The sequence below is a fragment of the Roseovarius sp. EL26 genome, assembly GCF_900327775.1.
Taxonomy (GTDB): Bacteria; Pseudomonadota; Alphaproteobacteria; order Rhodobacterales; family Rhodobacteraceae; genus Roseovarius.
Genome location: NZ_OUMZ01000007.1, coordinates 226,361 through 283,863, shown reverse-complemented (window position 1 = coordinate 283,863; position 57,503 = coordinate 226,361). Strand labels below are relative to the sequence as shown.

Here is a 57,503-nt window from a genome sequence, read left to right as displayed (position 1 = left end):
AGAACATGCCATTCGCAAGTGAGCTGGACTTCAAGGTCGGCAACGGGTTGTTTCGCAAGCTTTGGGTGTCATCGCCCTCCTCCACACTTGCCTCTGATGGCTTGGGCCCGCTGTTCAACGCGCGATCATGTCAACGCTGCCATGTTAAAGACGGGCGCGGCCACCCGCCCGAAGGCCCGGAAGACAATTCAATCTCGATGTTCTTGCGAGTCTCAATCCCCGGTGGGGAAGAAGACGCCATCGCCGAGATCGAAGAGTATATAGCCACAGTGTCTGAGCCGACTTATGGCACACAATTGCAGGATTTCGGCCTGCCAGGCATTCCCGCAGAATACCAGTTGCAGATCGAGTACCAAGAGGTTGAGATTGCTTTGTCTGAAGGCGAAACCGCTTCCCTGCGCAGCCCAACGTACACAGCAGGTAATCTGGGCTATGGCCCGTTACATCCTGATGCCATGCTGAGCCCAAGGGTCGCGCCGCAAATGATTGGCCTTGGCTTGTTAGAGGCAATCCCAGCAGCCGACATTCTGGCACAGGTCGATCCAAAAGACACAGATGGGAATGGCATTTCCGGGCGGGCAAATATCGTCTGGTCAGTTGAATACGGCATGCCAATGCTGGGCCGCTTTGGCCTCAAGGCCGGGCACCCAACCATTCGCCAACAATCTGCAGCAGCTTTTTCCGGCGACGTAGGCATCTCCAGCCCGCTTTACCCCGCACCATATGGTGAGTGTTCTGATACCCAACTCCAATGCCAGACCGCACCTCATGGTGATCAAGACGTGCGCAGGTTTGAGATTGACGCCGAAGGGCTAGATCTGGTGACTTTCTACAGCCGTAATCTGGCAGTGCCTGCGCGGCGCGATGCGAATAATACACAAGTGTTGCGCGGTAAGGAAGTATTCTACAGCACTGGCTGTACATCCTGCCACACCCCCGCCTACGTCACCCACCGCCTTGAAGATCAACCTGAGCAAAGCTTTCAAATGATCTGGCCCTACTCGGACCTTTTGCTACACGACATGGGCGGCGGTCTGGCAGACAACCGCCCCGAAGCCCGTGCTACCGGTGTTGAGTGGCGAACGCCACCGCTGTGGGGCATAGGGCTGACCAAGCAGGTCAGCGGTCATACCTATTTTCTACACGATGGTCGCGCACGTTCATTGCTTGAAGCCATCTTGTGGCACGGCGGCGAAGCTAAGGCGCAACGCGACACCGTGATTGAAATGCCGGCCGCTGATCGCGCGGCACTTATCACCTTTTTGGAGAGTCTTTGATGTTGCGAATATCCGCACTTTGCCTGAGCCTTCTTTGGCCCGTGGAAACATTCGCGCAAGATGCAGAGTGGTCTGGCCAAATAAACACGATCATGGAACATCAAGTTTTGATGCGCTTTGACGATCTGGAAGACAACACTATGAAACTCAGCAAAGCGGCGGCCCAAAGTTGCGACCCGGAAGGTGAGACTTTACGCGAAAGCCTGCGAATGAGTCTTGGAGCCTGGGCATCTACAAGTGCATTCCGTTTTGGTCCCACTGAGATCGACAATCATTCCTTCGCCTTAGGCTTTTGGCCTGACCCACGTGGCAAAACGCCCAAAGCGCTGCGCAAACTGATCCTCGAAAACGATCCGATTATCGATAGTGCCGAAAGTTTTTCTCGAGCCTCAATCGCAGCTCGTGGGTTTTACGCGATGGAATACATGCTTTATGAGCCCGCTTTTCAAGAAATTGGAACGGGCAAATATCGCTGCGCACTGATCAGACGGCAGGCCGATGACATCGCCCGCACAGCGCAGGCCATCCGCGATGGCTGGGACGATTACAAATCTCATCTTTTAACCCCTACAATTGATACGCCCTACCGAACTGAGGCCGAAGTCAAACGCGAACTTTTTAAAGGTATTTCCACCGCAGTGGAGTTCACATCAGACACCCGCCTTGGCCGCCCTTTAGGTACATTTGACAAACCCCGTCCTAAACGCGCCGAAGCCCGTCGCTCTGATATGTCGCTTCGACTCGTTGAAAATTCGCTTGCTTCACCATGGGAATTGTCAATCACCTTGGCATCGGAGGATCAAAAACTGTCCAACGCTCTGATAATCAAATTCAGCAAAATCAAACATGCAATCGAAGAATTGGGCGACCCTGCCCTCTCAGGCGTTAGCGACCCAGCCAATCGGTTCCGCATTGAATCTCTGAAACAACAGATCGATGAGCTACACGCATTTCTTACTGAAAGGCTGGGCCCACATCTTGGGGTTTCTGCTGGTTTCAACTCTCTTGACGGCGACTGACATGAGCAACCGCCGCACCTTTTTGTCTGGGCTGTTAGCTGCTACCTTCGTGCCTCGTCCCACTTGGGCGCATGCTGGCGCACCGGCCTGTCTGGCGGCAGCTAAGACAGCCACTGGCTACTACGCTCTGTGCGGATTGCGTGAAGATGGCGAGCTCACCTTCACCCTTCCTTTGCCCGGGCGCGGGCACGCGGCAGCGGCGCACCCTAACCAGCCTTATGCCGTGGCGTTTGCCCGTCGACCTGGCCGGTTTGCGCTGGTGATTGACTGCCAGAATGGCCAAGTGCGCGCGCGTCTTGATGCGCCTGAGGGGCGGCATTTCTATGGTCATGGCTGTTTTTCCCTAGATGGTAAAACACTCTTTACCACAGAAAACGATTATGACTCCGGGCATGGGGTGATTGGCCTATGGGATGCTGCGAACGGCTATCACCGCATCGGCGAATTTCAGTCTGGTGGTATCGGTCCACATGACCTGCGTCTGATGCCAGATGGGCAGGCACTGGTGGTCGCCAATGGTGGGATAGAAACGCACCCCGAAAGCGGGCGTGCCAAGCTGAACCTTCCCAGCATGCAATCCAACCTCAGCTATCTGTCGTTAACGGGTGACATGATAGAGCAAGCCACGTTACCCCCGAACCTGCGGCTAAACTCAATCCGGCACTTGGCCGTGTCCCCCACCGGACGGGTGGCACTGGCGATGCAATGGCAAGGTGATCTGACCCAAGCGATACCGTTGGCGGGCTTCCATATACGTGGGCAAGACATTCAGCCCCTGACTGCCCAACCTGAGATCCAACGACAGATGGCCGGATATGCTGGCAGCATCGCCATTTCTGCTGATGGCACACGGATCGCGTCGACATCCCCACGTGGCGGACTGATCCAGACGTTTAATACAAGCCAAAACACAATAAGGATTTATCGGGCGACCGATGTCTGCGGCATCTCTTATCAGCACGGCGGGTTCAGCTACACCACCGGCACAGGCGTGGTTGGCCGCATTATGGCAACAGGATTAAAGCCTCAACATCAACATGCGCTGGCATGGGACAATCATCTGGTTCGGCTTTGAACCATTGCTCAAGCCCCGGACAGAGGCTCAAAACGGCACATCATCAGCGCCAGTAACAAAGCGCGCTACAATTTTCTTTAGCCCGGCCTTTTCAAAGTCGATCTCAAGCTTGTCACCATCCATGCCCACAATCGCCCCATAACCAAATTTCTGGTGAAACACCCGTTCGCCCATCGTGTGCACGCTGTCGGCCTGCACATCGATCACACGGGATTTGGCTGGGTTGGGCTGGGCAACGGTTCTTTGCTGGCTCCGCGCCTGCATCCGCCGCCATCCGGGCGAGGCATAGACATCCGCCTCAGCCGCACGCGTCTCAATGCCCGCGTGCGTTCCTGCATTCATCCCCGCAGCACCATAGTTTCCGCCATAAAGGCCCGGTGCAGTCAGCACATCGACATGATCCTCAGGAAGCTCATCAATGAAACGGGACGGCATCTGTGATTGCCATTGGCCAAACACCTGACGGTTTCCAGCAAATGAGATGGTGCAAACCTCCTCGGCACGGGTAATGCCGACATAGGCCAGGCGGCGCTCTTCCTCGAGACCTGTCTGACCGCTTTCATCCATTGAGCGCTGCGAGGGGAACAAGCCATCTTCCCACCCTGGCAGGAACACAACAGGAAATTCCAAACCCTTCGCGGCATGTAGGGTCATGATCGACACCTTTTCAGAGGCGTCCTCGCTATTATTGTCCATGATCAGGCTGACGTGTTCCATGAAACCGGATAGGTTTTCATGCTGCTCCAACGACTTAACCAGCTCCTTGAGGTTCTCAAGTCGCCCCTGCGCATCCGGACTTTTGTCGTTTTGCCACATCTCGGTATAACCGGATTCGTCCAACATGATCTGGGCCAGTTCAATATGGCTGACCTCTGGTTCACCCTGTTCGATTGTCGGCTCAGGAATTCCAGTGATATCCTCCAAAACAGATATATCATCATCATCGATGGGTATGATACGTACAGGCCCAGTTGACATACCGCGCCAGCGCTCAAGATTATCGATCAGACGGGTCAGCTCGGTCGCGCCTTTGCCGGTCAAACCTTTGTTCTGCAACAATATCCGAGCACCCTGCATCAGGGGCACGCCGTTTTCGCGCGCAGTCATCTGGATTTTCTGCTGCGCCTTGTCGCCAAGGCCGCGCTTCGGGGTGTTCACAATCCGCTCGAAGGCCAGATCATCCGAGGGGCTGACCACCAGCCGGAAATAGGCCATGGCATCGCGAATTTCCAAACGTTCATAGAAACGCGGGCCACCGATGACGCGATATGGCAGGCCGATCGATAGGAACCGATCCTCGAACGCGCGCATCTGATGCGAGGCGCGGACAAGGATGGCCATTTCGTCCAAGTTATAGGGGCGTTGACCACGGGTTCCACCCTGCATCGCCTCAATCTCTTCCCCGATCCAGCGTGCCTCGGTCTCACCATCCCAGTGGCCAATCAAGCGAACTTTTTCACCGCCTTCGGCTTCGGTCCAAAGCTCTTTGCCCAATCGGCCTTTGTTACCTGCAATCACCCCAGAAGCGGCAGCAAGGATATGCGCCGTAGAGCGATAATTCTGCTCTAACCGCACCACATGGGCTCCGGGAAAGTCCTTTTCGAATCGCAGAATATTCCCCACCTCAGCCCCGCGCCAACCATAAATCGACTGATCATCGTCACCCACACAACAGATGTTTTGATGCCCACCTGCCAACAAGCGCAACCACAGGTACTGTGCGACGTTGGTATCTTGGTATTCGTCCACTAAGATATATCGGAACCAACGCTGATATTGCTTGAGAACATCATCGTGCGCTTGAAAGATCGTGACGACGTGCATCAGCAAGTCACCAAAATCCACTGCATTCAGCTCTTTCAGTCGAGTTTGGTATTGCCGGTAAAGTGCTGGTCCTTTGCCGTCATATGCATGTGCCTCAGAGCCGGGGAGGTTGTCCGGCGTCCAAGCACGGTTTTTCCAGTGATCAATCACCCCTGCCAGTGCACGTGCTGGCCAGCGTTTATCGTCAATATTGGCAGCCCGGATCAGCTGCTTCAAAAGACGTATCTGATCGTCAGTGTCCAAAATTGTGAAGTTTGAGTTCAGATCAACCAATTCGGCATGACGGCGCAAGATCTTAACACAGATTGAGTGGAACGTGCCCAGCCAAGGCATGCCTTCAACTGTCTGGCCTAACATGCGCCCAACGCGGTTCTTCATTTCACGCGCGGCTTTGTTGGTAAAGGTTACCGCCAAAATTTCGTTGGGTCGCGCCCGGCCAGTGTTGAGCAAATGCACAATACGCGAAGTCAGCGCCTTGGTTTTACCTGTCCCGGCCCCAGCAAGCATTAATACCGGACCATCCAAAGCCTCTACCGCGGCTCGTTGCTCTGGATTCAATTCATCAAGATAGGGCATAGGCCGCGCAGCCATCGCGCGAGCGGCCAATGAGGCGCCTTCAAAGGCATCGGAATCGTCAAAACTGCTCATCCGCGCAGAATAGCGCGGGTGGCAGCTGAGTTAAAGGTTTGTTCAGCAAATGTTCCACATCTTTCCAGCACTGGACAAGCGCTTGAAAAACCGCCCAAATGTGTGGATGGATTTGAATGCCAGATATCCGGCTCTGTCTGACCTGCGCGCCCGCGCCCGCAAGCGCCTGCCGCATTTCGTGTGGGAGTTTCTGGACAGCGGCACCGGACTGGATGCCGCCAAGGCGCGCAATCGTGCGAGTTTTGATGCGATTGAGCTGACACCTGCCATTCTGCGCGGCGAGTTGAAATATAGTACCGGCACATCTTTTTTAGGCCATGACTACGCGTTGCCGGTTGGAATTGCACCGGTGGGCATGTCCGGGCTGATCTGGCCAGATGCAGAACGGATACTCGCACGTGCGGCAACGCAGGCAAACATTCCTTACACGCTTTCGACCGTAGCCAGTCAAACGCCAGAGGATGTCTCTGACGTCATTGATGATAAAGCATGGTTCCAGCTATATCCTCCGCGCGATCAGGACGTTCTTAAAGACATGCTTCTGCGCGCTGAGTCGGCGGGGTTTTCCGCATTGGTCATGACCGTCGATATTCCTGTGGCCAGTCGGCGTGAACGCCAGCAACGTTCCGGCCTGACCACACCACCGCGTTTGACCCCACGCTTATTGACTCAGATTGCCAGATGTCCAACCTGGGCACTTGGTATGGCACGTCAGGGAATGCCCCGAATGCGAATGATCGATGACTATCTGCCCGATGTTTCAGGCCAACCATCCAACCAACATGCAGGATACATGATGCGAACCGCGCCGGATTGGGATTATCTGCGGACTGTGCGTGATCTGTGGGGCGGACACTTGATCATTAAGGGTGTTTTACGTGCCGAAGATGCCAAACCATTTGAGGCAGAAGGCGTCGATGCCATCTGGATCAGCAATCATGGTGGCCGTCAATTTGACGCCGCCCCTGCCCCAATCAACGTTTTGCCTAAGATTCGTACGGCAACCAAACTGCCACTCATTCTGGACGGTGGCATCGAAAGCGGGCTGGATGTTCTGCGCGCCCTCACTCTTGGGGCCGACTTCGTGATGCTGGGGCGAGGTTGGCACTACGCACTTGCCGCCCTTGGACCAAAAGGCCCCGCACATCTGGCCCATATTCTGCGTGAAGATCTGCTGGCCAATATGGGGCAATTGGGGATTCGCACGCCTTTTGAGGCCCGAAATCGCTGAAGCTGCGCGGTAAAATCATACTTAAAACCAAACCCGCCACACCTTCACGAAAGAATAGTTCACCAAACCTACCCTTACGTTAATTTTCTTAGGCGATTTTCACAAAAATTCGAAAATGTCGCGAATGTACGACTCTACTTCGCATCGAGATTGCATGAAACACTTGCAAAATTTACAACATAAAGCACTATGCGCTGCAATGCGGCGATAAAAATGCTGCGCATGCAAAATAGATGCCATCTAAGGAGAGCTTTCAATGGGTGAATTCAGCAAGATACTGGTTGCCAACCGCGGTGAGATCGCAATTCGCATTATGCGTGCTGCCAACGAACTGGGCAAACGAACGGTTGCGGTATTTGCTGAAGAGGACAAGCTCAGCCTGCACCGGTTCAAATCGGACGAAGCTTATCGCATCGGCGAAGGCATGGGACCAGTGGCGGCCTATCTGTCGATTGATGAGATCATTCGCGTCGCCAAGGAATGCGGCGCAGATGCCATTCACCCCGGTTATGGCCTGCTTTCAGAAAACCCCGATTTTGTTGATGCCTGTGCTGCGAATGGCATCACCTTCATCGGCCCCAAAGCCGAAACCATGCGCGCCCTAGGCGACAAGGCCAGCGCCCGCCGTGTAGCGGTTGAGGCCGGCGTGCCCGTCATCCCCGCCACCGAAGTGCTGGGTGATGACATGGATGCGATCCGCACTGAGGCGGCTGAGGTTGGATATCCCCTAATGCTCAAGGCATCCTGGGGTGGTGGCGGGCGCGGCATGCGTCCGATTAACGGCCCGGATGAGCTCGAGGAAAAGGTACTCGAAGGGCGTCGCGAAGCAGAAGCCGCCTTTGGCAACGGCGAAGGGTATCTGGAAAAGATGATCCTACGCGCGCGTCATGTTGAAGTGCAAATTCTGGGCGACCAACATGGCAACATGTATCACCTTTACGAGCGTGACTGCTCGGTCCAGCGGCGCAATCAGAAAGTGGTTGAACGTGCCCCTGCACCTTACTTGACGGATGAACAGCGCGATGAGATTTGCGCATTGGGTTATAAGATCTGCAAGCACGTGAATTATGAATGTGCCGGTACTGTTGAATTCCTGATGGATATGGACAGCAACAAGTTCTACTTCATCGAGGTCAATCCACGGGTTCAGGTAGAGCACACTGTCACCGAAGAAGTGACCGGCATCGACATCGTTCAGGCGCAGATCAAAATTGCGGAAGGCAAAACACTGAGTGAGGCCACCCGCAAGGACAGCCAGGGCGAAATCACCCTGAATGGTCACGCCTTGCAAACCCGGATCACCACGGAAGATCCACAAAACAACTTCATCCCGGATTATGGCCGTATCACCGCCTTCCGCGAAGCTACCGGCATGGGCATTCGTCTGGACGGTGGCACGGCTTATTCTGGCGGCGTGATCACACGCTATTATGATAGTTTGTTGGTAAAGATCACCGCGTCGGCCCAGACGCCTGAGGCCGCGATTGCCCGGATGGACCGTGCCCTGCGTGAATTCCGTATTCGTGGGGTTTCTACCAACATCGCCTTTGTTGAGAACCTGCTGAAACACCCCACGTTCTTATCGAATGAATACACTACCAAATTCATCGACACGACGCCGGATCTATTCAAGTTCTCCAAACGACGTGACCGCGGCACCAAGGTGCTAACCTACATCGCCGACATCAGCGTCAACGGCCACCCCGAAACCGAAGGCCGTGCGGCCCCCTCGGCTGACGTCAAATTGCCCAAGCCCCCCGTACCAACCGGCACGGCGCAAGCAGGCACACGCAATCTGCTCGAGGAAAAAGGCGCCAAGGCGGTTGCCGACTGGATGCTAGATCAAAAGCAACTGCTGCTGACCGACACCACCATGCGCGACGGACACCAATCTTTGCTTGCCACCCGCATGCGGTCGATCGACATGCTCCGCGCAGCCCCCAGTTATGCCGCCAACTTGCCACAGCTGTTCAGCATGGAGTGCTGGGGCGGTGCGACGTTTGATGTTTCTTATCGCTTCTTGCAAGAATGCCCGTGGCAACGCCTCCGCGATCTGCGCGAGCGGATGCCAAACCTGATGACACAAATGCTGCTGCGCGCCTCCAATGGCGTTGGCTACACCAACTACCCTGACAACGTGGTTCAGGAGTTCGTTCGTCAGGCGGCGAAAACCGGTATTGATGTCTTCCGCGTCTTCGACAGCCTGAACTGGGTTGAAAACATGCGTGTGGCCATGGATGCGGTCAACGAATCCGGAAAGATCTGCGAAGGAACCGTCTGCTATACCGGTGACATTCTGGACCCGAACCGCGCCAAATACGACCTGAAATACTATGTTGCTATGGGTAAAGAGCTACAGGCGGCAGGCGCCCATGTTCTGGGCCTCAAGGATATGGCGGGCTTGTTGAAACCGGCATCCGCCACCGTTCTGGTCAAGGCCCTGAAGGAAGAGCTGGATATTCCAGTTCACTTCCACACCCACGACACTTCGGGCATTGCAGCGGCCACTATTCTGGCCGCAACGGATGCCGGCGTAGACGCCGTCGATGCGGCAATGGACGCCTTTTCTGGCGGGACATCGCAGCCTTGTCTGGGGTCAATCGTCGAAGCCTTGTCAAACACTGAACGCGACACAGGCCTTAACATCGAACGCATTCGCGAGATGTCGGATTATTGGGAGCATGTTCGCGCACAATACGTTGCGTTCGAATCCGGTCTGGCTGCCCCCGCCTCTGAGGTTTACCTGCACGAGATGCCCGGCGGACAGTTCACCAACCTCAAAGCGCAGGCACGGTCTCTGGGATTGGAAGAACAATGGCCAGATGTCGCTCGAACCTATGCAGATGTGAACCAGATGTTCGGCGATATCGTAAAGGTGACGCCATCCTCGAAGGTTGTCGGCGACATGGCCCTGATGATGGTGTCCCAAGGCCTGAGCCGTGATGAAGTCGAAGACCCACAAACCGATGTAGCCTTTCCTGATTCCGTAATCGACATGATGCGCGGCAATCTGGGCCAGCCTCCCGGTGGTTTCCCGGATGGGATCGTGTCGAAGGTGTTGAAAGGCGAACAGCCTAACGTCAACCGCCCTGGAGCACACCTTCCACCTGTGGACCTAGAGGCTGAGCGCGCCAAACTGTCGAAAGAGCTGGAGGGCTTCAAGGTCGATGATGAGGATCTGAATGGCTACCTGATGTATCCCAAGGTCTTCTTGGATTACATGGGGCGCCACCGTCAGTACGGCCCAGTCCGCACCCTGCCGACACGCACGTTCTTTTACGGCATGGAACCGGGCGAACAGATCAGCGTTGAGATTGATCCTGGTAAGACATTGGAAATCCTGCTGCAGGCTGTCGGCGAGACTGACGAAAAAGGCGAAGTTCGGGTGTTCTTTGAACTCAACGGCCAACCACGTGTCATCCGTGTGCCAAACCGTCTCGTCAAAGCGCAAACCATCACCCGACCCAAGGCCGAAGCTGGCAACCCCAACCATATCGGTGCCCCGATGCCGGGCGTGGTTTCCAGCGTTGCAATCACTGTTGGCCAAGAGGTCAAACAGGACGATCTACTACTCACCATCGAAGCTATGAAAATGGAAACTGGCATCTACGCCGAGCGCGATGCCGTGGTCAAAGCCGTCCATGTTCAGGCCAGTGGTCAGATAGACGCCAAGGATCTGATGGTCGAATTGGAATAAGGCCCTCGTAAACTTTCTGTAACACGTTCAAACGGCGGTTGGATTAGTATCCAGCCGCCGTTAGACATTTCGGGAAATGAATTCCCATGAAGGATGCAATATGATTGCCGTTACCCCGTTTTATGCAGGCATCATTGCCCTGTTGTTTATCGCGCTCAGCTTTCGCGTCATCTTTCGCCGCCAATCGGCCAAAGTCTCGGTTGGTGCCGGGGCGGATTCTGATCTGGAAAAGCGGATCCGTGTTCATGCAAACTGCGCCGAATACGCGCCCTTTGCATTATTGTTGCTTGGGCTACTTGAACTTCAGGGGGCATCAGCTTGGCTGTTGCATTTGATGGGGTTGACCCTGCTAGCAGGCCGTTTCATGCATGCCTATGGTCTGGGTTCGACCCCTCAAGTCATCTTTGCTCGCAAAAATGGAATGATTTTGACGTTTGCCATGATCGCCATCACCGCTGTCTCGAATATACTTTGCGCAATTTTTTAATTATCCGGAATCCTAGGCATGGAAAAACTGCTTATTTTCACCGACATTCACGTAAAAGACTCTGGCGAAACCATCATCGGGCTTGATCCAATGGAACGGTTTCAACAGGGGTTGGAGCATGCCGTTGCGCACCATCCTGATGCGTCACGCGTGATCTTGACTGGCGATCTAACCCATTATGGGAGAACCACACAATTTCAACGCCTCAAAGACGCTCTTTCAGAGTGCCCTATTCCAGTGTCCTTGATGATGGGAAACCACGACAGCCGCAAAGGATTTAACGACGTCTTTCCCGATGAGCCCCGCACATCGGAAGGATTTGTACAGCAAGTCATTGATCTTGCTGGATATCGCCTAATCTTAATGGATACATTGGATGAGCCCGCCAAGGATCTACACAGTGGGTATCTGTGCGAACATAGACTGGCGTGGCTTGATCAGGCTCTGTCAGAAGCCACAGATCGCAAGGTGATCGTGTTTACCCACCACCCGCCAATGCTGACCGGGTTTGATGGCATGGACGCTATAGCCTTGCGCAACCGGTTTGATTTGATTTCACGGCTCAAATCTCACCCACAGCCGGTGCAGGTCATTTCCGGCCACATCCATCGAACAATTTCCGGCCAGGTGGGTGGCATCCCCGTCAGCATGTTCAAAAGCCCCTGCCACCAGATGCCAATGTGCCTCGGCCCCGCCGACGTCCACAGTAGTGTTGACGAGCCGGGAGCCTATGGCCTGATCTTGCTGCATGACGAAGGGCCCATCATCCACACCGAAGACTATGCTCTCACCGGCCCTTTAACCATCGACACACATACGGTGAATTGATCTTAAGCCGGTTCCCTGGCGGGAGCCGGTTCCCCGGCGGGCAAATATGGAATACTGCCCGCTGCATCCGTGTCATCAATAATGTGTAGGTTGCTGATACTTCCCTCAGTACGTGCCTTGGCATAAGGTGCATAGTCGGGATCGCAGGCAAAAGCCTCGACCGCTGCCATCGAAGGAAATGACATCAACGCGATCACGCTGGTATCAAGTGGTTCTCCTGCAAGCGTGCGAATATTCTCGCTCCGCGACAAATATTTTCCGCCATGCCGGGCCGCTATATCGTGAACGTTTTTGGCATATTCAGAAATCCACGAACCATCCGTCACCTTTACATCGGCAATTACATATACCGTCATTGGAAATGACCCCCTAAAAACAAGTAAATCAAATGAAACAAGAACAAATTAAACAAAAAGAATATGTATACTATAGCACAGTTCACTCAGAAGATTGCCACAAGTAGATAATTTATCGCCGCGTAGGCAAAAAAAATCTTAAAAAATGAAATTTCCTCTTGCAGCTTCTAACCAATAAAACTATTCCACGCCTCACCCAAGGACGCGGGCGTAGCTCAGGGGTAGAGCGCAACCTTGCCAAGGTTGATGTCGTGAGTTCGAATCTCATCGCCCGCTCCATAAATTCAATAAACATTGATTTTATGGAGCCATCTGCGTCAAATATACCAGCCAAAATCATCAAGCGCACTTCGGTAGGTAAATGGTTACTTCTATCCTGCATCAGAGTTGGAGGAACGGGTTAAACTTTAGTAGCTGATGCCATTCTAACGTTTTCAAAATGGGGCGCGAGCCTAGGTTCAGTTCAGGGCATTACTACAACCGCATTAACATTAGGATAAACTGTCGTTCGCATGCGGACTCGCGTACAATACCGATCTAAATCATGGCTAAAACCCTCGAAGTCATCAGAATCATCGCATACGTACCTGCGATTCGAAGAACACGCTAAAAGAATCTCCTGAGACTCCACGTACCTCAATGGGTGATTTTCGGACTTTTTTAAGGCGAATTTGGGGCGAATTGATGCAGATCTCTGTATTTTTGGCATCTCTACATGTATGATGCCCTAGTGTCTTCAGCTGATCAAACGACATGTTTTACTGGAGACAATTGTACGCGCGGTATTTGTTTCTAAGCCGCGCTGTTATTTGGAGATGTAATTATGAATACTAAATTTAAGACGCTCATAGTAGCAGCAGCTTTTGCGGCTTTGGGCGGAGCCGCTCACGCGGTAACATTTACCGGGACTGCAGAAGGTTCATGGGGTAATATCCAAGGTGGTGGCGCTATCGGAGTAAGCAACTTGGATGGATCCGGCGGTTCATCTGACGTCACCTGGGGCAATCCTGTAGGCACAACATTTAGTAACCGGTGGCGCTTTGATGGTGTCGGTGCGGATGGCGGTGCAGGATGGTCAACAGATAACGATGACTTGTTTGCTCTCGGTAGTTTTTCCTACCGAAACGGCAGCGTGAACGGCCACACGTTTACTGGTGCGGATCTATCGGTCGAACTCACGTTCACCAATCCGTTTAATGACGTCGAGACATTTGCCTTCGGCTTTGATGTCATCAACACACCAAATACTGGTGGCGGGAATTGCTGTGCCGATACCGCATCAATCACCAGCGGTCTAAGCTCGACAACATTTATGTACCTAGGCGAAGAATACACGCTTGAGCTCTTTGGTTTCTCGCAAGATGGTGGAACCACAGTGACCAGCACGTTCGATAGCCCTGAGGGGTCGAATGCACGTGCAACGCTTTATGGCCGGATCATTCAACCTGCAACAATCCCGCTTCCTGCCGCTGGCTGGATGCTTCTTGCTGGCTTGGGCGGTTTAGCTGCAATGCGTCGTAAGAAAAGCTAACAATTACACATCATAAAAGAGAGGGCCGCACATCAACTGCGGCCCTTTTTTCGTTGAGTGCATGGTACACCTCAAATTCTCGGTAAGTAGAATACGCAAATCCTCTTGGCCCGGACCGGCCGCGCGGGTATACCCGCGGTGACACCACCACACCGAGGACAGCCATGCGCAGCGCCACGATCACACGCAAAACCAATGAGACTGACATCAGCGTCGAGATTAATCTTGATGGTACAGGCTCGTACAGCAATGAAACCGGCGTCGGCTTTTTTGACCATATGCTGGATCAACTGGCGCGCCACTCTCTGATCGACATGGTCGTACGCTGCAGTGGTGATTTGCACATTGACGATCATCACACAGTTGAGGACGTAGGCATAGCACTAGGACAAGCCCTGTCTCAGGCCGTGGGCGACAAAAAAGGCATCAACCGCTACGCCTCTTGCCTGTTGCCAATGGATGACGCGCTGGTGCGTGCGGCCTTAGATATTTCCGGGCGGCCCTTTTTGATCTGGAACGTTGACCTGCCCACTGCCAAAATCGGCACATTCGACACTGAGTTAGTTCGCGAATTTTTTCAAGCGCTTAGCACCCATGGCGGACTGACACTGCACGTGGATCAACTGCACGGCTTCAACAGCCACCACATCGCCGAGGCAGCGTTCAAGGCCGTTGCCCGTGCCCTGCGCGACGCGCTGGAAACCGATCCGCGTAAAGCGGATGCGATTCCGTCGACCAAAGGAACGCTGTAAGCGCCATGAACACAGTTATTGTCGACTATGAAAGCGGAAATCTGCATTCCGCCGAGAAAGCCTTTCAACGCATGGCGCAGGAAACTGGCGGTGGCGAGGTTGTTGTAACATCTGATCCTGATGTTGTACGCAAGGCCGACCGCGTTGTTTTACCCGGTGACGGGGCCTTCCCGGCCTGTAGCAAGGCGTTGTTTGACCATAGTGGGCTATTTGAAGCAATCGAGCAGGTCGTGACCAAAGAGGCCAAGCCATTTTTGGGCATTTGCATTGGCATGCAGATGATGGCCAGCCGCGGCCTAGAGTATACGGAAACCCCCGGATTTGATTGGATCGGTGGCACAGTAGACGCCATAAAGGGCGAAGGCCTGAAGGTCCCACATATGGGTTGGAACGATCTGGTGATCGAACAGGCGCACCCGATCTTTGACGGTATAAAAAGCGGCGATCACGCCTATTTTGTACATTCCTATCAGTTTCAGGTAGCGGATCCGACGCAGCGGCTTGCACATGTGGAATATGGTGCGCCAGTCACAGCTGTGGTTGGGCGTGACAACATAGTCGGCATGCAGTTTCACCCGGAAAAAAGCCAAGCCACTGGCCTGCGCCTCATTGCCAACTTCCTGCAATGGGCACCCTGATCAGGTGGCATTCTCTTTGCGCATCTGGATTGGGGTTTCGCCATAATGTCTACGAAAGGCTCGGCTGAATCCTTCGGCAGAGCCATAGCCGTACCGGCGCGCAACAGCCGCAACTCGATCTCCACCAACAAGATCTTGCCGCGCTAGAATCAACCGCCAGCGTCGCAAGTAAGCCATCGGGCTTTCTCCGACCACCTCAACAAACAATTCGCTGAACCTGCTAAGCGACAGACCTGCGACCTGTGCCAGATCCTCGACCGTCCACAGTTTTTCAGGGCGATCATGCATCGATACAATTGCCCGACTCAGGCGCGGATCTGACAGCCCTGCCAACAGCCCCGTCTCAGCCTCTCCCTGTTGCATCAGCTGGCGCAAGATACGGACCACCAGGACCTCGCACAACCGGTTCAAGACAGATACGGATCCGCATCGACGGGCATCTGCCTCATGGCAAATAAGCGTGATCAATGCCTGTGCATCAGGGTCAGAAATGATATCACATTCAACCATATCTGGTAGCGCCTGAAACAACGGATTGCCCCCCTTATCCCACTCCAAGGCAGCAGCAAACACAATCTGTTCTTCACCTTGGGTGATTAGTCCAGTCGGCGAAAACAGAATCCGCGCAGGTGTCCCTTCGGCATTAGCAACAAGCGCCAACGCAATCCGTCCGTCAACGACCGAGGTGACAGTCAACTGAAACCGGTGAAGCAACGTCGTCAGGCGATCAAATTCTGGCATTTCGGATTTTTTATCTGATATTTCGGATTTAATAGACCATAACACCCGTCATAAGAGAGAACAAGTTACCCCCCTGAAAGGAGCACTCATGCTGTTTCCCCGCCAAAAAACCCCCGATCTTACCGTTCCAACATTGGATCATGGTGCCTTTGACCTTGCCTCCGAAACCAGCGAACGTGGCACAGTGATCTGTTTTTATCGTGGCCTGCACTGCCCCCTTTGCGCCACCTACCTGACCGAACTGGAAAAGCGTGTTTCTGACTTTTCTGAGCACGGTGTAAACACCATCGCAATCAGCTCTGATGGCGAAGAACGTACGCGCGCCATGGCGGACAAGATCGGAGCAACGTCGCTGCGTTTTGGTTATGATCTGTCGCTTGAAAAAGCGCGTGAATGGGGGCTTTTCATCTCAACCTCGCGTGGGAAAACATCGATTGGCATTGAAGAACCTGAGCTGTTTTCCGAGCCGGGCCTATTCATGGTGACCCCGGAGCAGACACTTTACTATGGCTCTGTGCAGACCATGCCATTTGTGCGACCGCATTTTTCCGAATTGGTCGGTGCTTTGGATTTTGCGATTGCGAACAACTATCCAGCACGTGGCGAATATACCGGCGCTGTCTGAATCGCCCAAGAATAAATACAGCGGGCAATAGCCCGCTGCCCTAAACTTGATTGGTTGCAGCTTACTTAACCCGTGTCCACTTTTGGCTACGGCAAATCACAGCAACGCAGCCCTTCACAGTCAAATTGTTTCCACTTAACTGCATTTTCGACTTGTAGGTTTTATTTCGATCAGGAGCCCAAATTTTCCCTCCAGAGTACGCTCCCCCCCCGTCAGCGGACATATCCCAAATCATGCGCTTACCAATATTTTCGTAATCCGTGCGCTTCTCACCAGAAGCGTCATACGCATCTTTGATGACACCACAGATATTGCTACCACATTCTGAAACCTGAACATGTGCGTAACCCCCGGTATCCCCCGGTTGTGTTTTCCACAAGCCAGTCACCGGATCAGCGGCAAATGCGCTGCCCGCGCTCAACAAAACCAAGCTGGCTGCAAGTGCAATCTTCTTCATAATGATACTCCCTTTTGCGGATACCCTGCTTGGGTGCCGGTATTCGATCAAGTCTGACGTTGGGTCGCGTTGCGAATCCCGGCGCAACGTGCGAAATGGCGCTCATCACTGCCAACCGGAGCCTGCGCCATGATCCTTTATCCCGCCATCGACCTCAAAGACGGTCAGGCCGTTCGCCTGTACAAAGGTGAAATGGATCAAGCCACAGTATTCAACGACGATCCAGCCGCACAAGCGATGGAGTTTGTCGAAGCGGGTTGCGAATGGTTGCATCTGGTTGACCTGAATGGTGCCTTTGCCGGTGAACCTGTGAACGACGCCCCTGTTGAAGCGATTCTTGAACGCACCAAGGTGCCCGCACAGCTGGGCGGAGGAATTCGCGACATGGCCACGATCGAACGTTGGCTATCCAAAGGTTTGGCAAGAGTGATTCTAGGCACGGTTGCTGTGGAAAATCCTGCCCTGGTACGTGAAGCGGCCCGCGCATTTCCGGGCCAGGTTGCCGTCGGCATTGACGCCCGCAATGGTCGCGTCGCCACCAAAGGTTGGGCCGAGGAAACCAACGTCATGGTCACCGATCTGGCGCAGTCATTTGAAGACGCCGGCGTTGCCGCAATCATCTATACTGACATCAACCGCGATGGCGCAATGCAGGGCCCTAACGTTGAGGCCACAGCCGCTTTGGGCAATGCCGTTTCCATCCCAGTCATTGCTTCGGGCGGTGTATCTTCAATCGCCGACCTAAAAGCGTTGAAAACCTGCGGTGCACCACTGAACGGTGCAATCTCTGGCCGCGCCCTTTATGATGGGGCAATTGATCTGAAAGAGGCCCTTACGACGCTCAAGTTCTGAGTGCCGTAAAGACAAAACTTTATTCCCCAGCTGCCTTAGCTGTGAGCTTGGCCAGTGCACCCGTCATTTTCTTGAGGTATTCACCTTCACCGGAAATGCCATCCAAACGGCCAAGCATTTTACCCGGATCTTCATAACTCAACCAAACTTGCCCTTCGCCATCTTGATAGACCAGCACTTTGAGCGGCAGAAATAATCCAGCCAGCGGATCGTCTTGCATCGCAGGCGTGCCCAATTTTGGATTACCAAAGATCAGCAGCTGCGAAGGAGACAGTTCCTGCCCGACTTTCTGCGCCCCACCGGCGTGATCAACGCGGGCAAACACCGTAGCCCCGGCCCCGGTCACGACAGCTTCAAGCGCATCCATTGTCGCCGTTACATCAGATGCAGATTTCACACGTTGAATATCGCCCGCGCTTACAATCGCGGGAATCGCCAGCAGCCCTGCAGCCAATAGCCCGAATTTGGTCATCACATTCTCCTCAAATTGAATTCTTGCGACATCTCACCACTGGCATGTAACGCAATTTATGCATAGATAGCCGCAGGAAACGTAACGGATCACGAAAATATGCTTAAAACTCGCATCATCCCCTGTCTGGACGTGGCTGATGGCCGCGTTGTGAAGGGCGTGAACTTTGTTGATCTCATCGACGCCGGTGATCCGGTGGAATCGGCCCGGGCCTATGATGCGGCTGGCGCGGATGAGCTGTGTTTTCTTGATATCCACGCCACTCATGAAAACCGAGGGACGATGTTTGACGTGGTTCGTCGCACGGCCGAGCAATGTTATATTCCGCTCACTGTGGGCGGCGGGGTGCGCACCCCTGATGATGTGCGCGCACTGCTGCTATCTGGTGCAGACAAGGTCAGCTTTAACTCCGCAGCTGTCGCCAACCCTGATGTTGTGGCGCAGTCGGCTGATCAATTTGGCAGCCAGTGTATTGTTGTTGCGATTGACGCCAAAACCGTATCGCCGGGAAAGTGGGAAATCTTCACCCATGGCGGGCGCAAATCCACCGGCATTGACGCAGTTGAGTTTGCCAAGCTGGTTGAAAGTAAAGGCGCTGGTGAAATTCTGCTAACCTCGATGGACCGCGACGGCACTCGGGCTGGTTTCAACTTGCCCCTGACCCGCGCCATCTCAGACGCAGTGAATATTCCGGTGATTGCTTCAGGCGGCGTTGGCACACTTGATCACTTGGTCGAAGGCGTCACCAAAGGCGGCGCTTCTGCCGTGCTGGCGGCATCAATTTTTCACTTTGGCGATTACACCATTGCCGAGGCCAAAACGCATATGCAGGCAGCAGGCATCGCAATGAGGACAGGCGCATGACTTTAGATGAGCTTGAACGGATCGTGGCGGCCCGCGCCAAGGCCAGTCCAGACGACAGCTGGACAGCTAAGCTGCTGGCCAAAGGCCCGGAAAAAACCGCTGAAAAATTCGGCGAAGAGGCGATTGAGGCCATTATTGAAGCCGTAAAAGGCGATCGCAAAAAGCTCACCTCTGAGGCCGCAGATGTTCTGTTTCACCTGTTGGTGATGCTGCAATCACGCGATGTGCCGCTCTCTGATGTGATGGATGAGCTGGCCCGCCGTCAAGGCACCAGTGGCCTTGTTGAAAAATCCTCCAGAACAGAGGGCACAAAATGATCAGACATATCGTTTTTTTCAGCGCCAAGAATGCGGACGAAGTTGAAACCGTACGTGATGGTCTGATGATGCTGCGCGACATCCCACATGCCCAGCATTTCGAAGTGGGTCGCAATCTGCAGAGCGATGCCATCAACGGCACGCAAGTCGATTTGGTAGTTTATGCGGAATTCATCGATGAGACTGCGTTGGACGCTTACAAATCCGACCCGATTTACGAATCATGTATTGCGCGCGTCCGCCCAATGCGAGAATTACGTATTGCTGCTGACTTTGAGGCCGATACGTAAGCTGGTATCACCTTAGCCTACAACTTTGATGAAATAATCCCGGTGTTAAAGCCACCCATACGCAGCTCTCCGAACAAGCGTTGATATTCGATCTTAGGACAGCGATCCATAATCACGTCAACGCCTTTTGCCCGAGCCAATTCTGCCGCCTGTTCGTTCACGACACCTATTTGCATCCAGATCGTTTGCAGCTTGGGAAAATGCGCCAGTGCTTCCTCAACAATCGGCGACACATGTTCAGGGCGACGGAAAATATCCACCATATCCACATGCCCTTTGATATCGCTGAGGCTGGCTTTGACCTCACAACCAAACAGCATGGTTCCCGCGTGCCCCGGATTAACCGGCACCACATCATAGCCTTTCAACGCCAGATACCGCGCCACATAATAACTGGGGCGTACCGGATTCATCGACACACCAACCACGGCAATCCGCTTAGTACGTTGCAAGATCTTGCGCAGATGCACGTCTGTATATTCATCACTCATGGCCGCACCTTATTCAGAACTTTAGGATAAAAAAAGCGCCCAGATACAAAATCTGGGCGCCAGTCGCGGAACGAGGGACAGTGAAGAGAAACACGGGTGTTCCAAACCGGTGTTTCTAGAACATTAGATAGGGTGGATTTCGCGAATAAAAAGGGGATGTAATATAGCTGTGAACAAAATATTTACCTCTACCCGGATCAATCGAAGATATCTTCAACAACATCCCACAATTCGCTCAAGACCTTACGGCCAAGGCTCTTGCGTTTTTTGGCATACCGTTTTGGCGGGTATTTTTCATACGAGCGTCCCGGACGTTCATGTTTTTTGCTTTTCTTTGGCCTTTCGTGCCTGACCGGCTGGGTTTGCAATTTACGACTGGGGATCGATTTGATTTCGTGCAGCGGAGCTCCACAATTGGCGCAACTCAGCTCGTGCCGGACCTTATTCAGCACCAGAGCGGCGCGTGTTCCACAGTAACAGCATGTTGCAATTTTTTGTCCCACAGGTGCGCTCCTTTGAGATTGGATAAAAGCGTGAACCACTTCCGATGCAAGCCCCTTTACCTGAGAAAACGCGACAACTCCGCAAATCCCGCATCCAAACACCTCTGTTATTGACTTCAAGCCGCAAATTGACTTGACCTTTTGCCCTGCACTCTGTTGAACGCCTTGAGACAGAAAAACAGATAGGTGGCCGTCAAATGGACGATCAGACCAAGAATCTTATCCTTGCCAGTGCGCTTAGCTTTGGTGTCATTCTGATATGGTTCACACTTTTCCCTCCTCCGGAGGCTGATCCCAACGCGCCTGCCGCGATTGAACAGGTGGATGGGCAAGAGGTTGTCACGACACCTACTGCAGATGGTCAGGCAGCAGTGACCGAGACTGAGGAGCCTGTCGAAGACAACGCGCCACGTCTTTCGATTGCCACGCCCAGCCTTGAGGGCAGCATTTCCCTCAAAGGTGGACGCATCGACGAGCTGTCGCTGCGCAACTATCGCGAAACACTGGCCGAAGATTCGCCTATCGTACAACTGCTATCGCCAATCGGCAGTGACGAGCCCTTTTATGCCCTGTTTGGCTGGGCACCAGGCAGTGGATTGGACGCGGATCAGGTTCCGGGCCCAAATACGATCTGGTCGGTTGACGGCAATGAAAATCTGACGCCTGAAGCTCCAGTGACTTTGACCTGGGACAATGGCGCAGGCCTAAGCTTCCAACGTGATGTCAGTGTCGATGACAAATTCATGTTCACAGTTCGCCAGTCAGTCGAAAACACTGGGAGCGGCGCTGTCAAACTGGCCCCATACGGCATTCTTGCCCGTCAAGGTGAACCAGAGGATCTGAAAAACTTCTTCATCCTGCACGAAGGAGCCATTCGCATGGTCGACGGCGAATTGGCAGAAACCGACTATGATGATTTTGAGCCGTCCAATGACTTTGAGACCATTGGCGTCGAAGAGAACGCCTGGACCGGTTTCACCGATCACTACTGGATGACAACGCTGATCCCTGCCGATGAGGCCGGTGCCACAATCAGCACCTTTCAAGACGCCCGTCGCAATATTTTCCAAACCACAGCCCGCCAGAGCACCAAAACGGTTGCACCAGGCGAAACATTGTCACAAGAGATGCGTCTTTTTGCCGGTGCCAAGGAATGGGACACTATTCGCGCATACCAAAACGAATCTGGCGTTGAAAAGTTCATCGATTCGATTGACTGGGGCTGGTTCTTCTTCCTGACCAAACCGATTTTTGCGGTCCTGCATTGGCTGAACGCGTTGATCGGCAACATGGGTTGGGCAATCATTGCGTTGACTGTCCTGCTCAAGGCGCTGCTGCTGCCTTTGGCCTATAAATCCTATGTTTCTATGGCGAAGATGAAAGAACTTCAGCCAGAGATGGAGAAGATCAAAGAAAAAGCCGGTGATGATCGTCAGATGATGCAAAAATCGATGATGGAGCTGTACAAAAAGGAAAAGGTCAATCCAGCCTCGGGCTGCTTGCCGATCCTGATGCAGATTCCGATCTTCTTCTCGCTCTACAAGGTGATTTTTGTTACTCTGGAACTACGTCATGCACCTTGGATCGGCTGGATCAAAGATCTATCCATGCCTGACCCATCATCGCTGTATAACCTTTGGGGCATTCTACCTTGGGGTGTACCCGCATCTGGTTCAATCTTAGCGCTGATCTTCATCGGTATCATGCCATTGTTGTTGGGTATCTCCATGTGGCTGCAGCAAAAGCTAAACCCAGCCCCAACCGACCCGACGCAAAAGATGATCTTTGCCTGGATGCCTTGGGTGTTCATGTTCATGCTGGGCAGCTTTGCCAGCGGTCTGGTACTGTACTGGATCACTAACAACGTCATTACCTTCTGCCAGCAGTACCTGATCATGCGTAGTCAGGGCTATAAGCCTGATGTGTTTGGTAACATCACTTCTAGCTTCAATCGCAAGCAGGATGAAAAGGACGACTGATGGCACAGTTTCAGGTGATCTGGCGGCACTCGATCAAAGGGCGCGTAGCGCTTGAACGGGCAGCCTTGATCACCTGCAAAACTATGCCTTGGATGTGCCGTTGTCTTGATGACACAAGTGGTTCCGAAGCGAACGACACAACAGAGGTTCTGACATGAAACTCCCCTTTCCTCTGGTAGAGGCTCCTGATTCCATCGCCGCAGAAGCTGGCCGCAAGCTGTTTGCAGGGCCAGTAGATTTTCTCAAAGGGGTTGTCGCTATGTCCGGCCTGCCCCCGGCTGACCGGCTTGAGGTATGCTTTGCCGGGCGCTCAAACGTTGGTAAGTCGTCGCTAATCAATGCGCTGACCGGTCGCAAACGTCTAGCGCGTGCATCAAACACTCCAGGCCGCACACAGGAAATCAATTATTTCACGCTGGGCGACGAGCGTTATATGGTTGACCTTCCGGGTTATGGCTATGCCGAAGCCCCGGTTGCAGTGGTTGAAAAATGGCAACGGCTACTGAAGTCCTATTTGTCAGGCCGCCCGACGCTGCGCCGGGCATTTGTTCTGGTCGATTCACGTCACGGCATTAAACCCGTGGACGATGAGATTATGTCACTGCTCGACAGTGCTGCCGTGGCTTTTCAGGTGGTCTTGACCAAAGATGATAAGATCAAAGACAAAGATCGCGAAAAGATGCTAGCCCAAGTGCGCGAAAAGCTATCAAAACACCCGGCTGCGTTCCCTGAGTTGATCTCGACCTCGGCTGAAAAAGGCGATGGTATCGCAACCCTGAGATCAGTCATTAACGAACTGGTATAGGCGCCGTGCTGCCACGTTTCATCACGTTAATAACTCTGCTGGCACTGACGATCGTCAGTACCATTCCGCAAGGCTGGATGGTCAACAGCGATGCAAACGGAAAAATGCTATTGGTTCTATGTACCAGTGACGGAGCACAAGAGGTCTGGGTCGATTTTGGTGACACCCCACCAAGCGACCATGACCAACAAGATGAGCTGATGCCCTGCCCGTTCAGCGGTATCGCGTCTTCTGACATTCCAGCATTTGCACAGATTGCAGCGCTAAAACAAACACCCCGCCCCGCCCCATGGGCACAATCGGATTTCACGCACCGAAGTGCCGGGTTTTACACCCGGTATGATGCCCGTGGCCCACCCGCGTTCTCCTGACAGATCAAAACCCTGAAATATCTGCCTGACTGCACTGCAGCGGGCCCTGTTATCCTATGGAGAAATTGAATGGCCGATCAAAGCCACGTCGCCACACGCGACCCCGAAACCAACACCCTGCCACAAAAACTCTACTTCGCCGTCTGGCGCTGGCATTTTTATGCCGGACTTTATGTTATCCCCTTCTTTCTCATCCTCGCGGTGACCGGGTTAATGATGCTGTTCATCTCGCAATTTGATGGCCGTGATGGTGAAAAAATAAGTGTCACAGCACAAGGCGAAGCTATCAGTGTATCGCAACAGGCGGATGCAGCCACCACTGCCGTGCCCGGCGACATCGTCGAATGGATAGGCCCCAAAGCCGATGATTTGGCTACCGTGTTTCGAATCAAAACTGATGCTAGACAACAGATGGTTGCCGTTGATCCGTATTCAGGCGATGTCATCCAAACATGGGACCGCCGCGCAGGGTGGTATGATTTCGCCGACAACATTCATTCGGACCTGCTGATCGGCACAGCAGGCGATCGGATGATCGAAATCGCTGCCGGGCTTGGGTTGGTGCTTGTTCTAACGGGGCTTTATCTGTGGTGGCCGCGTGGCAACGCCAAGGTAGCACTAATCCCTAACCTGAAAGCGCGTGGTCGCGCCCTGTGGAAATCTCTGCATGCGGTAACAGGTTTCTACATCTCAATCTTGCTCATTCTGTTTTTGATCACGGGCCTATCGTGGACTGGGATTTGGGGCGACAAGATCATCCAAGCCTGGAGCAGCTTTCCCGCCGCTAAATGGGATAACGTTCCCCTATCTGATGACACCCATGCCAGCATGAACCACGGCAATCAAAACGATGTTCCTTGGGCGCTTGAGAAAACCCCGATGCCCGCCTCTGGTTCTGACGCAGGAATTCCCGGGCTTGCCGAGGGTGACCCTGTCGACATCGACACACTTGTCGCCTTTGGCGCCTCAATGGGTATGCAAGGCCGTTTCCGCATTGCATACCCCAATGGGGAGACTGGCGTATGGACAATGAACCGCGACAGCATGAGCAGCGATTCATCTGAGCCGACAACCGACCGCACCATTCACATTGATCAATACACTGGCAAAATTCTCGCTGATGTGCGGTTTGAGGATTACTCGGCCATGGGCAAGTTCATGGCGCTTGGAGTACCGTTCCATATGGGCCTGATGGGGACATGGAACTTCATCCTAAACGTCGTGTTCTGCGTCGCAGTGATCTTTGTCTGTATTTCCGGGGTAATAATGTGGATTATTCGCCGCCCTTCGAAAGCGGCGCGCCTTGCAGCCCCCCCAGCCCCAGCAGAGATGCCGTTTTGGAAAGGCGCGGCGTTGATTACCGTTCTGGTTTCAATCGCCTTCCCGCTATTGGGCCTGACCCTGCTAGCGGTTTTGGCATTTGATGTTTTGATCCTAAGCAACCTGCCCGCCGTCAAACGCGTCTGCAGTTAAATCAAACCTTAATCAGGCGCGTGGATCTCCCAGGAAACGCGCGCCTGATCCATCTCAAAGACAAGTCCCCCTTGGCAGTTCGATGTGAAGATCGTAACAGAGGTAGCAAGAGGACACGTCGAATGAGAAAACAAGCCATGAACCGCGACTGGATTGCCACCGCCCGCACACTAAGTGAAGCCCTGCCTTACCTGCAACGCTATGATGATGCGATTGTTGTGATCAAACTAGGCGGTCACGCCATGGGCAGTGACGAAGCGATGGACACTTTTGCCCGCGACATCGTGTTGATGCAACAGGTTGGTGTAAATCCGGTGATCGTGCATGGCGGCGGTCCGATGATCAATCAGATGTTGGACAAGCTGGCGATTAAGTCGGAATTCGTCAACGGCAAGCGCGTGACGGATGAGGCCACGATGGAAGTGGTCGAAATGGTTCTGTCAGGCCGGGTCAACAAACGTATCGTTCAGGCCATCAATCAACAGGGTGGTAAGGCGGTGGGCCTGTCTGGAAAAGACGCCAATCTGATCACCTGTGACCCAACCGACCCCGCGCTTGGTCTGGTGGGTACTCCGTCTGAAATTGACCCCAGCATTTTGCAAACCCTGTTCAACGACGACACCATCCCCGTGATTGCCCCGCTGGGAGCTGGTCGCAATGGTGAGACGTTCAATATCAACGGTGACACCGCCGCTGGAGCCATTGCCGCCGCCTTGACTGCGGACCGCCTGCTGCTGCTGACCGACATCGACGGCGTGCGCAATGCCGAGGGTGATGTCGTGACCGAGCTGACCCCTCAAACCATCCGCGAGATGATCGCCGATGGCACCGTTGCGGGCGGCATGATACCCAAAACCGAAACCGCTTTGGCGGCAATTGATGGCGGTGTTCGCGCCGTTGTCATTTTGGATGGCCGCGCCCCTAACGCAACACTGCTGGAACTCTTCACCGACCACGGTGCCGGATCAATGATCCGAGCGGGTTGAGCTTTGCAGGTTTGACTTGAGTCCCAATTTTACGCTGGTGCCCCGCACCCGCGTAAAAACTGATGTCGACTCTGGAAAAACATCCTCATAAGTTGAAAATATGCTTGGTGGTTCTTTAGTAAATTTGATCTTGGTTTTCTTGGCGTTGCCCTGACAATCATCGAACTTTTGTCAGTTGCTTATTTCACTGCCGCACTGTCAAAACCCAAAAGTCGGCAAAGCATCCTTGATTGGCTGACATCAAAACGCGGCACCAAATTTTACCAACGCTATGTTGAAGCTGCGCTTGATGCCGTGGATGCAACCCTTGTTCCCCCAAATGCCAAAGATCACTTAAATTCAGATGGAAAATCTGTCTTTGGCTGGCAACTGTTGGATTTTTCCCTGCGTCTGGCGGTGGCCTATCCGCTGTTGTTTATCGCACTGTCATGGGGGTGGACCGGGGCCGCCAGTGGCTTTGGCGATTTAGTGGTTTTTCCACACGAACCACGGGCTTTCGTTCATTACGGGTTTCTGGGGGGAATAATTGCATCGCTGACCTGTTTTGCTTTAAGTTTGTATCATCAGCGAATTGGAAACTATCGCCTTAGGGATCGTTTCCAACTCGCTGCATTCGCAGGCGCACTCACACTCACACTCGCATTCGCAGGCGCATTCGCATTCGCATTCGCATTCGTGCTTAGAACATCAATCGCATCCAGATTACGCATCTATTTTGCCTATCTGATTACCGCCCTTGGCATCATCGCAGCCATGTCATGTTTCGTGGAATTATCGGCAGAGGGTAAAAGTCTTTTGCTGTTTCTGGGTGTCTTGCCTGTCGTGAATGCGATTTTTGACTTCTTGTCCTTTGGGGTAACCCGATGGTTGATCCGCACCGGCATGGCATTGCGGGATTGGCGGACATTTGTTCTGGGGGTGTGCGATTTACTTGTGGCGCTTGTGCTGTTCACTGGGCTTGGCTGCACGTTGATCATCATCATAAGTGGCATCAACGCTATTTCGGCCACTCCATTGTTGGATCTGGGAAACCTGTTGTCAGATATCGCGGCACAGCCTGAACGCTATTGGTGGCTTTACTTCGGGTTTTTCTCAACCCTAGTCCCTACCTTCCTCCATTTTGGTGTCTCTGCTGCCTGCCTGATCTCTTGGATACCCGGTCGGGCATGGATTGCCCAAGCGATTGAAGATCCAGATGATGGGGGTCGGAATTTTCGCGGCCAGCTGACGCTTAGCCTTGTTGGAACCGCTCTGTTTGCGATCCCGCTATTTACCGCTTATCTGCTTGCGCTGGCGATATACACTTGGCACCCTGAAATCGGGTTGCGGTATCTTTGGTTTTTTTCATGGTTTGCCAACCTGCTTGGGGAAGGCATTGAAAAATCTGATATTATTATATGTGCAAGCTGTGTCTGAAACTTTCTTTCCCGAACAAACGGCCTTCTGCTCAACCGGCAAGTAATTGGCCAAGTCACCATCTATATCACTGTCTATAAAATAAATGGTGGGCGACCCTGGAATCGAACCAGGCGTGCGTCTCCGCGAGGGAGTTACAGTCCCCTGCCACACCTTGCGGCCTGTCGCCCACTGTCTGATGCACTGCATCTGACGTGAGGGCGTATTTAGAAGCGCCTTTGTCCCCCGTCAAGACGAAAATGCCTTGCACTGGGCCGGGGTTGCACGCAATGTCGCGATCTGATGCGAAAGGTGAATTATGGGCACGAAAAAACCCCGTTGGGTGATTGAAAAAGAGCAGGCAAAGCGCGCAGGTGCCGCTGAAACGGTCTGGCTGTTTGGGTTGCATGCCGTTCGGGATGCTCTGCGCAATCCGGCGCGCGAAAAACTGCGACTGATTCTCACTCGGAATGCTGCCGATAAACTGGCCGAAGACGTGGCTTTTGCCGGTATTGAACCCGAGATGGCCGATGCCCGCAGATTCACCGCTCCGATTGACCCGCAATCTGTTCATCAAGGCGCTGCGCTGGAAGTAAAATCGCTTAACTGGGGCGGCTTGGCAGATCGTTGTCTTGGGGATGGCACACATCCACCGCGCGTGATCATGCTTGACCGGGTGACCGACCCGCATAACGTCGGCGCGATTCTACGCTCAGCCGAGGTGCTAGGAGCTTGCGCTGTCGTAGCCCCCCGCCATCACTCGGCCCCCGAAACCGGAGCCTTGGCAAAAACAGCCAGCGGCGCATTGGAACGTCAGCCCTATCTGCAGGTGCGCAATCTATCGGATGCCATCGTTGAGTTGCAGAATATGGGTTATATCGTTCTAGGGCTGGATGGTACAGCAGACGACACAATTGAGACCGCGCTTGAAGGCCGGCGCGATCGCCCGGTGGCTTTGGTCATGGGGGCCGAGGGGCCGGGATTGCGCCAAAAAACCAAAGAAACCTGCGACCAATTGGTCAAGATCAGTTTTGCTGGTGAGTTTGGATCGCTGAATGTGTCCAACGCTGCGGCCATCGCGCTTTATGCATCGCGGTAACGGCGAATGCCTTACCCCGTCAAATCGCGGGGAATCACAAAATCCACAACCCGGCCAGTGCCGGGTTTAACCTCTGCCCATTGCGGCACATCAAAATCAATCACTGTGGTGGCCCCGGTTGGATAGTCCTAAAACCGTGTATGTGCAGGCGGCGTGACGACAAGTTGTTCGGCAAAGCAACTGATGCCCGGGTTATGACCCAACATCAGAACCAACGCCTCAGATGCGCCCCGCAAAACTGTAAACATTCGGTCATTTGAGGCCAGATAGAGGCTATCCAGAAATGCGGTATCGGCCGCAATGTTTAGCCCGGCAAAAGTTTCCCGCGTGCGCATCGCACTGGAACATAGCACCTGATCGGGATGATAGGATTTTTGCCGCATCCAATCACCCAAAGCTTTGGCCGAGAGACGTCCACGGCCATTGAGGGTGCGCGCATGATCCTCCAGCAGTGCATTATCCCAACTGGACTTGGCGTGGCGCATCAGAATCAGGCGTAATGTCATGTGCGGTGAAAGTATTTCATATGAATGGCCGATTGTTCAGGGTTGCGGTCGAATGTCTGGCTAACTGGGCAAGACCTGCGCGCAATGCACCCTTGGCTCATGCAGGTCTGCCCGGCCGGGGTGTCCAGATAGGTATGGCAAGCGTCGATCTCATAGAAGTGCTGATCGCTCAGGGCGTTAACGGGGCAAGCCGAAACACAGGGTTGCGTGTCACAAGTCTCACAAGGAGAGGCGATCGGGGGCTTAGGCAGATCAATTTCTTGATCAAACAACAGTGCGCCCCGGAACGAGACCATCATTCCGGCCTCGTCGTGCACCAGCATGCCCACCGGACTTTGCCAAGCACGCCCCGAATCCATTGCCCAACGCATAAAGGGCTCATAGGGAGGGCCTCCAAAGGGAAACCGGGCTTCGGCGTTCAAGATATCAGCCATGCGAGCGATGATCCGCTCCGACCATCGATTGAACGGATCTTCTGCACCATCCAACATTTCAGGGCTAATTTTGAAAACCTTCCAAAATCCTGTCTCAGGTCCCAGCAAACAGATGGTTCTGCCATCTTCGTGCAGAGCACCCATGATGCCTAAACCGTTCAGCTTGGCGGCGGCATCGACCGCGGCATATGTTATAGCTTGCGAAACGGCAGCCATAGGCTCCACCCTAGTTTAGACGGTTTGTCATCCTGCCAGCGCAGGCCAATGGTCATATCATCATGCCCTTTGCCGGGTTGTGCAATATAGGTGCCAAATATTCTATCCCAGATCGACAAGGCAAAACCGTAATTGCTGTCATGCTCCTGGCGCAGATCAGAATGATGCACCCGGTGCATGTCAGGCGTGACCAGAATCCGACGCAGCACGGCATCCACCCCCAGCGGCAGGCGGATGTTGGCGTGATTAAACATTGCGGTACCATTGAGGATGATCTCAAACACGATAATACCCATCACAGGTGGGCCCAACAGGTAGACCAGCCCAACTTTAAACACCATGGAAACGGCAATTTCAACCGGGTGAAACCTGATGGCGGTGGTCACATCGATGTCACGGTCCGCATGGTGAACCCGATGAAATCGCCATAAAAGAGGTATTTTATGTGTGATCAGATGCTGCGCCCAGATCGCGAAGTCAAACAGCAAAATGGTCAGTGTTACAGCAAGCCACATCGGGACTTCGATCAGATGAAGTAGACCAAAACCCTGCATCTGTGCGTCCATCGCAGCGCCAACTGCCAGCAAAGGCATGGCAAAGGCCAAAGCACGCAGGGTCAATGTATCAATCACGACGATAGACCAATTGGTAAACCATCTCTGTTTGCGGGTCTGAAGCAGTGCCCGACGCGGGGCCGCAGCTTCGACCAATGCAAAGAGGGCGAAAAGCCCCAAAAATACAACCAACCTGATCAGCATTTCATGTTCCATTGCACGCAACTTAAGCCAAATGTATTTCTGAGCAAGAGTGGATGCGATGACCCGAGTAAGGCGAACACCTCAAGAAACATCCTTTACTAGAACCGTGATATCCGGACACCCATGCGGTTTTTATGGATTTCCTACCCTTGCATCGCTTTGCCCGAGGCAATGCCCGTGATAAGCGGTGATAACGTCATGATTCTGTCATCAGAGCCAAACCGGGAACATTCCTCATGCCTACCACTTCCGAGCCCAAACTGATCGCCGGCAATGCTAATATGCCACTTGCCAAGGCAATTACGCGCCGCATGACCATGCATCGAGGGGCCAATCTAGGGCTAGTCGACGCCCGGGTAGAGCGTTTCAACGATCAGGAAATCTTTGTCGAAGTTTATGAAAACGTCCGCGGCGAGGACATGTTCATCATCCAGCCGACGTCAAACCCGGCTAATGATAATCTAATGGAATTGCTGATCATGTCGGATGCGCTGCGGCGCTCATCCGCCAAACGGATCACAGCAGTCATTCCTTATTTCGGTTATGCTCGTCAGGATCGCCGTTCCAAGGCACGCACCCCGATCTCGGCCAAACTGGTCGCCAACATGATTGTTGAATCCGGTATCGAACGCGTTTTGACTATGGATCTGCACGCTGCACAGATTCAGGGGTTCTTCGACATTCCAGTTGATAACCTTTATGCGTCGCCTGTTTTTGCGCTGGATATCATGACCCAGTTCAAGGAAAACTTGGGCGATGTGATGATCGTCTCTCCCGACGTTGGCGGTGTGGCCCGCGCCCGCGAGCTGGCGAAACGGATCAATGCCCCTCTGGCCATCGTTGACAAACGCCGTGAAAAACCCGGAGAAATCGCTGAAATGACTGTGATCGGCGATGTCACCGGCAAAAAATGTATCATTGTCGATGACATGTGCGACACCGCAGGCACCCTGTGCAAGGCGGCCGAAGTGATCCTTGAGCACGGTGCAACCGAAGTGCATGCCTATATAACACATGGTGTTATGTCTGGTCCTGCGGTCGAACGTGTAACCAATTCAGTAATGAAGTCGTTGGTGATCACAGACACCATCGCACCAACTGAACCAGTCAAATCGGCGCCAAACATCCGGATCATTCCAACTGCACCCGTGTTCGCTCAGGCTATCCTGAACATCTGGCAAGGTAACAGCGTATCTTCGCTGTTTGATACGCCGACATTAGAGCCGGTATACGAAGGTCAGTTTAGCCGCTGACACTCAACAAATTTACGGTGAATTCGGCGGCCAATCTGCAAAGGTTGGCCGCCGTCGTTTATATGACGCAATCTGTCTTGTAGTTGAGATATGACGGTGACAAGGTGCGCAAGAAATCAAACCGCTGAACAATGGGAGACTGCGGCATGATCGAGAAACGTCAGTTCTATATCAATGGGGCCTGGGTCAATCCGGCTGAGACCAATGATCACAACGTCATCAATCCGGCCAATGAAGAGGCCTGCGCGGTGATCTCTCTGGGTGGACAGGCAGATACCGATGCCGCTGTTACGGCCGCAAAGGCTGCCTTCCCGGCTTGGATGGCAACCGCGCCTGAAGAGCGGATTGCGCTGGTTGAAAAGCTGCTCGAGATCTACGAGGCGCGCAACGAAGATATGGCGCAGGCAATCAGCCTTGAGATGGGCGCGCCGATTTCCATGTCGCGCCAACAGCAGGCGACCTCGGGCTCTTATCATATCCGGGCCTTCCTTGATGAAGCCCGCAAATATGAGTTCTCCCACCCCATAGACTCCGATACACCCGGCAGTTGGATCATGAACGAACCGATTGGTGTTTGTGCCCTAATCACACCATGGAACTGGCCGATGAACCAAGTGACGCTCAAGGTTATCGGAGCAGCGATTGCAGGTTGCACCATGGTGCTGAAGCCGTCTGAGGAATCGCCACTGTCCTCAATGTTGTTTGCCGAGATGATGCATGATGCTGGCTTCCCGGCCGGTGTGTTCAACCTTGTGAATGGTGATGGCGTTGGAGTTGGCTCGCAACTGACCAGCCACGATGATGTCGACATGATCTCCTTCACAGGGTCGTCGCGTGCGGGCAAGTTGATCACTAAAGCTGCTGCAGACGGCCTGAAACGTGTCAGCCTTGAGCTGGGCGGAAAAGGGGCCAATGTGGTCTTTGCCGATGCGGATGAAAAGGCGGTCAAACGCGGTGTCATGCATTGCATGAACAACTCGGGTCAATCGTGCAACGCACCAACCCGCATGTTGGTTCAGCGTGAGATTTATGAGCAAGCGGTTGAAACAGCAGCGCAGGTTGCGGCGTCGATTGAAGTTGGCGCGCCCAGCGAAGAAGGTCGTCACATCGGCCCGGTTGTGAATGAACTGCAGTTCAACAAGATTCAGGATCTGATTCAGCAAGGTATCGATGAAGGCGCACGCCTGATTGCCGGTGGTGTGGGGCGCCCTGATGGGTTGAACCGTGGATTTTATGTCAAACCTACCGTGTTTGCGGATGTGAACAACGACATGACTATTGCCCGTGAAGAGATCTTTGGCCCTGTGCTGTCGATCATTCCTTTTGATACTGAGGAAGAGGGCATCGCAATTGCCAATGACACGCCATATGGCCTGACCGATTATGTTCAGACGCAAGATCCTGCCCGGGCCAACCGAATGATCCGTGCACTGCGCGCGGGCATGGTGGAAACCAATGGTCAAAGCCGTGGCAACGGTGCACCCTTTGGCGGCATGAAGCAGTCCGGTAACGGGCGCGAAGGCGGCAAATGGGGCATCGAAGATTTTATCGAAGTGAAATCTGTCTCAGGCTGGAGTGAGGCTGGCTAATCCATGCAACTCCACGCCTTTGTCTTACACCTTGCGCGCGCCGAAAAACGGCGCGCGAACGCCCATGAGGTGCTGAATAATTGCGGCGTGGAGGGTGAGATCTGGGATGCCGTGGATGGGGCGAAATTGTCCGAGGCAGAAATTACCGAGGCCTATCGCCCTAACCAGTTTGAGCCGAGTTACCCTTTTGGATTGAAAACCGGGGAGGTCGGCTGTTTTTTAAGCCATCGGTCAATCTGGCAAGCGATTGTGGATCGTGATCTGGATGCTGGTGTGGTGTTTGAGGATGATGCCTCCTTGGATCCGGATGTGTTTGGCAAGGCGCTTGCCTTGGCGCAAAAGTACAGTGATCACTTTGGCTACATCCAGTTTCAAACTCGTCCGATCAAAGGGCATGAAGATGTGCTGGAAACCGATGGGGATCTTTGCCTGAGCGTACCGCGTGTTTCGCCGGTGCGGGCGACCGCTCAATTAATCACACATGCCGCCGCAAAACGGTTGGTAAAAAAGGCACAGGTGTTTGACCGCCCTATTGATACATATGTGCAAAGCCATTGGTTCACCGGGCAGCCGGTGGCAGTGATTTATCCGTCAGGCGTTGCTGCGATTTCCGAGCGGCTGGATGGGTCGACCATTCAGGGTGGAAAGTATTCGGTTCCCGAGCGATTAAAGCGGGAAGTGTCGCGCACGGTTTACCGCCGCAAGATTGAGCGTTATTCACGTGACAGCAAGACGCTCTCCTCTGCTGCAACTGAAACACGCAAGTAAGACCTGAAACAATGATCATTTCCAGACTTTTGGGCGGGGCCGGAAACCAGCTCTTTCAATATACCGCAGGGCGGGCTTTGGCCGATCATCTGGGCTGTGATCTGGCGTTGGATTCGCGGTATATTGCGGGCAGCGAAGATCGCGGGAATTGCTTTGCGCATTTTTCCGGCGCGCGAATAACGCCAGTCTCTGCCCTTCCCCCGGCCAAACACGATGGTTTCCTACGCTACGGGCTATGGCGAAAGTTCGGAAAAGATCCCAAATTTTGCCGCGAGCAAGAGTTGGGCTTTAATCCAGAGTTCTTTGACCTAGGCGATAAAAGCTATCTGCATGGATATTGGCAATCGCCCCGATATTTTGGTGATAGCGCCGAGGCGTTCCGCAAAGATCTCCAGTTCACCACACAGTTGGACACGGCAAATGTCGCAATGGCCGAGCAGATCAAGGCCGCGAAAATCCCGGTGTCAGTACATGTGCGGCGTGGGGATTACATGGCCTCGGGCAGTTTTCAGGCTTGCACGGAAGAGTATTATGTCGCGGCTTTGGCAGCGCTTTCCAAGATGCTGGGCAAGGATCTGACTTGCTTTGTGTTCTCGAATGACCCTGTCTGGGCGGCGGAAAACATGAACCTGGGCTTTGAGCGGGTGATTGTGGATCTCAATGACGAAACCCGTGGCCATTTCGATATGCAGTTGATGTCACTGTGCGCGCACCATGTGATTGCCAATTCGACCTTTTCATGGTGGGGGGCATGGCTGAATCCCGATCCTGATAAACTGGTGGCCGCGCCAAAGAACTGGTTTTCCAAAGAAAAACTCAGTAATCCTGATATCTGCCCGGACAATTGGATACGCATATGACCCCCAATGGCGATTTTGCAGATCGGACCTTTCTGGCTGAAACGGTCCATAAGCGCGATATTTTCTCTGAGACGATCTCTGGGACGCTGGAAGGTGTTGAAAATTTCCCGGTTGTACTGCGCAAGCTGGACGGCGTGCCGTTATATGCCAAGCCGGTAGCGTGGTTTCTGGCGCGCAAGGAAATCCGCGGACTGCAAGCGGTTCAAGGGATTGAGGGCACACCAGTTTTGGTGCGGGTTGATAAGGTGGGGCTCTTGCGCAGCTGGACGCAGGGCACGCCATTACAATTAGCCAAGCCCACAGACCCCGCGTTTTACAAAGATGCCAAGCGCCTGCTGCGCGAGATGCGACGGGCGGGGGTTGCCCATAATGACATTGCCAAGCCGCAAAACTGGCTGATGACGCATGAGGGCCGTGCGGCGGTGATTGATTTTCAACTCGCTTCGGTGCACCGCAAGGGAAGCAAATTCCTACGGGTCCTGGCGCGCGAGGATCTACGACATTTGCTGAAGCAAAAGCGCGCCTATGCGCCGGAGTTGTTGACAGCGTCAGAGCATCGGATGCTGGCGCAAAAGGCGCTACCAGCGCGGATCTGGATGGCGACGGGCAAGAAACTTTACAACTTCATTACCCGCAAGCTGATGAATTGGTCAGATGGAGAAGGCACCGAAGACCGGATTGAACGTGATGGTCCCGCGCTGGACAAAGCGTTGCGACCCCTGCCCCAGATCAGCGATATTGCCCTGTGCACCTATGCGCTTCCGGCCAAGGGTGTGGGACTTTATGTGTTTGTGGAAACAGCACTGACCGGATCAGACCTTGAGAAGCTGCTGCCCTCCCCGGCCCCCGAATCTGTGCAACCGGTTTTAAGGTTACCGCGCGCAGCGGATGGATCTTTGCGCATGGATGCACTGCAACTGATCGCCACCAACCGGTTGGACGAGTTGGAGCAGCTTTGTTCATCAGAGCCAGCGCTAGCCGAGGATCTGAAGCCGATCATTTCGCAGCGCCTGAACCTGACAGATCGCATCTTGCGCAAATAATGCCCTGCGCCTTGGGTTAGGCACAGGGCATTGATCTTACTTACCTTTCCAGACCGGATCGCGTTTTTCGGCGAAGGCACGGGCGCCTTCAAGTTGATCCTCGGACCGGTAGAGTTTTTCGACCGATGGCAATTGGCTTTTGGTGATGCGGTTCATCGCATCCTGGAATTTGGCATCTTCGGCGTCACGCACCACCTCTTTGATCGCGGCATAAACCAGCGGTGGGCCGGAGGCGAGCAGACGGGCGAGCTCCCACGCGCGGTCCATCAGTTGGTCGGCGGGCAGAATTTCATTGACGAGACCCCAACGGTTGGCCTCTTGAACGTCGAACCAGCGGCCGGTGAGCAACAGCTCCATCGCGATGTGGTATGGGATACGTTTCGGCAGCTTCACGCTGGCGGCATCGGCCACGGTGCCGGAACGGATTTCAGGCAGGGCAAAGGTGGCGTGTTCTGCGGCAAGGATGATGTCGGCCGAGATCGCCAGTTCCAAACCACCGCCACAGGCGATGCCGTTCACAGCCGCGATCACTGGCTTGTTCATGTCGCGCATTTCCTGCAAGCCGCCAAAGCCGCCGACGCCGTAATCGCCGTCGACTGCGTCGCCGTCAGCAGCGGCTTTCAGGTCCCAGCCGGGGCAGAAGAATTTTTCACCACCGCCGGTCAGGATGGCGACGCGCAGTTCCGGATCATCACGGAATTCAAGAAAGACGTCGCCCATGATCTTGCTGGTTTCCAGATCGATGGCATTGGCCTTGGGGCGGTCCAGTGTCACCTCAAGAATGGCACCTTCGCGGCGGGTTTTAATCGGGTTCATCTTTCAGGCCTTTCGGATAAGCGCATCTACGGCAACCGCCCGGTCGGGGGTGCACAGAAGCGGGTTGATTTCAACTTCGCTGACGGTGTCGGTGTTGGCAAGCACGTAGGCCTGCACCGATTCCACAGCGTTTACGGTGGCGTTTATGTCGGCACCGGGTTTGCCGCGATAACCTGCCAGAAGCGGGGCGATATTAAGTTTTCCCAGCGCCGCGCGAATGTCTTCGGTCGAGGCGGGCAACAGCAACGAGGTGGTGTCGCGCAGGATTTCGGTCAGCACGCCCCCCGCCCCAAGGGTCAGGACATAGCCATGCGCCGGGTCACGGACCACACCGACCAGCAGTTCGGCCACGGTACCTGTGATCATCTCCTCGATCAGGATCTCGTCGGTGCCGATGTCCTTGGCGGTTGCGACCACATCTTCTGGCATGACCTCAAGGCGCACAGCAGCGTGCTCTGATTTATGCGCCAGTCCGGCGCCCTTGATGGCAAAGGGTGGGCGCAGCTCTTGCGCAGCTTGCGCAGCTTCGTCCGCGCCCCGGACCGAGCGGTTTTGCGGGGTGGGCAGGCCGTGGGCGGCCAGCACCGCTTTGGACTCGGCTTCACTGACCAGTGAGACCTCGCCAATCTCACCCGGGATACAGACGGGCTCGGTGGATGGCGCGCCAATGTTAGAGGCCGCTCTGGTCGCTGACAGCGCCTCTCGCAACCCCATAATGGGGACAACGCCGCCGTCCATCAGTTGGGCGGCCACGTCTTGTGGCATCAGTTCTGGTAAACTGGCAACGACACCGAAACGCGCGCCAGTGTCTGCGCGCACTTTCAGGGCCGCGTGGGTGGCGCAGGTCCAGTCAATCGGGTCGGTCGTGGGGTAATCCACGATGGAGAAAGTCATCGAGACGTCATCGCCGGTCATGCCAGACCAAGCCCGAGCCATCGCATCCTGATCACGCCAAATATAAGTGTGGTAATCAAGCGGATTGTTCAACGCCACCATCGGGCCGAGTGCCGCTCGCAGGGCAGTTTTCTGACGGTCAGTGAGCTTTGGAAATTCGAGCCCGGTGCCCACAGACATGTCGGCGATCAGACTGGCCTCCCCACCCGAGCAACTGATCGAGGCGATGTTGCCATCGGGCAGCGGGCCATAGCAGTGCAAAAGCTTGAGGGTTTCCAGCATGTCCGGCAAAGCGCGGAGGCGTGGAATGCCGAGGCGGTCAAGGAAGGCCTGTGCGCCAGCGTCACTGCCTGCCAATGAGGCGGTATGCGAAACGGTGGCCTGTTGTGCCTGTTCGGATACGCCAACCTTGATCGCCACCAGTGGCACGCCTTTTGCATGGGCTTTCTGTGCCAGTGCTTCCCAATCACGGAGGTCTTTGAAACCTTCGATGTGCAGGCCGACGGCGGTGACACGTGGGTCGTCAATCAGAGCTGACGCGATCTGCGCCTGCGTGGTCTGCGCCATGTTTCCACAAGTGACCATATAAGCGATCGGTAAACCGCGTTGCTGCATGGTCAGGTTGATCGAAATGTTCGAGCTTTGCGTCAGAATGGCGACGCCCTTTTCCACCCGTTGGCAACCGTGCTGATCAGGCCAAAGCAACGCGCCATCGAGGGCGTTTACAAAGCCATAACAGTTGGGTCCAAGGATGGGCATATCACCCGCAACTGCGACCAGTTCAGCCTGAAGATCGCCGCCAGTTTCATCTTCCGCCACGGCTTCGGAAAACCCGGAGGCAAAACAGATTGCCCCACCCGAGCCCAGTGCTGAGAGCTCTCCGACCAGTTGGATCGTGGCGTGGCGGTTGACGCCGATGAACACGGCATCGGGGGCCTCGGGCAGGTCCTGCACCGATTTAAACGCTTTAAAGCCCGAGATTTCCTCGGACTTTGGGTGAACGGGCCAGATCTGCCCGGCATAATCCATCAGGACCGATTGTTTGATCACCTGTTCGCACCAGGCCCCGCCCCCGATGATGGCAATGGATTTAGGTTGGAACAGTCGGTTGAGATTATTTGACATGCGCGACCAAGTAGCAAGAGTGCAAAGGGCTCCGGCGGTGGCAAGCATCTGATTAGCTGAGAGCGAATAAGCAGTCAGACACGGTGCCACCGCCAGAGAGGTGTGATCTTAAGCCCCCAAAGGACGCAGCAGATCACGGGAAATGATATGGCGTTGGATCTCGGACGTACCATCCCAGATGCGTTCCACCCGGGCGTCACGCCAGAAGCGCTCAATCGGGAAATCATCCATCAGCCCCATGCCACCAAAGATCTGCAGCGTGGTATCAGTAACCTTGGCCAGCGTTTCGGAGGCGTAAACCTTGGCAGAGGCGATCTCACGGTTCGCAGGGAGTCCTTGATCCAGACGCCATGCTGAGGCCAGCGTCAGCCAGTCAGCCGCATCGATTTCGGTGATCATATCGGCGATCTGGAAACTCACGCCTTGGAATTTCCCGATGGGTTGCCCGAATTGCTTGCGTTCAGCCGCGTAGTTCAGGGCGTAGTCAAAGCAGCGACGCGCACGGCCCACCGAGAACGCAGCAACGGTGATGCGTGTGGCATAGAGCCATTCGTTCATGACCGCAAAGCCGCCATCCACCTCACCCAGAACCTGCGCATCTGGCAGACGGCATTCATCAAAATAGAGGATGCAGTTTTTGTAGCCCTTGTGGCTAACAGAGTTGTAGCCATCACGCACCTCAAACCCCGGCGTACCGCGATCAACAAGGAAGGTGGTGATACGTTTTTTGGGGCCTCGGGGCGTCTCATCCACGCCAGTGGCGATGAAGACGATAAAGAAGTCTGCGTGCTCCGCACCCGAGATGAAGTGCTTGGAGCCGTTTATCATCCAGTCGCCGCCATCACGTACAGCAGAGCATTTCATGCCGCGCACGTCAGAACCGGCGTCCGGTTCGGTCATCGCCAGTGCATCCATCCGCTCACCCCGGACAGCGGGCAGAAGGTAACGCTCGCGCTGTTCGTCATTACAAGCCATCAGGATGTTTTGCGGGCGGCCAAAGAAGTGGGTCAGCGCCATGGAGCCACGGCCCAACTCACGTTCGACCAAAGTAAAATCCACATGGCTGAGACCTGCACCGCCAACCTCTTCGGGGAAGTTACAGGCATAGAAGCCCAGATCGATGCATTTTTGCTTGATCTCTTCGCCCAGCTCATGCGGCACTTGACCGGTGCGCTCGACCTCGGCCTCGTGGGGATAGATTTCGTTTTCAACAAAGCTGCGAACGGTGGAGACGATCATCTCTTGTTCGTCGGACAGACCAAAGTGCATGGCGGGACTCCTAACAGGGTGGTTGATCAAACAAAGGCCATCCTGCATAAGCATAGCGTGCAGAATTGGACGTAAACCATGCAAGATTGGCAAAAAATGCGTGTTGAGATGCAGACCTATGATGTTCTGCTGTTTGATGGGTTTTCCAATCACTGTCTGGCTAACGCGATTGAACCCCTGCGGGCGGCGAACATGATCTCGGGTCGGGATCTCTATGACTGGCGCTATGTGACCATGGATGGGAACACTACGACCAGTTCCAGCGGATTGCAGGTGACTCCGCATGCAGCGCTGGCAGAGACATCGGGGACGATGCTGCTGGTCATGCCCTCCTACGGGTTTCGCGAGATCACGGGGTGGAGCGTGACAAGCAATTTGCGCGCTGCCGCGAGCCGCTATGATCATATGGCTGCGCTGGACACCGGCAGCTGGCTGTTGGCCCGTGCGGGATTGCTTGATGGGGTCAGGGCGACAATCCACTGGGAGGAGTTGGAGAGCTTTGCCGAGACCTTTCCCGAGATCGAGACGGTGCGGGAGCGTTATGTCATTGACCAAAATCGCATTACCTGTTCGGGAGCGATGGCAGCATTTGATCTGGTGATGCATCTGATCGGGCGCGATCAGGGGCAGTTGCTGGCCATCGAAGTCTCGCAGCTCTTTATGTCTAACCGGCCTTCGGGGACCCATAGCGAATACCGCACGACACGGGATAAATTCGTGGATCGAGCACTGGCGCTGATGACTGAAAATCTGGAGACCCCTCTGCCGCTGAGGCAACTGGCAAAACGTGCTGGTTGTACGCAAAAGTCGCTGGAACGACGGGTGCGTAGCGAGTTGGGGACAACGCCGCAGACCGTCTATCGGCGGCTGCGCTTGAACCTAGCCCGCAAGCTGGTGATTGAGACGGAACAACCGATCCTGGAGGTGGCCTATCGCTGTGGATACGAAAACGCCAGCGCGATGACGCGGGCGTTCAAGGCAGAGTTTGACTGCACACCGAGGAGTTTGCGGAGCTCGCCATGACCAAAGTGCGCTGGAACAAGCGCCAACAATTGCTCAGAATCCAATCATCCATAAGTACCGTTCCAATAAAGGGGCGGCCATTCGTATAACTCACAGCGAAATCGGATCTTGAGCCCATATTGTTCAATGCTGCATGTCCTACAAACGTCCGTTCACCTTAGACGCCTTCCTAGTTGATAAGTTTTTGAGCACGTTCAACGATGTCTTCTCGTGAAAGCACACTCGGAGGTTCCAGCAAATGGATAACATTTACACTTAGCCGGTGAACTTCGGCATCCGTCTCAGCCAGTTTTCGGATTGCCGCTCCCATCATCCAGCGGTTTTCGATATCTGCGGGACGATCTCCAACCGTACTTGGGTGTTCTAGGTCACGGGTTTCCATGACAGACCAACCAACTTGATTGAGCGACTCCGATGCTTCGAAGTATCTCGGCGCCAGACGATCCAAGCCGCCGGTCAGCCCGGAACGGATTGCCCTCGCTTGGCCCGCGGACAAGCTTATGCCTTGCCCATACATTGGGTTAAAGCTTGTCACCGCTTCACCCATGGGAATTATCCCCCGTGGAAACCGTTCCATTCGGTCATAGCGAAGCCAAAAACCCTTTGGGATTTTGTAGGAGCGAAAATCGGAAACCGGCACGGCCCTGCTCAGCTTTTCGTGGATGATGGGGTGGGCAAGGCCTTTCGTCCATTCTACGAATCCTTCGGCCTCGCGTGGCGCCATGTCGCCGCCCCTGCCATACATGGTCGCTAGCCAAAGTCCGCCGTCGACGGGTGTTAGATAGGCCGCGCGAGTGTTGGGCGGTATTGCGAGCATAAGGCAGGCCCAAGTATCATCTGCCAGATCAGGAGGTGGTCGGAATAACCCGGACGTGTACGACATGCCGATGCCCAATTCCTGACGTTCGACTTCACCATAACGGTGATCGACGAGCCAACGCGGTAGAGTCGTCGCGCGACCGGAGCAATCAACGACAAGGTCCGAAAAGATTTCCGAACCGATGTCGCCTGTTTGAATTTTCACGCCAGAAACGTCGCTATTACCATCAGTGCAAAACTGCGTGAATCGAGTGGCCTCCTTGATTGATACATTTGGTAACGCAAGAACACGCTTGCGTGTCACGTGTTCCAACAAAGGCCGAGTTACCGACGGTGTAAGGATACCTACATCTCGAATAGGAGTCGGGCCAGCCGCATCGTGGAACCAGATATCCTTGTTTCTGCGAATTTGAACGGCGCCCGCCTCATATAGGTCGGTCATGATACCTGGCAGAAAATCCTCCATGGCTTCAACTGCATATCCAAGGAACGTATGTACGTGTGCGCCTTGTGGGACTCCTTTTCGAACTTGAGGCGTGCGCGGTAGATCATCCTTTTCGATAATTATAACCTCAGAAAATTGGTCTGAGAGCACAGCTGCTGCCATCAGACCGGCCATACCAGCCCCAATTACAATAACTCGTTTCTGTTGTCGGCTATCCATTACTGCGTCCCACACTTCCGTTCGAAACGAAGACTAGCATATTTTTGTTTTTTTTCAGAAACCGCCATTTCTCCCAAAAGTTGGATGTCCGCTTCGTCCCGGTAGCGTAAATTCAGCTTTCAAAGATTGAATGTCCGCAAATGCCACTTGGTAATCTTTCCCCGCAGCGGAAACCTTAAACAGCGCGGGTCACCTCACCCGTGACGCTGTCCCAAGCACCTTTGATCAGTTCATAGCCCAAAACCCGTTCCGGGTTGGTGGGGGGCGGCATGATCACGCCCTCAAGCTTTGTAAAACCAAATCGGTTGTAGTAAGGCGCGTCGCCCACCAGCATAACCCGTTCCCAACCCAGATCGCGAGCCACTTCAAGGCTTTCGCGGATCAGGAAGCCGCCCAGCCCCTCGCCCTGACGGGTGGGGTGAACGGCGACGGGACCAAGCAACAGAACATGTGCTCCCCCGACCCGAACAGGCCAATAGCGGATTGCACCGCCCAAAATGTTATCGGCATCACGTGCGGCCAGGCTCAGTTCTGGCACAGGGGAAATATTATCGCGCAGACGGTAAGATGACAGCGCTTCGCGCCCCGGTGCAAAGCACAGGTCATAGAGGGCTTCGACCTCCCACCAGTCGTCTTTGGATTCTGACGTCAGCTTGTACACGCGCGCCTCACAGGAAATTCGCTGGCACGCCGGGTAACACGAGAGTAGACCGGGTTCAAACAACTCTGACAAGGGCGCCCATGTTTTATCACCCCAAAGACGGCCATGGCCTGCCGCATAATCCGTTTAATGCCATCGTGACGCCCCGCCCGATTGGCTGGATCTCATCACGGGATGGCGCGGGAAATGACAATCTGGCGCCCTATTCGTTTTTCAATGCCGTGGCCTATGAACCGCCGCAGGTGATGTTTGCCTCGACCTCGGCCAAGGCGGATCAGGACAATTCCAAGGACAGCGTGGCCAATATTCGCGAGACAGGCGTGTTTTGTGTGAACATCGTGGAATATGCGATGCGTGATGCGATGAATAAAAGTTCGGGCATGTACGACAAAGGTGAGGATGAGTTTGCGCTGGCCGGGTTGAAGAAGGCGGAGTGTAAAACAATTGCCTGCACCCGTGTGGCTGCGGCCCCTGCGTCGCTGGAATGCAGATTGACGCAGATCGTGAAATTGCCGGGGCAGTCAAATTACACTGTGTTTGGTGAAGTCACCGGCATCCATATGCGCGATGACTGCCTAAAGGATGGAGTGTTTGATGTGTTGACGTTCAATCCCCTCGCCCGGATGGGGTACAAGGATTACACTATTGTGCGCGAAGCGTTTAGTTTGGAGCGACCCGAATGATGGTATCCCAGTTATATTGGCACGGCTGATTCACCTACTAATATCTACTCAGCATTAGTACATATACCATGAATAAAGGCCTCTAGAGTGGCTCCAATATCTCGATTGTAGTTATGCCATAATGGGCTAGTGAAAGCGGTTGTGTAGACAAAATTATCAACAAACTCTATATTGTTGCCAACACGGTGATACGCATCAAATGTAACACTCGCAGCGCATACATTCTGTTTTCCCAGCAAAAAATCTGTAGAGTTCACAGTTAGATTTATTGCCATTTGACCATCATCTAAATGGCTTAGTATTCTTGATTTTCCATCAAATGCAATCTTATCTGGAATTATCGAAGACTGTGCGGAGTTGATCGATCCGTCTTTATTATAGTTCTCGACTATCCCCGGCTTATCATTGCAAGATTTAACTGCTTTATTAAATGTTTTTATCCAATACTTCCTACTGTACATACAGGATCGATCATTTGTCACAGCATAGCTCAACAAGAACTTAATTCTGTTATCCTTCCATTTTTCGGCAGCAAGGGCATTTGTTGCAAACGCACAAAATATTATACAAACAGGCAGAACTCTCATTACAAATCACCATATTTATTATGTACTTTAAGTGGTGCAATTCTTTCAGGTAGTGAGAGACGCTGTCAACGTTCGAAACTTTGTATTTTGGTTTAATCAACAGGCAGTACCACAAGAAAATGCCGTTTTTTCCGACCTTGAAAAGCGCGTAATGGACACAAAACCCTTCGAAACGGTAAACTGCGTTCCTATTAAAAAGTAAAAAGAGGCGCTGAAGTGCGCCCCTTGTTGCTTTAGTGTCCGCCTAAGATTCCGGTTTTGACGCCGTAGTCGACGGCGATTTCGTAGTCCGGGTCATCGGCGCTGTCGACCATCAAGTGGCCGGCTTTTTTCAGCAGCCCGTGACAGTCGCGGCTGAGGTGGCGCAATTGGATGCGCTTGCCAGCCGTTTCATATTTTAGCGCGATGGCTTCAATTGCTTGAAGCGCAGATTGGTCCGCCACGCGACTGCCTGCGAAATCTACGATCACCAGATCAGGGTCACCTTTGGGGTCAAACAGCTCGGAAAACCCTTCGGCGGAGCCAAAAAACAGTGGGCCCTGAATGCGGTAGACTTTCTTGTCTTCGGTTTCTTCGGTGTCGGCGTTGATGCGGGTGGCGTTGCTCCAGGCGTAGGCAAGCGCCGAGACGATCACACCGACAACAACGGCGATGGCAAGATCGTATTTCACGGTCACGACCGTCACCAGAATGATCACCAGCGCATCGGTCAGTGGCACCTTACGCATGATAGTGAGCGAGTTCCACGCGAATGTCCCGATCACCACCATGAACATCACACCGACCAAGGCGGCCAGTGGGATTTGTTCGATCAATGGCGAGGCGAACAGGATAAAGATCAGCAGAAAGATGGCCGCAGCCGTGCCCGCCAGTCGCGTGCGGCCGCCAGATTTCACGTTGATCATCGACTGACCGATCATCGCACAGCCGCCCATGCCACCAAAGAAACCGGTAACCACATTGGCCGCGCCTTGAGCGAGACATTCTTGACTTGCCCCGCCGCGTTTTCCGGTCATTTCACTGACAAGGTTGAGCGTCAGAAGGCTTTCGATCAGACCAATGGCCGCCAAGATTACGGCATAGGGCAGAATGATTTCAAAGGTTTCCCAGTTTAAAGGCACCATTGGGATGTGGAACATCGGCAGGCCACCCTCGATCGAGGCCAGATCACCCACGCGCGGGACATCCAGTCCGAAACCGATCACCAAAGCGGCGACAACACCGATGCCCGCCAGTGGTGCCGGAATAACCTTGGTGATGCGTGGCATGATCCAGATAATCGCCATCGTCAGCGCAACCAGACCCAACATCGTGGTAAGCGCCCCACCGCTGAGCCACTCACCGCCGCTCATCCCATGGCCAGTGTTTTCCATGCTACCCGGCACTTTGAATTGTCCCAGCTGCGCCAGGAAAATCACAATCGCCAGTCCGTTGACGAAACCCAGCATCACAGGGTGCGGCACAAGACGGATAAACCTGCCCCAATGCATGACGCCAGCGATGACCTGCAAGATCCCCATCAGCACAACGGTCGCAAACAGATATTCGACCCCGTGTTCGGCTACCAAGGCCACCATAACCACGGCTAAAGCGCCAGTGGCGCCTGAGATCATCCCCGGACGACCGCCAAAGAGTGCGGTGATCAGCCCCACAAGAAAAGCCGCATAAAGGCCGACCAGCGGGTGCACCCCGGCGACGAAGGCGAAGGCCACCGCCTCGGGCACCAACGCCAATGCAACGGTCAGCCCTGAGAGTAATTCGGTCCGGATACCGGCGGCCGTGAGCCGCTCTTCAGGGTTGCGTTTCATGCCGGTCAGATCCAGACGATTGGCAAGGCCAGTCTGCAATAGTTTTTTCACCGTGAGGGTATCCTGTTCTATCAGTGGCGCAGAGCGCCGCCGTCGCGCGGGTTCATATGGCTGGGTGGTCTTGGCAATTTAATGCCATCCGCACAGGCTATACCGCCCTTGGGGTCGGTCCGGCAACCTTCTATTTCTGGTAATAGTCGCGAAACCACGCCACAAACTTGGCAATTCCGTCCTTTATGTCCGTTTCCGGCGCATATCCCGTCAAGTTTCGCAACAAGGTTGCATCGGCCCATGTGGCTGGTACGTCGCCCTTTTGCATCTCCATCAAGTTGCGCTTGGCTGGCACAGCCAACTCCGCCTCAATCGCGTCGACAAAATCGATCAACTTGACCGTTTGGGAGTTGCCGATATTCACAACGCGGTAAGGGGCAACAGGTGAAAGGCTGTCCCAGTCGGGGATTTCCTCTGCAGTGGCGGGCCGCACAGGGACCGCATCGATCAGAAGGCGGATGCCACGCACCAGATCGGTAATGTAGGTAAAGTCACGGTACATTTCGCCGTGGTTGTAGATATCAATGGGACGCCCTTCGAGTATTGCATCAACAAATTTAAACAGTGCCATGTCGGGCCGGCCCCAAGGCCCATACACGGTAAAGAACCGAAACATCGTCGTCGGGATGTTCCAAAGATGCGCATAGGAATGACCCATCGCCTCGCCAGCTTTCTTGGTGGCGGCGTAGATGGTCATCGGGCTGTCGGCCTTGTGTGTCTCGGCATAAGGCATGTTGGTATTGGCGCCATAAACCGACGATGTTGACGCCATGAGCAGGTGTTTGACCTCATGGCGTCGGGCGATCTCCATAATATTGAAAGTACCAACAATATTGGCATCAACATAGGCGCGTGGGGCCTCAAGGCTGTAGCGAACACCGGCTTGTGCCGCGAGATGCACGATAATCTCGGGTTTAAATTCGTCGGTAATCCGGTCAACCGTCTCAACATCTTCCAATTTGGATTCAGTAGCCCTGAAGCCAGGATATTGGAGTAAAATCTGATGGCGGCGCTGTTTAAGCCGTACATCATAGTAATCGGTCATCCCGTCCATACCATGAACAGTAAAGCCATCTTCGAGCAAAAGCTTTGCCAGATGGAACCCAATAAAACCTGCCGTCCCGGTAATAAATACTCGCATACTGTCTCGCTTGATCCGTTATTACGCCTCAATGACAAGGCACACATACCTCATCCCATTTATGCAACATCTTTAACGCCAATTACCACAAGACGCCAAACGATACATTTAGGGAACAACAATTTTGAAAACGGCGTTTTGCAACCCAGCGAAGTGCCGAATTGCAAAACTACTGCCCAACTTCAGGGAGAGATGATGCGTTCCAAATTGCCTGTGGATAATAAACAAACTTGCTATAAAAAATTTCTTTGCCGGACGGGCGACTTGGAACGCATAGATAGGATGCCCCTAAGGCATCAATGTTACGAAAATATAGCGTGAATGTTTTGCGAATATCTCTCAAGGCATTGTAATAAAACGAAACTTAACCTCTCAAAAGTGCCTTTCCGTCGCCACAATATCGCTAAAGGCAGTAAATGTGTCCGTTCTAAATCGAATCACTTCAAGGTTTTCTTGTTCGCGGCATTGTTGCTAATCAGACCCAGACCACAGTTGCCCCAATGCGCTTGCGGCACCTGTCGCGGTAATCCTGTTTACGGGTAGTAAGCTTCGCCAGGCAGGCCGGTCGATGCTCTCATTCCTTTTCCGGCGCGCAAACAATCGAAGCATTTTGGCCAAACGTCACAAGTAACGCTTGCACCATCAACCAGAAACGTCCTTCGACGCAAAGGACTGTAACGCCATTAGGTCAACTTTCGACACGTGCTGCTTCATCAACTTAATCCGATGCATCAGATCTGCCGCTACGTGATTTGCCAAACTCACAGGAACCGCTCACAAATTAACGATTTTTCAATGGAAAAGATGAAAGTGGCCGCACATATCCGGATTTATCACGCCGCCTGATTGATCACCAATAAACGCAATAAGCGCACCGCAATGCCTGCCCGGAATTCAGCGACAATCGCGCGCCAGAATAGCCACTCGCCTATGATAAGGTGACTTGCCGGGAAAACCCTCTAGCAACTGTGTCTCACCCACCCCTAATACCTCTAGGATTCTGGCTTCATTCTGCAACTTTGCGCGCAATGCGGCGGCAACAGATTCTGCACGCTGTTTTGAAAGCGTTTGATTGATCTCTGCCCCACCACTGCTGTCTGAATGGCCCACCAAGCGCAAACATGCGCGCTGCATTGGTGCCGTCTCAAGCACGGATGCCAGCCCGGCGACCTGTTGTAGTGCGTTATCTGAAAGGGTCGCCCCTCCTTGAGTAAAAAACACATGGCTCTCTTTAACTTCAGCGCTAAGCTGATGGGCTTTTTCCAAAGGCTTTTCTGTTTTTTTCTCAGTATGCTCTCGGTCCTGATCACAGGCCTCTGTCCGCATGCCATATTCACGATAAATGGCTTCGCATAATTCCCAATCCGTCAGATTTTGCGCCGACGCACTCTGAACTATGGAACATAAATACACACCAAAACATACTGCCGAAACTTTCATGGGCTGTTACCTCCGCCCTTACAGATAACTGTATTTCTATAACCAGAGATTAATAGTTAAAATTTGCACAAAGATAAAATTAACATTCTGTTTTTATTCACGAATTATTCGGATTCATTGGTAAATTATACCTCAAGTTGGTATCGATTTCTGAGGTGTACATATGCGATCGCACGGCGCTGAACGTTTGGTCTGGTTGGATTCCATGCGCCTTATGGCAGGGCTGTCGATGGTGGGTCTGCATGCGACGGCAGACATCACCGGCCAGCCCTTTAGCGGTTTTTCCGCTACCGATCGCGTCGGGCCAATGTTCATACGGTCCTTGCTATATGTAGCCCGGACAGAACTGTTCCTGATGATCTCGGTCTTTTTGCTTCTGTTGGCCCTGCAACACAACCAGCGTTCATATGGGCAGACAATCGCCATTCAAGCCCGGCGCTTGTTGGTCCCATTCGCATTTTGGACCGTGTTTTACGCGCTCTTCTCTTTGATCAAGGCACATTATTTTGGGTACGGTGCAACTGCGATTGATCACCTATTTTCGACTGAACGCTGGGCCGGTTTTCTACTCTTGGGTACTGCTAAGTATCACATGCATTTCATTCCAACACTTTTTGGTTTGATCTTGATATACCCACTCTTTCGGGCCGCACAACGTCACCCGGCTTTGGGATTTTCCGTGTTTGCATGTCTCTTGACCAAGCGCGAGGCTGATCTGTATCTATATCACCACTATTGGGGGCATGAAATTTTGCCGTATCTGGTACGTGTGGTCAAACTGATCACCTATGCAGGGTATGGCATGGCTACCGCGGCCTTACTGACCCTATGGCAAGGCAGCACTGTTAAGGCACGCCAGAAATGGCTGATTCCAATTCTGCTGACAGGAGCAATTTTGTTTGCCTGCAAGCTTTCGGCCACATGGCAAACAATCGAAACCGGCAAATGGGCGTTTGATCACACCCCGGGCTATTGGGCCGACTTTTTGATGCCTGTGTTGTTGTTCGGACTTTGCATGTGTCTTGGGCATCGTAACTGGCCGCCAATCCTGTCACGGCTGGCCCCTTACGCCTTTGGGATCTATCTGTGCCATCCGATCTTTCTGGATTTTGCTGAAATGCTCGCACAGCAGCCCGGCCATACGCCAATGCAAATGGTGGGCATCAAAATCGGCCTCGCCCTGCCGTTAACCTGCAGCTTTGTTTTTGCCCTATCGCACTCGCGCCATCTGGCCTGGACAATCGGTTTAGGCCCTCTGCCTTGGCCCGATCTGGCCCCCAGCACCACAGCTACATAAGATCGGAAAGGAAACGTTCATGCGTGATAGTTCGCAACTCTTGCCGCAGGTTATGATAATCCGAATGCCCGCCAGCCGCCTATCGGCACAATCGGCAGGTCTTTTGTCTCAAAAAGCACAAGAGGCCGTGCGATCGGGCCGTATGGGAGTTTTGATAGATTTATCAGGTGTGGCTCGTATCACGCATTGCGGCCTGGCCGCTTTGGTCGAGTTTTTCGCAACATTCAGTCAACACCTTCGTATTGGATTCTGTCAGGCCCGTCCGAAAGTGCGCAGCATGATCGAGGCTTATGGTCTAACCCGCAGCTTACCACTTTATGCCAGCCTTGAAGATACAATGGCCCAGCCTGAATTTCGGCGGTGCAGCTTAACTGGCACACGTGTGGTCATCTTATGCGCAGGTAAAGGTACCAGAATGGCACCGCTGAGCTGGGACACCCCCAAACCAATGCTTGATGTGTTTGGCAAACCTGTTCTGGAACATTTGATCACCCATCTGGAGCGGTTCGGAGTCCGCGATATCTACCTGAATCCCGGTCACCTTGGGGGGCAAATCATTGCTCATTTCCAGGCATCTCACCAACGTAACATATTATTTTCAAACGAAGGGTCAAATTCTGACGATGGATGGGAGGGCAGCCCTGTTGGATCAGCCAGCACTCTGAGAAGATTGCACCGCAACAACAACGCCTTTGCGGATGATTTCATCGTCATGTGTGGAGATGCTTTGATTGATTTGGATTTCGCACAAATGATGGCACAGCATAAATCCAGCGATGCGCATATCACCATCGCGACAAAAACCATAGCCCGGCATGAAACCGGAAAATACGGCATCATCGCCACCAACAACACAGGCCGTGTGGCAGCATTTCAGAAAAAACCGCCTGTGAACAAAGCGGTGTCAACCATGGCCAGCGTCGGAATTTACATCATTTCCCCCAGTGTTCTGGAAACCATCAGCGAAATGCCCAATCAAGATATTGCGCAACATTTGCTGCCGACAGTACTGAAACTAGGTGGGAAAATTCAGACCTATCAAGGTGATTTCTACTGGCACGACATGGGTTGCGGACGCGACTACGCCCGGGTTCTAGAACAAGGATTGCAAGGAAAAATACCCAACATTCAGATCACTGGTGAACAAATTTCACCCGGCATCTGGGTAGATGAAAACGTCGATATTTCCAATCGGGCACAGCTCACTGGTTCATGCTACATTGGGGCAGAGAGTATTGTCCGCGCTGGTGCCACAATTGAAGGCACTTGTGTTTTGGGCGCAAAATGCCGAATTGAGACCAGTGCACAACTGCACAGCACAATTTTACATCCAGGCACGGCAATCAAGGCCTATAGCCAGATTGCGCACCGCTTTGCCTCCCCTTTCTGGACGATAGAAACTGAAAAGGCCGACGGTCGAACTGTGAACACAGAGCCATTAGATAACGTCGTCAGAACGGCTCACCCTGAAACCCATAGCCCTCGTTGGTTTGGCTTAATAAAGGCAGGATAGCCGATGAAATACCGTATTCTTCTTAGCCTTTTGATCTTTGGTTGGGCCTGCAATCCTAGCACGGCACAGATGCAAGATCGTTTCTGGATCTTGTGGGAACGTCTAGAACAAAATGGGACGGGCTGCCCGGATGGGCCAAATTGCCTGAAAAAACACAGGTACAGTAGCCGTTTGTTTGATGCTGCAGACAGCAGCGCGATGTACCGCCTGTTTGGCATGATGGACGGGGCAGCAATGGCACAAGGGCGTCTGGCCGAGCATCCCGACGCCCCACGTATTTGTCAGCATAACTCTGCGGAGGTCATACTTGGCTTCAATCCCGAAACGCTCCCGAAATCGGAAAAGATAGAGGCTTTGCGTGGAATATCCGGATTTGGATTTGATGTGCGTAAGCTAAAAGCCCCCCCAGGGTTTTCCGATACCTTCGGCGACGAGTTGCAGGCCGCTATGAAAACCCGTTTTCGGCAAGCAGGATTGCGTGTTTTGTCAAAAGAGGAAACCGCAGCCACACCCGGACAGCCAGAGCTAAATATTTATTTTTCTTTTAGAGATCCCGGCGGGCATTGTGATTATAGCTACTCTGTATTTGCCAGTCTGTCGCAAACTGTACTGCTGACACGTGATCTGAGGATCAAGCTGTCCGCCGGGGTCTGGTCCTACTCAACCAGCTCCCCTGCTCTGCAACAGGGGGAAACGGAATGGGATGCGCTTTTGTCTGTTGCAGATGCCCTGATTCGTGATCATCGCAAAGTCAACACCTCAAATTAACCCTGTCATGCCACAGTAAATTATACATTGGCGCAAAGGACAGTATGAGCAGCCCCTATTTCACCCCGTATGAGAGCCGTCGCCCGCCAAGGTTTACCCCAATGAGCCGCCGCCGCATGCACTGTTGGCATCTGCTAGCCGGCATGACCACGGGCATTTCGCTGTGGTATCTGCACTGGCGTTGGACACAATCCCTCAACCCGGATGCCTTGGCATTCTCAATCGCTGTAACCATGGCCGAAAGTCTATTTTTTCTTGGTAGTTTACTGTTCTATTATGACATCTGGCAAGAGGATGACACCCGTGTCAAACCACCACCGGCCTCTCGGGACGAAGCCGGGCTTGACGGGCCGGGCCCGATCAAAGTGGATCTCTACATCACAACTTACGACGAAGAAATCGAGGTTCTACGTCCCTCAATCGCGGCGGCACGTGAGCTGACCCTGCCAGACAATACAAATGTTAAGATCTTCCTTCTGGATGACGGTAATCGCCCCTTTATGGCACAGCTCGCGCAGAGCATGCAGATCGGGTATCTGTCACGTAACAGCAACGAGGGTTTCAAAGCTGGAAATCTACGAAATGCGCTGATGCAGACAGGAGGTGATTTTATCCTGATCTGTGATGCAGATACACGGGTCGAGACTGGTATTTTGCAAAACACCCTTGGGTACTTCAAAAATCCGAAAGTGGCCTGGGTTCAGACTCCGCACTGGTTTTATGACATTCCCGAGGGTTTGCATTGGTGCGATTGGATCGCACAAAAAATTTCACCACGGTTGCGCTGGTTGGCACCGCTTGCACGTCGCACCAGCGGTCGAGACACAGTCGGACATGACCCGTTTCTATCGGAACCGACATTGTTCTTCGATGTTATCCAACGTCGACGCAACCGCCACGGGGCCTCTTTTTGTTGTGGTGCCGGGTCAATCCACCGCCGTGAAGCAATCTTTTCAGCTGCGCTCAAGCGGAAGGGGGATGCGGTTGCACAATTGTCTCGCAAACTTGACCATCCGCAGCAAGATGCCCTGATACTGAACAGCGTCCCACTGGAGCCGTTCCGCTTTCACGTCAGCGAAGATATCTACACCTCGATCTTGCTGCAGGAGGATGCTGACGCATGGATTTCAGTGTACCACCCTCAGGTCGAAGCGAGAATGCTTTCGCCCTGGACGGTCGAAGCCTGGGCGGCACAAAAGCTCAAGTATGCCGGCGGCACCTATGACATCATGCTGCATGACAATCCGCTGTTGCGCCGAGGCATGCCATGGCGTGTCAAATTGCATTATGCGGCGACCTTCTGGTCATACATAACCGTGCTGTGGACACCGGTCCTATTGTTCGCCCCTGTCATCTCATTGGTTTTAGGAATTGCCCCGGTCAAAGCTTATTCTATTGAATTTTTTCTGCATTTTCTGCCGATGATCCTATGCAGCGAATTGGCCATTGTCTGTGCTTGTAAAGGCTATGCTGTACAACCCGGGCGCCTCTTAGCTCTTTCCACTCTTCCCATTCAACTGCGAGCCTTATGGATGGTACTATGCAAACGGCGCCCCAGTTTCCCCCCCACCCCGAAAATTCCGGTTTTTGGGCAGGGGCGGCATCATATCCTGCCCAATGTCTGGTTACTGACCATAATGGGTACCGCAGCTATTTTTGGTATCATTCAAACGCAATTAGGGGTGCCCGGACATGACCGATCGTTGCTTACGGTCAACCTATTTTGGCTGGGATGGAACATGCTGGCCGTCGGGCGAATTGTTCTGGCCGCTTTCTGGGTCCCTCCCCCTACGTTAAACCCCAAAAAGAAAGAGGAGCTGACGCATGTCGCAAACATCAAGCCACTCCGGCAATCGTAGCAGTTGGTTATTTTTGTCCGGGTTGGTTCTGGCCGCTGGGCTGGCCGTTGGTACTGATGGTATGCAACAATTTCTGTTGTCCGGCGATGGCCCACAGATAGATTACTCCAGTGCTTTACCAGTTCAGCCTCCCCGCTCGCTTTCTGATGCTGACCGCCACGCCGCCAAAGTGGCTTGGCGCTACTTTGAGAAAAATTATCAACCCGAAAGCGGGTTGGTCGATTCTGTATCAGGCTATCCCTCGGGTACGCTTTGGGATCAGGGATCTTATCTATTTGCATTGATTTCAGCCCGCGATCTTGGGATCATTGACACCGCTCAGTTCACGCGACGCGTTGAAAAGCTCTTGGAAGCTATGGAGAAAATACCCCTTTTCGAAGGGGTTCTACCCAACAAAGTGTATCATTCGCGTAGCTTGAAAATGGTAGATTACAAGAACAAAACAACAGACACCGGCATCGGTTGGTCGGCGTTAGACATCGCGCGAATGCTCGCCGCTTTACGAGTTCTGGAACGGCGCTATCCGCAATTTTCCCCGCGCATTCAAGCAGTGTTGGCAAATTGGGAGTTGGGCGCACTTGCCTTTGAAGGGCGTTTACATGGAGCACAACATGAAGGGGGCACAGTTGTCTACAAACAAGAAGGCCGTATTGGCTATGAACAATATGCAGCCCGCGCCGCCGCCCTATGGGGGTTGGATACATTGAACGCCGGTAGTGCCAGTACCATTATGGAATGGGAAGAGGTTTCTGGCATTGAGATCCCCATCGACCAGCGGCGTGCCGGAACATTCCGTGCAATCACACCAACATTGAGCGAACCCTTTTTCATGCAGGGGCTTGAATTTGGTTTCAATCGCGAAAGCGCCACACTGGCCAGCCGTGTCTACGCGGCGCAGGAAAATAGATACGCCAGAACGGGCCACATCACGATGGTTTCCGAGGACAATATAAACCAAGAACCCTATTTTCTGTATTCATCAGTTTACAGCAACGGTAAAAACTGGGCCGTCGTGACAGAAAAGGGAGAACACCATCCAGAACTGCGCACCATCAGCCTGAAGGCCGCCTTTGCCTGGGATGCTCTATATGGAACAGATTATACCGCGATGGCGCGCGCTGCGTTGAAAGATCTTGAAACAGATCGAGGCTGGGCGTCAGGCCGATATGAGACCACAGGAGAGATCAATACCGTGACAACAGCCAATACCAATGCCGTAGTTCTGGAAGCCATTCACTTCATCGCCTATGGGCCGCTTTGGCCATTGTGATCATTCAAATGCTCTACCCATGGCACAGGGCACATCACTTAGATAATGACCAATATTCGTCAAAATCCGACATCCTCTTTGATGAAATCATACAGATTCTTGTATATGCCTTCGCACGTTTTCCCCTGATTACAATTCGGGGACTGTCCCGCCGGAACATTCACAGATTTTGAGGGTTGAGCTGTCACCGGTACGGGCTTCGGAGGGGCCACAACTTTGGCCGTATCGCGTAAACCCTGTGTCGCATCAATTGTTTGTGGTGTTGGGGCGCTCTCTGCAGGGCGTGTTTTCTTACGCTCCCTTATACGTTCGTCCAAACGCTCCATAAGGTCAAAATCTAAGATGCCGTTGGGCAACAGGTTTTCGTCTGCTTGGAACCGGCTAATGGCCCGCTTTGTGGCCACATCCAACCGTCCATTTGCCGTACCAGCCAGATACCCAAGCGTTATCAGCATGGATTGGGCTGTCGTCACCTCTACATTATCAGTCATACCATAAACAAAGCTACGCTCTTGCTGTTCTTGTTTACGCGCGTTCGTGGCAGAACTGTCAAGACATTGCCAATATGGCACTCCGGCATGTTTCCCCAGCAATTCAATCACACCAAGCTCAACCAAATTTCTCACAGCTTGGCTTTGGCTTTCCACCCGCTCAATCGAAATCGGAAAGCCGACAGTGAGTGTAAGCGTGTCAATGATGCCTGAAGCCTTTCCCGAAAAACCCCGCTTTACCACTACCATTGAGTTGGCCACCGAAGCACCTGGCACGATTTGGCGGCTCGGATATTGCACCAGATGTAAGTCAACCGAGACAACTGACAATTTACGGAACCCCTTGTAAGACGCCCCCGTTAGCCCCCCCAGCGAACTGGGCCGCGACGCCGTAACAGTGCCAATCTCGCCCTCGGCTACATCCGTATCCACCTGCGAAATGGAGCCTCGAATATATAAATTGGGCTTCAATTCATCTTTTTTGCGTGTGGTCACAATCTCCAGCTGCCCAAATCCCGAAATGCGCGCTTGATCCAAAAAGACATAACGTTGGCTACTGCGGTTGATTTGATTGATCGCATTTATCAGCATGTCATCCGCTCCGACAGACAGTCGGCGGGTCTCATCCAGGATATCAGAAGAAGAGATCAGGTAAGAGCGCCGTGGCAACTTGGCCAACAACCCATCCATACATCGCAGTGACGCGCTAAAGGAGGTAAAGTTGCGCGTGGGTCGTGTGTTGGGTTGCCCAACAGCCGGAGCCAGACCCGTATGCGGATAGTCGCAGCCTGAAAGCGAGATCAATCCGGCACAG

54 protein-coding genes, 2 tRNA genes and 1 pseudogene (1 of these 57 cut by a window edge) are annotated in these 57,503 nt (G+C 53.5%); 36 read left to right on the top strand and 21 right to left on the bottom strand.

What is annotated here, in order from left to right:
• The 3 genes in view from D9A02_RS09240 to D9A02_RS09230 are tightly spaced (at most 1 nt apart) and all read left to right on the top strand, a layout consistent with a single transcriptional unit that may run on beyond the window.
• Nucleotides 1-1,277, top strand: partial view of a di-heme oxidoredictase family protein gene (locus D9A02_RS09240; RefSeq protein ID WP_120500702.1) — the 3' portion only. 253 nt of this gene lie to the left of the window's left edge; 1,277 of the gene's 1,530 nt are visible here — the last part of the coding sequence; its start codon lies off the left edge, out of view; its stop codon occupies nt 1,275-1,277.
• Nucleotides 1,277-2,296, top strand: a complete 1,020-nt coding sequence (locus tag D9A02_RS09235; RefSeq protein ID WP_120500701.1) for an imelysin family protein — start codon at nt 1,277-1,279, stop codon at nt 2,294-2,296. Before D9A02_RS09240 ends, D9A02_RS09235 begins: the two co-directional genes overlap by 1 nt.
• 1 nt (nt 2,297) lies before the next feature.
• On the top strand, nt 2,298-3,371 hold the full coding sequence (locus D9A02_RS09230) for a DUF1513 domain-containing protein (RefSeq protein WP_120500700.1): 1,074 nt from the start codon (nt 2,298-2,300) through the stop codon (nt 3,369-3,371).
• A 27-nt stretch (nt 3,372-3,398) separates the two neighbouring features.
• On the opposite strand, the gene D9A02_RS09225 is transcribed toward D9A02_RS09230, so the two are convergent.
• On the bottom strand, nt 3,399-5,843 hold the full coding sequence (locus tag D9A02_RS09225) for an ATP-dependent helicase (protein WP_120500699.1): 2,445 nt from the start codon (nt 5,841-5,843) through the stop codon (nt 3,399-3,401).
• A gap of 106 nt (nt 5,844-5,949) precedes the next feature.
• On the opposite strand from D9A02_RS09225, the gene D9A02_RS09220 reads away from it, so the two are divergent.
• The 4 genes from D9A02_RS09220 to D9A02_RS09205 all read left to right on the top strand — a co-directional run bounded on the left by D9A02_RS09220 (nt 5,950) and on the right by D9A02_RS09205 (nt 12,086).
• On the top strand, nt 5,950-7,074 hold the full coding sequence (locus D9A02_RS09220; RefSeq protein ID WP_120502455.1) for an alpha-hydroxy acid oxidase: 1,125 nt from the start codon (nt 5,950-5,952) through the stop codon (nt 7,072-7,074).
• 256 nt (nt 7,075-7,330) lie between these two features.
• Nucleotides 7,331-10,771, top strand: a complete 3,441-nt coding sequence (locus D9A02_RS09215; RefSeq protein ID WP_120500698.1) for a pyruvate carboxylase — start codon at nt 7,331-7,333, stop codon at nt 10,769-10,771.
• A gap of 100 nt (nt 10,772-10,871) precedes the next feature.
• The gene (locus D9A02_RS09210) at nt 10,872-11,258 is read left to right on the top strand and encodes an MAPEG family protein (protein ID WP_120500697.1); all 387 of its coding nucleotides are present in this window, start codon (nt 10,872-10,874) and stop codon (nt 11,256-11,258) included.
• Between the two features lie 18 nt (nt 11,259-11,276).
• Nucleotides 11,277-12,086 (top strand): phosphodiesterase, encoded by an 810-nt coding sequence (locus D9A02_RS09205; RefSeq protein WP_120500696.1) that lies wholly within the window; start codon nt 11,277-11,279, stop codon nt 12,084-12,086.
• Between the two features lie 2 nt (nt 12,087-12,088).
• On the opposite strand, the gene D9A02_RS09200 is transcribed toward D9A02_RS09205, so the two are convergent.
• Nucleotides 12,089-12,442 carry a DUF1330 domain-containing protein gene (locus tag D9A02_RS09200; RefSeq protein ID WP_120500695.1) on the bottom strand — a complete coding sequence of 118 codons (354 nt, stop codon included), beginning with the start codon at nt 12,440-12,442 and terminating at the stop codon, nt 12,089-12,091.
• 204 nt (nt 12,443-12,646) lie between these two features.
• On the opposite strand from D9A02_RS09200, the gene D9A02_RS09195 reads away from it, so the two are divergent.
• From D9A02_RS09195 to hisH, 4 genes are all read left to right on the top strand, one after another.
• Nucleotides 12,647-12,721, top strand: a tRNA-Gly gene (locus tag D9A02_RS09195).
• Between the two features lie 544 nt (nt 12,722-13,265).
• Complete coding sequence (locus tag D9A02_RS19435; protein ID WP_120500694.1) at nt 13,266-13,973, top strand: choice-of-anchor K domain-containing protein; 708 nt, start codon at nt 13,266-13,268, stop codon at nt 13,971-13,973.
• A gap of 164 nt (nt 13,974-14,137) precedes the next feature.
• A complete protein-coding gene (gene hisB / locus D9A02_RS09185; protein ID WP_120500693.1) occupies nt 14,138-14,725 on the top strand; it encodes an imidazoleglycerol-phosphate dehydratase HisB in 588 nt (195 codons plus the stop codon).
• A 5-nt stretch (nt 14,726-14,730) separates the two neighbouring features.
• Complete coding sequence (gene hisH, locus D9A02_RS09180) at nt 14,731-15,363, top strand: imidazole glycerol phosphate synthase subunit HisH (protein ID WP_120500692.1); 633 nt, start codon at nt 14,731-14,733, stop codon at nt 15,361-15,363.
• On the opposite strand, the gene D9A02_RS09175 is transcribed toward hisH, so the two are convergent.
• On the bottom strand, nt 15,364-16,104 hold the full coding sequence (locus D9A02_RS09175) for an AraC family transcriptional regulator (protein WP_120500691.1): 741 nt from the start codon (nt 16,102-16,104) through the stop codon (nt 15,364-15,366). It lies immediately after the preceding gene.
• Between the two features lie 88 nt (nt 16,105-16,192).
• Between D9A02_RS09175 and D9A02_RS09170 the strand changes: the two genes are divergently transcribed.
• Nucleotides 16,193-16,729, top strand: a complete 537-nt coding sequence (locus D9A02_RS09170; RefSeq protein WP_120500690.1) for a peroxiredoxin-like family protein — start codon at nt 16,193-16,195, stop codon at nt 16,727-16,729.
• Between the two features lie 61 nt (nt 16,730-16,790).
• Here D9A02_RS09170 and D9A02_RS09165 read toward each other — a convergent pair whose 3' ends face one another.
• Nucleotides 16,791-17,186: a DUF2147 domain-containing protein gene (locus D9A02_RS09165; RefSeq protein ID WP_120500689.1), complete on the bottom strand. Its 396-nt coding sequence runs from the start codon at nt 17,184-17,186 to the stop codon at nt 16,791-16,793.
• Nucleotides 17,187-17,315: 129 nt separating this feature from the next.
• On the opposite strand from D9A02_RS09165, the gene hisA reads away from it, so the two are divergent.
• Nucleotides 17,316-18,038 (top strand): 1-(5-phosphoribosyl)-5-[(5-phosphoribosylamino)methylideneamino]imidazole-4-carboxamide isomerase, encoded by a 723-nt coding sequence (hisA, locus tag D9A02_RS09160; RefSeq protein WP_120500688.1) that lies wholly within the window; start codon nt 17,316-17,318, stop codon nt 18,036-18,038.
• A 19-nt stretch (nt 18,039-18,057) separates the two neighbouring features.
• Here hisA and D9A02_RS09155 read toward each other — a convergent pair whose 3' ends face one another.
• Nucleotides 18,058-18,510 (bottom strand): DUF302 domain-containing protein, encoded by a 453-nt coding sequence (locus tag D9A02_RS09155; protein ID WP_120500687.1) that lies wholly within the window; start codon nt 18,508-18,510, stop codon nt 18,058-18,060.
• 99 nt (nt 18,511-18,609) lie between these two features.
• Here D9A02_RS09155 and hisF point away from each other — a divergent pair, with 99 nt between their 5' ends.
• Genes hisF through D9A02_RS09140 form a run of 3 tightly spaced genes read left to right on the top strand, consistent with a single transcriptional unit; the run spans nt 18,610 to nt 19,981 of the window.
• The gene (gene hisF / locus D9A02_RS09150) at nt 18,610-19,374 is read left to right on the top strand and encodes an imidazole glycerol phosphate synthase subunit HisF (RefSeq protein ID WP_120500686.1); all 765 of its coding nucleotides are present in this window, start codon (nt 18,610-18,612) and stop codon (nt 19,372-19,374) included.
• Entirely contained in the window at nt 19,371-19,691 is a 321-nt protein-coding gene (locus D9A02_RS09145) for a phosphoribosyl-ATP diphosphatase (protein ID WP_120500685.1), read from the top strand. Before hisF ends, D9A02_RS09145 begins: the two co-directional genes overlap by 4 nt.
• Complete coding sequence (locus tag D9A02_RS09140; RefSeq protein WP_120500684.1) at nt 19,688-19,981, top strand: Dabb family protein; 294 nt, start codon at nt 19,688-19,690, stop codon at nt 19,979-19,981. Before D9A02_RS09145 ends, D9A02_RS09140 begins: the two co-directional genes overlap by 4 nt.
• 17 nt (nt 19,982-19,998) lie before the next feature.
• On the opposite strand, the gene D9A02_RS09135 is transcribed toward D9A02_RS09140, so the two are convergent.
• Both D9A02_RS09135 and D9A02_RS09130 read right to left on the bottom strand, forming a co-directional pair.
• Nucleotides 19,999-20,472: a CoA-binding protein gene (locus tag D9A02_RS09135; protein ID WP_120500683.1), complete on the bottom strand. Its 474-nt coding sequence runs from the start codon at nt 20,470-20,472 to the stop codon at nt 19,999-20,001.
• A 197-nt stretch (nt 20,473-20,669) separates the two neighbouring features.
• Entirely contained in the window at nt 20,670-20,975 is a 306-nt protein-coding gene (locus tag D9A02_RS09130; protein ID WP_120500682.1) for a hypothetical protein, read from the bottom strand.
• A gap of 197 nt (nt 20,976-21,172) precedes the next feature.
• On the opposite strand from D9A02_RS09130, the gene yidC reads away from it, so the two are divergent.
• From yidC to D9A02_RS09100, 7 genes are all read left to right on the top strand, one after another.
• Nucleotides 21,173-22,954 carry a membrane protein insertase YidC gene (gene yidC / locus D9A02_RS09125; RefSeq protein ID WP_120500681.1) on the top strand — a complete coding sequence of 594 codons (1,782 nt, stop codon included), beginning with the start codon at nt 21,173-21,175 and terminating at the stop codon, nt 22,952-22,954.
• On the top strand, nt 22,954-23,112 hold the full coding sequence (locus tag D9A02_RS19220) for a hypothetical protein (protein ID WP_162933019.1): 159 nt from the start codon (nt 22,954-22,956) through the stop codon (nt 23,110-23,112). The genes yidC and D9A02_RS19220 overlap by 1 nt, the downstream gene beginning before the upstream one ends.
• Nucleotides 23,109-23,759 (top strand): ribosome biogenesis GTP-binding protein YihA/YsxC, encoded by a 651-nt coding sequence (gene yihA, locus D9A02_RS09120; RefSeq protein ID WP_120500680.1) that lies wholly within the window; start codon nt 23,109-23,111, stop codon nt 23,757-23,759. Before D9A02_RS19220 ends, yihA begins: the two co-directional genes overlap by 4 nt.
• Before the next feature lie 5 nt (nt 23,760-23,764).
• Nucleotides 23,765-24,130, top strand: coding sequence for a DUF2946 domain-containing protein (locus D9A02_RS09115; RefSeq protein WP_254054592.1), 366 nt, complete (start codon nt 23,765-23,767; stop codon nt 24,128-24,130).
• A 69-nt stretch (nt 24,131-24,199) separates the two neighbouring features.
• Nucleotides 24,200-25,603, top strand: coding sequence for a PepSY domain-containing protein (locus D9A02_RS09110; protein ID WP_120500679.1), 1,404 nt, complete (start codon nt 24,200-24,202; stop codon nt 25,601-25,603).
• A 122-nt stretch (nt 25,604-25,725) separates the two neighbouring features.
• Nucleotides 25,726-26,589 (top strand): acetylglutamate kinase, encoded by an 864-nt coding sequence (gene argB / locus D9A02_RS09105; RefSeq protein ID WP_120500678.1) that lies wholly within the window; start codon nt 25,726-25,728, stop codon nt 26,587-26,589.
• A gap of 168 nt (nt 26,590-26,757) precedes the next feature.
• Nucleotides 26,758-28,005, top strand: a complete 1,248-nt coding sequence (locus tag D9A02_RS09100) for a hypothetical protein (protein WP_120500677.1) — start codon at nt 26,758-26,760, stop codon at nt 28,003-28,005.
• Nucleotides 28,006-28,091: 86 nt separating this feature from the next.
• Here D9A02_RS09100 and D9A02_RS19215 read toward each other — a convergent pair.
• Nucleotides 28,092-28,175 (bottom strand) — tRNA-Tyr (locus tag D9A02_RS19215).
• A gap of 128 nt (nt 28,176-28,303) precedes the next feature.
• On the opposite strand from D9A02_RS19215, the gene rlmB reads away from it, so the two are divergent.
• Nucleotides 28,304-29,083: a 23S rRNA (guanosine(2251)-2'-O)-methyltransferase RlmB gene (gene rlmB, locus D9A02_RS09095; RefSeq protein ID WP_120500676.1), complete on the top strand. Its 780-nt coding sequence runs from the start codon at nt 28,304-28,306 to the stop codon at nt 29,081-29,083.
• 11 nt (nt 29,084-29,094) lie between these two features.
• Here the strand turns inward: rlmB and D9A02_RS09090 are convergent.
• From D9A02_RS09090 to D9A02_RS09080, 3 genes and pseudogenes are all read right to left on the bottom strand, one after another.
• Nucleotides 29,095-29,589 (bottom strand): annotated as a pseudogene (locus tag D9A02_RS09090) (histidine phosphatase family protein).
• The gene (locus D9A02_RS09085) at nt 29,586-30,239 is read right to left on the bottom strand and encodes a ferredoxin (protein WP_120500675.1); all 654 of its coding nucleotides are present in this window, start codon (nt 30,237-30,239) and stop codon (nt 29,586-29,588) included. The pseudogene D9A02_RS09090 and the gene D9A02_RS09085 overlap by 4 nt, the downstream one beginning before the upstream one ends.
• Nucleotides 30,215-31,009 (bottom strand): sterol desaturase family protein, encoded by a 795-nt coding sequence (locus D9A02_RS09080; protein ID WP_120500674.1) that lies wholly within the window; start codon nt 31,007-31,009, stop codon nt 30,215-30,217. Before D9A02_RS09080 ends, D9A02_RS09085 begins: the two co-directional genes overlap by 25 nt.
• A 224-nt stretch (nt 31,010-31,233) precedes the next feature.
• Here D9A02_RS09080 and D9A02_RS09075 point away from each other — a divergent pair, with 224 nt between their 5' ends.
• The 5 genes from D9A02_RS09075 (at nt 31,234) to D9A02_RS09055 (ending at nt 36,510) form a co-directional block, all read left to right on the top strand.
• Nucleotides 31,234-32,250, top strand: a complete 1,017-nt coding sequence (locus tag D9A02_RS09075; RefSeq protein ID WP_120500673.1) for a ribose-phosphate pyrophosphokinase — start codon at nt 31,234-31,236, stop codon at nt 32,248-32,250.
• 146 nt (nt 32,251-32,396) lie between these two features.
• Nucleotides 32,397-33,839 (top strand): aldehyde dehydrogenase family protein, encoded by a 1,443-nt coding sequence (locus D9A02_RS09070; RefSeq protein WP_120500672.1) that lies wholly within the window; start codon nt 32,397-32,399, stop codon nt 33,837-33,839.
• A gap of 3 nt (nt 33,840-33,842) precedes the next feature.
• On the top strand, nt 33,843-34,607 hold the full coding sequence (locus D9A02_RS09065) for a glycosyltransferase family 25 protein (protein WP_120500671.1): 765 nt from the start codon (nt 33,843-33,845) through the stop codon (nt 34,605-34,607).
• 11 nt (nt 34,608-34,618) lie between these two features.
• On the top strand, nt 34,619-35,467 hold the full coding sequence (locus D9A02_RS09060) for an alpha-1,2-fucosyltransferase (RefSeq protein WP_120500670.1): 849 nt from the start codon (nt 34,619-34,621) through the stop codon (nt 35,465-35,467).
• Nucleotides 35,464-36,510 carry a serine/threonine protein kinase gene (locus D9A02_RS09055; RefSeq protein WP_120500669.1) on the top strand — a complete coding sequence of 349 codons (1,047 nt, stop codon included), beginning with the start codon at nt 35,464-35,466 and terminating at the stop codon, nt 36,508-36,510. The genes D9A02_RS09060 and D9A02_RS09055 overlap by 4 nt, the downstream gene beginning before the upstream one ends.
• A 36-nt stretch (nt 36,511-36,546) precedes the next feature.
• On the opposite strand, the gene D9A02_RS09050 is transcribed toward D9A02_RS09055, so the two are convergent.
• The 3 genes from D9A02_RS09050 to D9A02_RS09040 all read right to left on the bottom strand — a co-directional run bounded on the left by D9A02_RS09050 (nt 36,547) and on the right by D9A02_RS09040 (nt 40,614).
• Complete coding sequence (locus tag D9A02_RS09050; protein ID WP_120500668.1) at nt 36,547-37,326, bottom strand: carnitinyl-CoA dehydratase; 780 nt, start codon at nt 37,324-37,326, stop codon at nt 36,547-36,549.
• A gap of 3 nt (nt 37,327-37,329) precedes the next feature.
• Nucleotides 37,330-39,345, bottom strand: a complete 2,016-nt coding sequence (locus D9A02_RS09045) for an acetate--CoA ligase family protein (protein WP_120500667.1) — start codon at nt 39,343-39,345, stop codon at nt 37,330-37,332.
• A 108-nt stretch (nt 39,346-39,453) separates the two neighbouring features.
• A complete protein-coding gene (locus tag D9A02_RS09040) occupies nt 39,454-40,614 on the bottom strand; it encodes an acyl-CoA dehydrogenase family protein (protein ID WP_120500666.1) in 1,161 nt (386 codons plus the stop codon).
• 78 nt (nt 40,615-40,692) lie between these two features.
• Between D9A02_RS09040 and D9A02_RS09035 the strand changes: the two genes are divergently transcribed.
• Nucleotides 40,693-41,637 (top strand): GlxA family transcriptional regulator, encoded by a 945-nt coding sequence (locus tag D9A02_RS09035; RefSeq protein WP_120500665.1) that lies wholly within the window; start codon nt 40,693-40,695, stop codon nt 41,635-41,637.
• Nucleotides 41,638-41,806: 169 nt separating this feature from the next.
• Here the strand turns inward: D9A02_RS09035 and D9A02_RS09030 are convergent, their stop codons facing one another.
• Nucleotides 41,807-43,120: an NAD(P)/FAD-dependent oxidoreductase gene (locus tag D9A02_RS09030; protein ID WP_120500664.1), complete on the bottom strand. Its 1,314-nt coding sequence runs from the start codon at nt 43,118-43,120 to the stop codon at nt 41,807-41,809.
• A gap of 175 nt (nt 43,121-43,295) precedes the next feature.
• Complete coding sequence (locus tag D9A02_RS09025) at nt 43,296-43,781, bottom strand: GNAT family N-acetyltransferase (protein ID WP_120500663.1); 486 nt, start codon at nt 43,779-43,781, stop codon at nt 43,296-43,298.
• Nucleotides 43,782-43,861: 80 nt separating this feature from the next.
• Here D9A02_RS09025 and D9A02_RS09020 point away from each other — a divergent pair, with 80 nt between their 5' ends.
• A complete protein-coding gene (locus D9A02_RS09020; RefSeq protein ID WP_120500662.1) occupies nt 43,862-44,464 on the top strand; it encodes a flavin reductase family protein in 603 nt (200 codons plus the stop codon).
• 44 nt (nt 44,465-44,508) lie between these two features.
• On the opposite strand, the gene D9A02_RS09015 is transcribed toward D9A02_RS09020, so the two are convergent.
• From D9A02_RS09015 to D9A02_RS09000, 4 genes are all read right to left on the bottom strand, one after another.
• Nucleotides 44,509-45,051: a hypothetical protein gene (locus D9A02_RS09015; RefSeq protein ID WP_120500661.1), complete on the bottom strand. Its 543-nt coding sequence runs from the start codon at nt 45,049-45,051 to the stop codon at nt 44,509-44,511.
• A gap of 233 nt (nt 45,052-45,284) precedes the next feature.
• Nucleotides 45,285-46,859, bottom strand: coding sequence for a SulP family inorganic anion transporter (locus D9A02_RS09010; RefSeq protein WP_120502453.1), 1,575 nt, complete (start codon nt 46,857-46,859; stop codon nt 45,285-45,287).
• Nucleotides 46,860-47,040: 181 nt separating this feature from the next.
• Nucleotides 47,041-48,051, bottom strand: a complete 1,011-nt coding sequence (locus D9A02_RS09005; protein ID WP_120500660.1) for an NAD-dependent epimerase/dehydratase family protein — start codon at nt 48,049-48,051, stop codon at nt 47,041-47,043.
• A gap of 894 nt (nt 48,052-48,945) precedes the next feature.
• Nucleotides 48,946-49,491: an OmpA family protein gene (locus D9A02_RS09000; RefSeq protein ID WP_120500659.1), complete on the bottom strand. Its 546-nt coding sequence runs from the start codon at nt 49,489-49,491 to the stop codon at nt 48,946-48,948.
• Nucleotides 49,492-49,654: 163 nt separating this feature from the next.
• On the opposite strand from D9A02_RS09000, the gene D9A02_RS08995 reads away from it, so the two are divergent.
• From D9A02_RS08995 to D9A02_RS08975, 5 genes are read left to right on the top strand one after another with little or no spacing between them, the layout of a single operon-like run.
• The gene (locus D9A02_RS08995) at nt 49,655-50,788 is read left to right on the top strand and encodes an acyltransferase (RefSeq protein ID WP_120500658.1); all 1,134 of its coding nucleotides are present in this window, start codon (nt 49,655-49,657) and stop codon (nt 50,786-50,788) included.
• A 19-nt stretch (nt 50,789-50,807) separates the two neighbouring features.
• The gene (locus D9A02_RS08990; protein WP_120500657.1) at nt 50,808-52,301 is read left to right on the top strand and encodes a sugar phosphate nucleotidyltransferase; all 1,494 of its coding nucleotides are present in this window, start codon (nt 50,808-50,810) and stop codon (nt 52,299-52,301) included.
• A 3-nt stretch (nt 52,302-52,304) separates the two neighbouring features.
• Nucleotides 52,305-53,069 carry a hypothetical protein gene (locus tag D9A02_RS08985; RefSeq protein ID WP_120500656.1) on the top strand — a complete coding sequence of 255 codons (765 nt, stop codon included), beginning with the start codon at nt 52,305-52,307 and terminating at the stop codon, nt 53,067-53,069.
• Between the two features lie 44 nt (nt 53,070-53,113).
• Nucleotides 53,114-54,928, top strand: coding sequence for a glycosyltransferase (locus D9A02_RS08980; RefSeq protein WP_120500655.1), 1,815 nt, complete (start codon nt 53,114-53,116; stop codon nt 54,926-54,928).
• Complete coding sequence (locus tag D9A02_RS08975; protein WP_120500654.1) at nt 54,894-56,198, top strand: DUF3131 domain-containing protein; 1,305 nt, start codon at nt 54,894-54,896, stop codon at nt 56,196-56,198. The genes D9A02_RS08980 and D9A02_RS08975 overlap by 35 nt, the downstream gene beginning before the upstream one ends.
• A 59-nt stretch (nt 56,199-56,257) precedes the next feature.
• On the opposite strand, the gene D9A02_RS08970 is transcribed toward D9A02_RS08975, so the two are convergent.
• Complete coding sequence (locus D9A02_RS08970) at nt 56,258-57,367, bottom strand: peptidoglycan-binding domain-containing protein (RefSeq protein ID WP_162933018.1); 1,110 nt, start codon at nt 57,365-57,367, stop codon at nt 56,258-56,260.
• Nucleotides 57,368-57,503: the final 136 nt, after the last annotated feature.

Coding starts and splice junctions, on each gene's coding strand:
- D9A02_RS09235 (WP_120500701.1), top strand. CDS start 1,277: ATGTTGCGAATATCCGCACTTTGCCTGAGCCTTCTTTGGCCCGTGGAA.
- D9A02_RS09230 (WP_120500700.1), top strand. CDS start 2,298: ATGAGCAACCGCCGCACCTTTTTGTCTGGGCTGTTAGCTGCTACCTTC.
- D9A02_RS09225 (WP_120500699.1), bottom strand. CDS start 5,843: ATGAGCAGTTTTGACGATTCCGATGCCTTTGAAGGCGCCTCATTGGCC.
- D9A02_RS09220 (WP_120502455.1), top strand. CDS start 5,950: ATGGATTTGAATGCCAGATATCCGGCTCTGTCTGACCTGCGCGCCCGC.
- D9A02_RS09215 (WP_120500698.1), top strand. CDS start 7,331: ATGGGTGAATTCAGCAAGATACTGGTTGCCAACCGCGGTGAGATCGCA.
- D9A02_RS09210 (WP_120500697.1), top strand. CDS start 10,872: ATGATTGCCGTTACCCCGTTTTATGCAGGCATCATTGCCCTGTTGTTT.
- D9A02_RS09205 (WP_120500696.1), top strand. CDS start 11,277: ATGGAAAAACTGCTTATTTTCACCGACATTCACGTAAAAGACTCTGGC.
- D9A02_RS09200 (WP_120500695.1), bottom strand. CDS start 12,442: ATGACGGTATATGTAATTGCCGATGTAAAGGTGACGGATGGTTCGTGG.
- D9A02_RS19435 (WP_120500694.1), top strand. CDS start 13,266: ATGAATACTAAATTTAAGACGCTCATAGTAGCAGCAGCTTTTGCGGCT.
- hisB (WP_120500693.1), top strand. CDS start 14,138: ATGCGCAGCGCCACGATCACACGCAAAACCAATGAGACTGACATCAGC.
- hisH (WP_120500692.1), top strand. CDS start 14,731: ATGAACACAGTTATTGTCGACTATGAAAGCGGAAATCTGCATTCCGCC.
- D9A02_RS09175 (WP_120500691.1), bottom strand. CDS start 16,104: ATGCCAGAATTTGATCGCCTGACGACGTTGCTTCACCGGTTTCAGTTG.
- D9A02_RS09170 (WP_120500690.1), top strand. CDS start 16,193: ATGCTGTTTCCCCGCCAAAAAACCCCCGATCTTACCGTTCCAACATTG.
- D9A02_RS09165 (WP_120500689.1), bottom strand. CDS start 17,186: ATGAAGAAGATTGCACTTGCAGCCAGCTTGGTTTTGTTGAGCGCGGGC.
- hisA (WP_120500688.1), top strand. CDS start 17,316: ATGATCCTTTATCCCGCCATCGACCTCAAAGACGGTCAGGCCGTTCGC.
- D9A02_RS09155 (WP_120500687.1), bottom strand. CDS start 18,510: ATGACCAAATTCGGGCTATTGGCTGCAGGGCTGCTGGCGATTCCCGCG.
- hisF (WP_120500686.1), top strand. CDS start 18,610: ATGCTTAAAACTCGCATCATCCCCTGTCTGGACGTGGCTGATGGCCGC.
- D9A02_RS09145 (WP_120500685.1), top strand. CDS start 19,371: ATGACTTTAGATGAGCTTGAACGGATCGTGGCGGCCCGCGCCAAGGCC.
- D9A02_RS09140 (WP_120500684.1), top strand. CDS start 19,688: ATGATCAGACATATCGTTTTTTTCAGCGCCAAGAATGCGGACGAAGTT.
- D9A02_RS09135 (WP_120500683.1), bottom strand. CDS start 20,472: ATGAGTGATGAATATACAGACGTGCATCTGCGCAAGATCTTGCAACGT.
- yidC (WP_120500681.1), top strand. CDS start 21,173: ATGGACGATCAGACCAAGAATCTTATCCTTGCCAGTGCGCTTAGCTTT.
- D9A02_RS19220 (WP_162933019.1), top strand. CDS start 22,954: ATGGCACAGTTTCAGGTGATCTGGCGGCACTCGATCAAAGGGCGCGTA.
- yihA (WP_120500680.1), top strand. CDS start 23,109: ATGAAACTCCCCTTTCCTCTGGTAGAGGCTCCTGATTCCATCGCCGCA.
- D9A02_RS09110 (WP_120500679.1), top strand. CDS start 24,200: ATGGCCGATCAAAGCCACGTCGCCACACGCGACCCCGAAACCAACACC.
- argB (WP_120500678.1), top strand. CDS start 25,726: ATGAGAAAACAAGCCATGAACCGCGACTGGATTGCCACCGCCCGCACA.
- rlmB (WP_120500676.1), top strand. CDS start 28,304: ATGGGCACGAAAAAACCCCGTTGGGTGATTGAAAAAGAGCAGGCAAAG.
- D9A02_RS09085 (WP_120500675.1), bottom strand. CDS start 30,239: ATGGCTGCCGTTTCGCAAGCTATAACATATGCCGCGGTCGATGCCGCC.
- D9A02_RS09080 (WP_120500674.1), bottom strand. CDS start 31,009: ATGGAACATGAAATGCTGATCAGGTTGGTTGTATTTTTGGGGCTTTTC.
- D9A02_RS09075 (WP_120500673.1), top strand. CDS start 31,234: ATGCCTACCACTTCCGAGCCCAAACTGATCGCCGGCAATGCTAATATG.
- D9A02_RS09070 (WP_120500672.1), top strand. CDS start 32,397: ATGATCGAGAAACGTCAGTTCTATATCAATGGGGCCTGGGTCAATCCG.
- D9A02_RS09065 (WP_120500671.1), top strand. CDS start 33,843: ATGCAACTCCACGCCTTTGTCTTACACCTTGCGCGCGCCGAAAAACGG.
- D9A02_RS09060 (WP_120500670.1), top strand. CDS start 34,619: ATGATCATTTCCAGACTTTTGGGCGGGGCCGGAAACCAGCTCTTTCAA.
- D9A02_RS09055 (WP_120500669.1), top strand. CDS start 35,464: ATGACCCCCAATGGCGATTTTGCAGATCGGACCTTTCTGGCTGAAACG.
- D9A02_RS09050 (WP_120500668.1), bottom strand. CDS start 37,326: ATGAACCCGATTAAAACCCGCCGCGAAGGTGCCATTCTTGAGGTGACA.
- D9A02_RS09045 (WP_120500667.1), bottom strand. CDS start 39,345: ATGTCAAATAATCTCAACCGACTGTTCCAACCTAAATCCATTGCCATC.
- D9A02_RS09040 (WP_120500666.1), bottom strand. CDS start 40,614: ATGCACTTTGGTCTGTCCGACGAACAAGAGATGATCGTCTCCACCGTT.
- D9A02_RS09035 (WP_120500665.1), top strand. CDS start 40,693: ATGCAAGATTGGCAAAAAATGCGTGTTGAGATGCAGACCTATGATGTT.
- D9A02_RS09030 (WP_120500664.1), bottom strand. CDS start 43,120: ATGGATAGCCGACAACAGAAACGAGTTATTGTAATTGGGGCTGGTATG.
- D9A02_RS09020 (WP_120500662.1), top strand. CDS start 43,862: ATGTTTTATCACCCCAAAGACGGCCATGGCCTGCCGCATAATCCGTTT.
- D9A02_RS09015 (WP_120500661.1), bottom strand. CDS start 45,051: ATGAGAGTTCTGCCTGTTTGTATAATATTTTGTGCGTTTGCAACAAAT.
- D9A02_RS09010 (WP_120502453.1), bottom strand. CDS start 46,859: ATGAAACGCAACCCTGAAGAGCGGCTCACGGCCGCCGGTATCCGGACC.
- D9A02_RS09005 (WP_120500660.1), bottom strand. CDS start 48,051: ATGCGAGTATTTATTACCGGGACGGCAGGTTTTATTGGGTTCCATCTG.
- D9A02_RS09000 (WP_120500659.1), bottom strand. CDS start 49,491: ATGAAAGTTTCGGCAGTATGTTTTGGTGTGTATTTATGTTCCATAGTT.
- D9A02_RS08995 (WP_120500658.1), top strand. CDS start 49,655: ATGCGATCGCACGGCGCTGAACGTTTGGTCTGGTTGGATTCCATGCGC.
- D9A02_RS08990 (WP_120500657.1), top strand. CDS start 50,808: ATGCGTGATAGTTCGCAACTCTTGCCGCAGGTTATGATAATCCGAATG.
- D9A02_RS08985 (WP_120500656.1), top strand. CDS start 52,305: ATGAAATACCGTATTCTTCTTAGCCTTTTGATCTTTGGTTGGGCCTGC.
- D9A02_RS08980 (WP_120500655.1), top strand. CDS start 53,114: ATGAGCAGCCCCTATTTCACCCCGTATGAGAGCCGTCGCCCGCCAAGG.
- D9A02_RS08975 (WP_120500654.1), top strand. CDS start 54,894: ATGTCGCAAACATCAAGCCACTCCGGCAATCGTAGCAGTTGGTTATTT.